Source organism: Cupriavidus sp. 94F1 (genome assembly GCF_057798875.1).
Genome location: NZ_JBYOJT010000003.1, coordinates 340,430 through 398,100, shown reverse-complemented (window position 1 = coordinate 398,100; position 57,671 = coordinate 340,430). Strand labels below are relative to the sequence as shown.

Below are 57,671 nucleotides of genomic sequence, written 5' to 3'. Positions count from 1 at the left end.
GTGCCGGTGGCGCTGCTGGGGACGTTCGGCGCCATGCTGGCGTTCGGCTTCTCGATCAACGTGCTGACCATGTTCGGCATGGTGCTGGCCATCGGTATCCTGGTGGACGATGCCATCGTGGTGGTCGAGAACGTCGAGCGGATCATGAGCGAGGAAGGTCTCTCGCCACGCGAGGCCACCCGCAAGGCCATGAGCCAGATCACGGGCGCCATCGTCGGCATCACGCTGGTGCTGACCGCCGTGTTCATCCCGATGGCGTTCTTCTCGGGCTCGGTCGGCAATATCTACCGCCAGTTCTCGCTGTCGCTGATCTCGTCGATGGTGTTCTCGGCCATCCTGGCCCTGACGCTGACCCCGGCCCTGTGCGCAACGCTGCTCAAGCCGGTCGAGGCAGGCCATCATCACGAGAAGAAGGGCTTCTTCGGCTGGTTCAACCGGACGTTCGCCACGGCGTCGACCGGCTACCAGGGCATCGTGGCCCGCATCCTCAAGCGCTCGGGCCGCTACCTGATCGTGTACGCGGTGATCATCGCCGGCGTGGTCCTGCTGTTCCAGCGCCTGCCGTCGTCGTTCCTGCCTGACGAAGACCAGGGCTACATGATCACGGTGGTGCAGCTGCCCACGGGCGCCACGCAGGAGCGCACGATCGGCGTGCTCAAGCAGATCGAGGACTACTACCTGCAGAAGGAATCGAAGGTGGTGGACCAGATGATCACCGTGGCGGGCTTCTCGTTCTTCGGCCGTGGCCAGAACGGCGGCATTGCGTTCGTGCGGCTGAAGGACTGGAAGGAGCGTCCGGGTGCGGACCAGACCGCGCAGGCCCTGGTGGGCCGTGCGTTCGGCGCGCTGTCGTTCATCAAGGACGCGATCATCTTCCCGCTGAACCCGCCGGCCATTTCCGAGCTGGGCAACTCGTCGGGCTTTGACTTCCGCCTGCAGGACCGGACTGGCCAGGGCCACGCGAAGCTGATGGAAGCGCGCAACATGATGCTGGGCATGGCCGCGCAATCGCCTGCCCTGGTGGGCGTGCGTCCGGAAGGCCAGGAAGACGCGCCGCAGCTGCGCATCGACATCGACCGCGAAAAGGCGCGTGCGCTGGGCGTGGCGGTGGCGGACATCAACCAGACGCTGTCGATCTCGTTTGGCTCGTCGTACGTGAACGACTTTATCTACGAAGGCCGCGTGCGCCGCGTGATCGTGCAGGCCCAGGGGTCTGACCGCCTGCTGCCCGACGACCTGGGCAAGCTGCGCGTGCGCAATGCCAACGGCGACATGGTGGCGTTCTCGGCGTTCTCCACGTCGCAGTGGGTGATGGGCTCGCCGCGCCTGGAACGCTACAACGGCATGCCGGCCGTGAAGCTGGCAGGTCAGGCCGCGCCGGGCAAGTCCACGGGCGAGGCGATGCGCGTGATGGAAGAGAACTTCGCCAAGCTGCCGCCTGGCTTCGGTTTCGAGTGGTCGGGCCAGTCTTATGAGGAACGCCTGGCCGGATCGCAGGAGCCGATCCTGTACACGCTGTCGCTGATCATCGTGTTCCTGTGCCTGGCGGCCCTTTACGAGAGCTGGTCGATCCCGGTATCGGTGCTGCTGGTGGTGCCGCTGGGTGTGATCGGTGCGCTGCTGGGCGTGACGCTGCGCGGCATGCCCAACGACGTGTACTTCAAGGTGGGCCTGATCGCCACGATCGGTCTGTCGGCCAAGAACGCCATCCTGATCGTGGAATTCGCCAAGGACCTGCAGGCGCAGGGCCGCAGCCTGGTCGATGCCACGCTGGAAGCGGTGCACCTGCGGTTCCGCCCGATCCTGATGACGTCGATGGCGTTCATCCTGGGCGTGCTGCCGCTGGCCATCTCCACGGGTGCGGGCTCGGGCAGCCAGCGCGCCATCGGTACCGGCGTGATGGGCGGCATGATCACGGCAACGTTGCTGGCCATCTTCCTGGTGCCGGTATTCTTCGTCGTGGTGCGCAGCCGGTTCAAGGGCAGCCGCGCCCAGCACGAACGTGAGCAGGCGCGCCTGGAAAGCAGCCAGAGGGAAATCTGACAATGACCAAGACTTTGACCACATTGCTGCTGGTGGCCGGGGTGATGAGCGGCTGCACGCTGGCGCCGCACTATGACCGCCCCGCCGCCCCCGTGGCTGGCAGCTATCCGGCTGCGCCGGAGGGTTATGCCACGGCCGAGGTGAAGAGCGGCGAAACCCGCCAGGCCACCGATATCGGCTGGCGCGAGTTCTTCACCGATCCGCGCCTGCAGACGCTGATTGCCACGGCGCTGGAAAACAACCGCGACCTGCGCACGGCCGCGCTGCGGATCGAGGAAGCGCGCGCACAGTACCAGATCCAGCGCGCCGACCTGCTGCCGACCATCAACGGCAACGCGAGCTTCCAGCGCGGGCGGTTCTCGGGCACGACCTCGGGCGTGTCCCAGTCGTTCACCGGCAACATCTACCAGGTGGGCCTGTCGGTGACGCAGTGGGAGCTGGACTTCTTCGGCCGTGTGCGCAGCCTGTCGAATGCCGCGCTGGCGCAGTACTTCTCCACCGAGGAAGCGCATCGGGCCGCCTATATCTCGCTGGTGTCGGAAGTGGCCAAGTCCTATCTGGCCGAACGCGCCGCCGCCGAGCAGTACGACCTGGCGCGCGAGACGCTGGAGGCGCGCCAGAGCACGTACGAACTGTCGAAGAAGCGTTTCGATGCCGGTGCCACCTCGGCGCTGGACCTGCGCGACAACGAATCGCTGGTGGCCCAGGCGCGCGTCTCTGCCGCGCAGCTGGCGCGCCAGCGTGCGCAGGCCCAGAACGCGCTCGAAGTGCTGGTGGGCAAGCCGATCGCCGAGATCCCGAACCTGCCGGCGCCGATGCGCCTGTCCGACGAGCGCATCATCAGCGACATTCCCGAGGGCCTGCCCTCGGAACTGCTCACGCAGCGTCCCGACATCCGCCAGGCCGAACAGGCGCTGCTGTCCGCCAACGCGAACATCGGGGCGGCCCGCGCGGCGTTCTTCCCACGGATCACGATGACGGCCAGCGCCGGGAACATCAGCACGTCGTTCACCAGCCTGTTCGACAACGGTGCCGGCGTGTGGTCGTTCTCGCCGCAACTGGTGCTGCCGATCTTCGACTACGGCCGTAACCTGTCGAACCTGGATCTGGCCAACGTGCGCAAGAACATCCAGGTCGCCAACTACGAGAAGACGATCCAGACCGCGTTTGCCGAAGTGGCCGATGCACTGGTGGCGCGCGGCACGCTCGAAGAGCAGGTGGCGGGCCAGGAGGCGCAACGCAATGCGGAAGCCGCGCGCTACGAGCTGTCGCGCCTGCGTTTCCGCAGCGGCGTGGCCAGCTACCTGGACGAACTCGATGCGCAGCGCCAGCTGTTCTCGGCCGAGCAGGCACTGGTACAGGCACGCCAGCTGCGCCTGACCAATGCCATCGACCTGTATCGCGCACTGGGCGGCGGGCTGAAGGAAACCGGCGCGGTGGCCCAGGCGGCGCCGCAGCCGGCGACGCAGACCACGCAGTAACGCATCGAGCCGGAAGCAGACGCAAACAGGGCGAGGCCGCGATGGCCTCGCCCTTTTTCTTGCGCGCGTGACAGCCGCTCAGAACTTGTACGTCGCCGCCAGGAAGAAGACCAGCGGATTGGGCCGCAGCGTGGTTTTCGATGTTGACAGCACGGTGCCGTCCGACGCCTTGATCGTCATCGTCGATTCCGATTTCAGCGGAATGTACGTCACCGCGCCGGTCACGCCCCAGTGCTCGTTGACGTTGTACGTGCCGCCGACGTTGAAAACCGGCGCCCATGACGACGAGGCATCGGCGCTGACCGAGGTCTGCCCCGGGATGCCGGCCCCCGCCGCCAGGATGGCGCCAAGGTTGTTGTTGACCGACTGGGCGAAGGCCGGATTCACCTTGATATCGGTGAAGAAGTTATACGACACGCCGAGGCCGACGAACGGCCGGAACGTCACCCCGGGCGAACGGAAGTGATACTGCACCATGGCGGCGGGGCTCCATTGCCGCGCCTGCGTGATGATCGGATTCAGCGACGGGTCGCCCAGGCTCTGGTGGCCCAGTGCGCCGGCCGGTCCCGGCGGAATCAGCTCGCCATGGCCGTAGATCTTGAAGGTCGGCGGAATGCCGCCCACGGCGGTAATGGCGATGTGGTCGGTCACGAAGTGGCTGAACGTGAGACCCAGCGTGTCGGCGTTCGACGACGACAGGCCGCTGCCCGGGGCCGAGAACGTCGAGGGCAGTCCCAGCGGATAGTTGATCGGCACATCCACCACGTTGGTGGTCAGCGGCCCGCTGGTGCCAAAGGTCTGGATATGGAACCAGCCGGCCGACACCACGTTGTCGCCTGCCTTCTGGGCGTGGGCGGGCGCGGCAAGGCACGCGGCAACGGTGGCGCCCAGGGCAAGAAGGTGCTTCACGGCAAGTCGCTTGTTCTGCATGGTCATGTCTCCCCGGTTCCTGTTATTCGACGAACGCGCCGATCGTGAAGTACGGGCTGCCGTTGCGGTTTTCCAGGAATCCGAACACGCCGCCGGTGAACATCAGCTTGCCGGTGATGCCGGGTGTGCCCTCCTTGCGCGTGGTGGTGATCACGCCTGCCGTGGTCTGCGAGAAGTCGAGCTTCAGCGCCACGGCGCGCGTGGCGTCCGACGCGTGGAACGGGTCGAGCATGGCGGCGTCCGCGCCCACCAGTGCCGTGGTCTTGTAGTCGAAGTTGCTGTCCACGCCGACGTACTCGCCATTGACGGTGCCCTGCGTGGCGGCCACGGCAGGCGCCATCATGCCGATGCCGATCTCGTCGTCGGCGCCCAGCGGCAGCTTGTCGGCGCTGGCATAGCCCACGCGGATCATCACCGGCACCAGTTGTCCGCGCAGCTTGCCGACAATGAGGTACGCGCGGCCCATCACATTGCCCAGCGTCGGCGGCTGTTCGCCTTCATAGTTGGTCGACACCAGTGCGCCATTCGATTGCGCCACGAACTTGTTGCCCTTCTGCTTGCAGGTGCCGCCCGCCTTGTTGTCGCAGACCGTGAACGAGCCATCGGCAGCCAGCGACATCCTGTAGTCCTGCGCCACCTGGGCGAAGTTCTTCGACGGGATCTCGTGGAAGCCCGATCCGTTGTAGAGCCCGGCGATCTTGCCCAGGTCGGTCTCGGTCTGCGCAAAGCCGATGAACTGGAAGTACGGGAACGTGGTGTCGGGCACCGCGCCCGCACCGAGCAGGCCGTTGAACTGGATGCGGGCGCCCGGGATGGTGCCGCCCATCACGCCCTCGCCCAGGAACAGCTTGGCCGGGCGGGCCGGGTCCAGGCTCGCACCCTGCAGCACGAAGGCGCACTGGTTCAGCTTCTGCGTCGGCAGGCCGGTTTCCTGCGCCAGCGTGCCGGTCATCACGTTCTTGCCGCCGGTGGGGTCCGAACGCGTCGGCGACACGGTGCCCGTGGTGCGCGGCACCGACGAATCGAGGAACGTCACGGCCCAGGTCTTCTGGGTGGTGTCGATCTGCACCTTGACCAGCTCGCCGGAGCCGGTGCCGCCGATATACGGCGTCGAGTAATCGACCGATGCGGGGCACAGGCGCGGCGTCACCGCGGCGGGCGTGCTGCTGCCGCCGCCATCGCCGCCGCCGCCGCCGCAGGCGGCCAGCAAGGCGGTGGTGACAAGCGCCAGCGCCAGGCGCGGCATCCGGGTCCGCTGCGAGGGGGTGCCGGCGGTGCGCGGCGAAAGCGATTGCGGCAGTTGCATGATGATGTCTCCTTGGTGCTTTCTTATGTGTGAGGCAGGGTTCTGGATACGCGGCGCGCGCTAGCGGTTGGCCACCGCGCTGACGCGGAAGGTCGGATCGGAGGCGTCGCCGAACAGGTGCGCGTACACGGGCCCGGTGGTGATCAGCGAACCGGCCTTGCCGCTGTTGTCGACGGTGCTCACCACGCCCGGGCGCGTTGCCTGCGTGAGATCCATCTGGAAGCCGCCGATCGGCGTGAGCGACGGGTCTTGCGGATCGAGCCAGGCACCGACGTTGTCGTGCAGCGACGACGCCACGTACTTGAAGTCGCTGCCCGCGCCGATGTAGCCGCCCTTGAGGGCGGCGGCGCTGGTCGCCGTGGTCGGCGACAGCAGCGCGATGCCCGATTCATCATCGACGCTGAGGATGATGTTGGAAATGTCGGAGAAGTCGACGCGCGCGTAGCCCACGCGCACCAGCAGCGGCACCAGCTTGCCTTCGAGCTTTCCCACGATCAGCACGCCTTTGGCCAGCGTCTGGTTGCCGGCCGCGAACGTCTGGGTGAAGAAGAACGGATACGGTTTCTGGCCGGTGGAGTCGAAGCTTTCGAAAGCGCCGTCGGTGCCTGCACGCAGCTTCCATGCCTTGCCGGTGGTCACGCAGTTGCCCGAAGCCACCGTGCAGGTGCCGTCGGCGTTGAGGGTTTCCACCTTGTTGGCGACCGCGGGCACGAAGTGGTTCGTCGACAGCGGATTGCCCCCTGACGGAATCAGGTGGTAGCCCAGCACGTTGTAGCTGCCGGCCACCTTGCTGAAATCGGTCTCGGTTTCGGCAAAGGCCAGCACCGGGTACATCGCGAAGGTCGTGGCGGGGATGGCGCCAAAGCCGGGAACGGCGTCGGTGCCGCCGAGGCCGTTGTACTTGATCGTGGCACCCGGAATGCCGCCGCCGGCCACGCCATTGCCGACGAACAGGATGGGGGGATGGGCCGGATCGATGAGCGCCTGCGAGGTGCCGTCCGATGCCGTCGCGGTCTTCAGTTCGTATGCGCAGTTGTTCTGGGCTGCAGTGGGCAACGGCCGGGTGGGATGCGACATCGTCCCGGTGATGGTCACGCCGGCGCGCGTCGGGTAGATATCGGCCGTGGTCTTCGGCACCGGCGATTCCAGGAACTGGATGCGATACGTGCCCTTGGTGCTGTCGAGCTGGATCTTCACGAATTCGCCCGCGCCCGATCCCCCGGTGTACGTGGTGCGGTAGTCCAGCACGCTCGGGCAGATGGCGGCCACTGGCTGGTTGACCGTGGGACCGGACGGGCTGCACGTTCCATTGGTGGCGCATTGCTGCGCGGTGGCTTGCGGCGTGCTGCCGCCGGGATCTCCGTCGCCGCCGCCGCAGGCGGACAGCGCGATCGTCAGGCTTACCCCAGCCAGGCAAAAGGCGGTGCGTCGAAAGTTCGACTGTTTCATGGTGGTCTCCTCGTTCTTATGACGGGCGCACCGGCACTGGCCGAGGTGTCGCACGGTGGTCGGAATCTCGCGTTTCAAGCGCCTGCGCGCAATAGAGCGCATGTTCCAAACATTGCCGCTGTGCCGTCTGCCGTTGTCCGCCAAGCGCCTCGCGCCCTTGTTCAAACCGTGCGCGCGGCCCGATGCGCGCAGATTCAAACGGGGGGTGGCGCCTGGTGCCGGCGGTATCAGAACTTGTATTCGCTGTTGGCGGGGTCGAACGCCGAGGCATCGAAGGTCTTCTTCACGGCCTTTTCGAAGACGATTTTCTCGACCATGTTGCCGTCGGTGTCCCAGGCCGTTTCCATGCGCGGCCACGGATGCTTGAGGTCGAACATCAGTTGCACCTTCTTGGCGTAATACCTGGGCGCGCCTTCGGGCAGGTCCCAGGTCAGCGCCACCATGCGTGTGCCCTGCTCCTGCACGATCTCGGTGCGGGTGTACTTCTCGGACAGGCCCGCGGCGCGCAGCGTCTTGGCGTCGCGCTCCAGCATCGACAGCACGAACTGGAAGCCCAGGTCGCGCACGGTATGGTTCGATTGCGATTTCGCCAGCGTGCCGTCGATGGCCGTCCAGATCGACGTGAAGCCCATGACGCCGCCCAGGTGGCCATACATCTCTTCCTTGCGCCGGGTCTCGTCGTAGATGATTTCCTGTCCGGCCTGCACGCCGTTGGGCAGCCACTTCGCATAGAGCTGGCGCGGCATATGGCGGTAGCGGATCATCATGCGCGCGGGCTTGTCCTGCCACTGGCCGTTGAGCCGCTCCTGGCGGGTCATCCAGTATTCGTACTCGGGATAGCGGTTGATTTCCTGCCGCGCCCACGTCAGCAGCGCCTCGGGCTGCAGGGCGTCGAACACGGCCAGCACCTGCGCATCGGTCATTGCCGCCAGTTCACCGCTGGCAATCTGCTTGCCGAGCAGCGCGGTCTGTTGCGATGTGGGCAGGCCGTCGTACGGCGTGGGCGTACGGGCTGATTGCGCGGCCGGTGCGCCCTGCGCGTGGGCTTCGAACAGGCTGCCCGGTGGCGTGGCCACGAATCCCAGGATGCCGCCGAACGCGGCGATCACGAACATCTGCTTCATTGCGAGTCTCCAGTGTGTTTTGCTTTCTTCAGGCAAGACGGGGCCCCTCCGGCCGTGCGGAGCACGGCAGGCTGGATGCGCACCAGAACCGCGGCGCGCAGCGGGTCACGCCTCGCGGTGGGCGTGGCGGATCGACAGGTCGGTAGTGAAGGCGACGGTTACCGTCGCGGCTCGCCGCAGCGCGCGCCGCGGTCCCGGTGGAGACCGCGGCGGCGTGCCGCTATGTCCTGGGGCGGGTACGCATCCAGTCGTCGAGCGGATTGCTGGGGAAGGTGGCGCAATGCTCGCGGCGCACCGTCATGCTGGCGGTGGGCGGGCGCGTTGCGGTTTCGCTGCGCGCGGCCCGCGCGCTGCGTCGTGCGCGGCCCATGGCGGCAGCCGTCGCGGCAGCAAGCTCCTGGGTCTCGTTTTCGGCCGTGGCGGCCATCGCCGCAATGCTGGCCTGCTCGTCGGCCTGCTGGGCCTCGCCGATCTCGAATACTTCCTGCAGGGCGCCAAGCTCCTGCACCGCCGGCGATGGCGCCTTGAGGGCGGCCACCACCATCGATGTCAGTTGCGCCAGCACCTGCGCATCGCTCATCCGTTTGCCTTGCGTGAACGCGGGCATCAGGTTGCCGAGCTCATCACCGGCCAGCACACCGGCCAGCGCCTTGAGGGCGAAGTGCAGCCGCCAGCCAAGCTCCTGCCGTGGCACGTCGGGCAGCGCGCGCGCAAACGCTTCGAAGAAGCGTCCGAACACGGGTGCGTAGTGCCCCATCAGCCAGGACTGGATGAACGGCGAGGTATCGGAATACACGCGCCCAAGCAGGCGCAGGAATGACGGGCCGCCAATGTCGGGCTCGCGCGCCATCTGCAGCGCGGGCACGAACAGGGCGCCCATCACGTGTTCGCAGCGGATGGCGTTGCCGGGCCAGCGTGCCTCGCAGGCATCCAGCAATGCGAGCCGCCGCGTGTTGAGCGGATCCAGCCGGCGGCTCAACACCGACTGCATCATGATTTCCTTGCTACGGAAGTGATAGTTGACGGCGGCCAGATTGACGATCGCTCGGGACGTTACCTGCCTGAGCGAAGTCGCTTCATAGCCAACCTCAATGAACAACTTCTCGGTCGCATCGAGGATGCGAGCCTTGGTATCTCCTGCCGTGGTTTTCCCGGTCTTCATGGGGGCGTCTCTCGCTGAAAAACCGCTGTGGACCCCTGCAAAAAAAAAACTACAAATCCACAACCGTCCGCTCCTTGCTCTGTTGGCATACGGATGCTTCAAACGGTTGTAGGGAGCCTATCCAGCGCCCCGAGCGTTTCACAAGACCATTTTTCGAAGACATGCTCTAAATTGCAAGTCCCTGCCACGCACCGCGTTGCCTGGCAGTTCTCCGGTCACGCCATGATGGTCTTGCGCAACACAGAGGCATTCTGCGCCGTCAATGCGAAGACTGACAACTGCGGGTTGGCCCCGATGCTTGTCGGAAACACCGAGCCGTCGAACACGTACAGATTCTGCAGATGATGGTGGCGGCCGGCGCTGTTCACCACACCGCGGGCAGGGTCTTCGCTCATCGCGCAGCCGCCCATCAGGTGGGCGCTGAACAGCAGCACGCGGAATTTCTTCAGCGGCAGCTGGCCGATGGCAGCGCGCGCCTGCGCCCACGTCGTGTAGTCGCTGCCATCGAGATGGGCCGGCCGTACGCGAACGGCGCCGGCCGCGAACTGGGCCTCGGCCATGCTGAGGTACGCGCGGCGGACGCCATCCCATAGGTAGTCGCTCACTTCGTAATCCAGGATGGGGCTGCCGTCATCGGCAATTCTGACGCGGCCGCCCGGGCTGTCCGGTACGAACCCGTCGCGCAGCAGGGCCAGCATGGCGTTGGTATGCGGCAACGCGGCCATTTCGCGCTGCAGCGCCTGCCCCATGCCATTGAGCACACCCGCGCTGATGCCCGGAAACATTGGCGGCACTTCCAGCTTGTACCCCATCGGCCCCGTTGCGCCGTCACGCCACTGGAAATGGTCGGAAGCCACCGATTGCGGCGCGCCATAATATGTATCGATTTTCTCCGGCGTTTCTGCGATGCTTAAATTCACAGGGTGAATAAATGTTCGCTGCCCGACCCTGTCGTGTGGATCGTTAACGCGCGAGCGCAGCAGTAGCGCCGGCGTATTGATGGCCCCGCCGGCGGCGATCACGTACCGGGCCCGTACGCTGACACGGACGCCGGTCGGGGTGTAGCCGTCCTGCCCCAGGGCGTCGCCAGTCAGCCCGCTTACGACCTTGCCGTCGTGGTCGATGGTCCGTACGCGCAGCCGGTGCACCAGTGTGGCGCCGCGCGCCAACGCGTTCGGCAGGGTCGACACCAGCATCGACTGCTTGGCGTTGACCGGGCAGCCGAGCCCGCAATAGCCGGAATTCCAGCAGCCCTTCACGTTGCGCGGAATCACGTGCCATTCCCAGCCCAGCTTTTCGCAGCCACGCCGCAGCACTGCGTTGTTCGGGTTCGGATCCATCGCCCACGGCGCCATGCCCAGGCGTTCCTCGATCTGCGCGAACCAGGGCGCCATGTCGGCCTGGCTGTGGCCTGCAACCGCGTGCTCGGCGGCCCAGTGCGCCAGCGTCTGCGGCGGCGTGCGGAAGCTGGACGACCAGTTCACCGTGGTGCTGCCGCCCACGGCACGGCCCTGCAGGATCGAGATCGCGCCATCTGACGTGGCGCGGGCGGCGGCCTCCTGGTACAGGTCGCGATAGGCGCGCGCTTCATCCATGTCCCGGAAGCTGTCCGAAGTATGCAGGCCCCCTTCCTCGAGCAGCAGCACGGTCAGCCCGGCGTCGCTGAGCACCTCGGCGGCGATGCCGCCGCCCGCGCCAGTACCGACGATGGCGACGTCGGCGTCAAACGTACGGGGCGCGGTGAACGTGGCGGCGTCGAGCACCTTCCAGCCGGACGCGATGCCGGCACTGTAGATATCGTTGATCGGCATGTGGAAATCCGCTGAAAACTCAGCTGTGAAGGGCGCGATAGATCGCGGGATTGGGGCCGGGGTAGCCGCTGGCCGACCAGGTATCGGGCAGCACGAAATAGGCGACGCTGGCCAGCTTCACCAGCACCACGCCGCCGGCATTCAGCGTGGCGAAGCGGCTGCCGCGCCAGCGCGCCAGAAAGCCTGTCGCCTGTTCGGGCGTGGCCTGGTCCCAGGGCGTCCGCACGCCGGCCAGTGCCCACCGGAGCGGCGTGCTCGCCAGCAGGTCCAGCAGCTTGCGCAGCTCGCGCTGGCCGTTCTGGCCCATGGCGGCGATCGTGCCGTCGATGTTCTTCATGGCTGCATCGACGCGCCGGCCACGCGTGGCGGCGTCGAGCGTCTGCAGGTCGATCGCCACGGCCGGCAGCAGTGCGCGAAACAGCGTGACATCGGCGGGCCGCAGGAAGGCCATGCCGGGCGCCGGCGGCGTGTTGGCCGGCGAGCAGCCAGTCAGCGCCGGCAATAGCGTCGAGCACGCGATGGCCGCCGAAAAGCCTGCCCCCACCTTCAGGAACAGGCGGCGGGATGCGTCATGCGGTTCGTTTCGATCAGGTGACTCGGACGGCGCGGCCGCGCGGGCAGGTGTGGGCATCGTGTCTCCGTGATGGGTTTCTTGTGGTGGCGGCGTTGCGATTCTGCCGAAGCGCCCGAAAATATTTCGCCCTGGTGCACGGGTTTCAAACGCACGAATGAGCGGTGCGTCCGAGGCGGGTCTTGCGGCACTAACATCGTTTAATGTGATGCGAAAGACGCTGGAAAACCGCCAAAAATAGAACGATTCTTCAAACCACCGCATTGACCGGCCCATTTTCGGTACCTACGATGACATCGTTCAATGTCACGATAAACAGTGTCGACGACGTCCCGCCAACCGGCCATGACCCGTCGCACCGCACCGGAAAGCCGCCCCATGAATGCACCTCTGGACCTGCAGGCTCATCTTCCGACCGAAGCGGAGCAGGCCTGCGACATCGCCATCATCGGCAGCGGGTTTGCCGGGCTCGGCATGGGTATCCGTCTCAAGCAGTCGGGCGTGGATGACTTCCTGATCTTCGAGAAGGCCGACGCAGTGGGCGGCACGTGGCGCGACAACCACTACCCCGGGTGCGCCTGCGACGTGCAATCGCATCTCTATTCGTTCTCGTTTGCACCGAACCCCGACTGGTCGCGCATGTTCTCGACGCAGCCCGAGATTCGCCGCTACCTGGAACATTGCACCGACCGCTTCTCGCTGCGCCCGCATCTGCGGCTGGGCCACGAACTGGCGCACGCCGAATGGGACGCGCCCGCCGCGCTCTGGCGCCTGCGGATGCGCGATGGCCGCCGTGTGCGCGCCCGGGTGCTGATCGCCGGCATGGGTGGGCTGAGCCGGCCATCGATTCCGGATATCCCCGGGCTGGATCGCTTCGCCGGCACCGTGTTCCATTCGCAGCAGTGGCGCCATGACTATCCGCTGGCCGGCAAGCGCGTGGCCGTGATCGGCACCGGCGCCAGCGCCATCCAGTTCGTGCCGCAGATCGCGCCGCAGGTGGCGAAGCTCGACCTGTACCAGCGCACGCCGCCGTGGATCATGCCCAAGCCCGACCGTCAGGTGACGGCCGCCGAGCGATGGCTGTTTCGCCATCTGCCCTTCACGCAGGCGCTGTTGCGCACCAGCCTGTACTGGATGCTGGAATCGCGCGTGCTCGGCTTCGTGGTGCACCCGAAGTTGATGAAGGCCGTGGAACGCGTGGCGCGCCGCCATCTGAAGAAGCAGGTGCGAGACCCCGCGCTGCGGCAGACGCTGACCCCGAACTACACCATCGGCTGCAAGCGCGTGCTGATTTCCAACGACTATTACCCGGCGCTGACGCGCAGCAATGTCGATGTGGTGGCGACGGGCATCGACCATGTGGCGCCCGACGCCGTGGTGCTGCGCGACGGCACGCGCCGGCCCGCTGACGCGATCATCCTTGGCACCGGCTTCCATGCCACCGATCCGCTGCCGCGCGGCGTGATTGTCGGCCGGGACCGGCGCGACCTGCTGGATGCCTGGCGCGATGGCGCCGAGGCGTACCTGGGCACCACGGTGGCCGGCTTTCCGAACCTGTTCATGATCGTCGGCCCCAACACCGGCTTGGGTCATAGCTCGATGGTCTTCATGATCGAGTCGCAGGTGAATTACGTGCTCGATGCGCTGCGCCAGATGCGCCAGGAGCGCGTGCAGGCCGTGGACGTGCGCCCGGCCGTGCAGGCCGCGTTCAACCGTGGCATCCAGCAGAAGCTCGGTCACGCGATCTGGGCCGCCGGCGGCTGCGCAAGCTGGTACATCGACCCCCGCAGCAAGAAGAACACCACCCTGTGGCCGGGCTTCACGTTCCAGTTCCGCCGTGCCACGCAATCGTTCCGCATGAGCGACTACGAACGCTGGCCCGTGCGCCACGCCAGCGTAGAACCGCTGGCGGACACCGATCCGACCGAACAGGCTGCGCCAATCCGCGCCTGACAGGGGCGCCCGCGCACCCGCAGGACACTACGCATCCGAACCCGACACAAGAACTCAGGAGGCAAGGCATGAAGGATTTCCGCAACAGGGTGGCCGCGATCACCGGCGCCGGCTCCGGCATGGGCCGTTGCCTGGCGGTGCAGCTCGCGCAGGCAGGCTGCCACGTGGCGCTGTCCGACTGCAACGAAGCCGGGCTGGCGCAGACACTGGCCGACGTGCAGCGCGCCGCGCCCGGTGTGCGCGCCACGGTCGCGCCGGTCGACGTGGCCGATCGTGCGGCCGTCTACGCCTGGGCCGACGCGGTGGTGCGCGACCACGGCCGCGTGAACCTGATCTTCAACAACGCCGGCGTGGCGCTGTCGAGCACGGTCGAAGGCATGAGCTACGACGACCTCGAATGGATCATCGGCATCAACTTCTGGGGCGTGGTGTACGGCACCAAGGCGTTCCTGCCGCACCTGAAGGCCAGCGGCGAAGGCCACGTGGTCAATACGTCCAGCGTGTTCGGGCTGTTCGCACAGCCCGGCATGGGCGCCTACAACGCCAGCAAGTACGCGGTACGCGGCTTCACCGAGGCGCTGCGCCAGGAACTGGACCTGATGGATTGCGACGTGTCGGCCACCACGGTTCATCCGGGCGGCATCAAGACCAATATCGCGCGGGCCAGCCGGGTATCGCCGAGTGTCAACGGCCTGCTGGTGCGTGACGCGCAGCAGGGCCGCGAGGAATTCGAGAAGTTCTTCATCACCACGGCCGACAAGGCCGCGCGCGTGATCCTGGACGGCGTGCGTGCCAACCGGCGTCGCGTGCTGATCGGCCCCGACGCCGTGGCCGCCGACGCGATGGCGCGCCTACTGCCGGCCGCATACCAGTCGCTGGTCGTGCGCGAGACGCGGCGCAAGCGCAAGCAGCTCGTGCCGGATGCCGCCACGGCACCCGCGCGCGGCGGAGAGCGCGCATGACCCGCGCCACGCTGTCCCGCGAGGCCGCGCTGCAGTCGCCACCGGGCACGTTCACGCGCTGGTTCGGCCAGGGCCGCGTGGGCCTGGTCAGTCTGTCGCGCGATACGCTGGCGCGCCGCTACGCACTGCCTGCTTCACGCTGGATCCAGGTGATGGGCGCGCTCGTGCACTACACCGAGGAAGGCGTGCCGGAGGGCGAGCCGCTGGTGCTGATCCACGGCTTCGGCGCGTCGTTGCACACGTGGGAAGGGCTGATGCCCGCGCTGCGCCAGCAATACCGCGTGATTCGCCTGGACCTGGCGCCATTCGGCCTGACCGGGCCGCTGCGCGACGCACATGGCCGTATCGCCACGATGGATATCGACGTCTACCGCCGCTTCATCGACGGCTTCCTGGCCGCGCTGAACCTGTCGCGCGCCACCTTCATCGGCAACTCGCTGGGCGGCCTGATCGCCTGGGATCTGGCCGCGCGCCGGCCCGCCATGGTGAACCGGCTGGTGTTGATCGACGCCGCCGGCTTTCCGATGAAGCTGCCGATCTACATCGACCTGTTCCGTCACGCCGCGGTGCGCTGGTCGGCGCCGTGGCTGCTGCCCGAATGGATCATCCGCGCGGCCACGCGCGATGTGTATGGCGATGCCGCGCGCGTGCCCGAGGCCACGTTCCGCCGCTACGTCGATTTCTTTTACGCAGCAGGCAGCCGCGAAGCGGTGGGCCGCATGGTGCCGAAGCTCGATTTCGATCAGCTCGACACCGAGCGCCTGCGCGGCGTGCGTCAACCCACGCTGGTGCTGTGGGGCGACCGCGACCGCTGGATCCCGCCCGCGCATGCCGCGGAGTTCGCGGCACGTATCCCCGACGTGACGCTGCACCGCTATGCGGGTCTTGGCCATGTGCCGATGGAAGAGGACCCGCAGCGCGTGGCGGCCGACCTGCTGCGCTTCCTGGACGGCGCCCGCGCGGCGCCAGCCACCCAACAACCGGAGCCCACACCATGATGCCAGTCCGACGCGACGTGCATCCCCACCTCCCGCCGGAACGCATCTGCGACTGGCACGAGCGCGGGCAGCACGTGACCCACTTCATCAACGCGCTGTCGATCTTCTTCCCGGCCGGCGAACGCTTCTTCATGGACAGCGTGCGCCACTACCGCGACCGCGTGACCGACCCCGAACTCAAGCAGGCCGTTGCCGGCTTCATCGGGCAGGAAGCGATGCACACGCGCGAGCACATCCTCTACAACCGGCTGCTCGACGATGCCGGTCTGCCCGCGTCGAAGCTCGACCGCGCGGTGGCGAAGCTGCTCAACCTGCTGCGCAGGGTGCTGCCCAAGTCGTGGCAGCTGGCGCACACCATCGCGCTGGAGCACTACACGGCGATGCTGGCCGGCGGCATGCTGTCCGACCCCCGCCACATGGGCGAATCGGAACCCGGCTACCGGCAGGTGTGGACGTGGCATGCGCTGGAGGAAACCGAGCACAAGGCCGTGGCCTACGACGTCTGGAATACGGTGATGAAGCCGGGGCCCTATCGCTACCTGCTGCGCACGTTCACGATGCTGACGACCACCGTCACGTTCTGGGCGATGGTGTTCGTGTTCCACGTGCGGCTGGTGATGGCCGACAAGACGTGCCGCAACAAGCTGCTGGGCTTCGGCCGCGTGGTGAACTTCCTGTGGGGCTCGCCCGGCGTGCTGCGCAAGATGATTCCGGAGTGGTTCGACTACTTCCGCCCGGGCTTTCATCCGTGGGACGAGGACAACCGCGCCGAACTGCATCGGATCGTGCCGTTGATCGCAGAAATTGAAGATACGGCGATTCGCGCAGGGGCCAGCACGCGCGCGCCGTCGATCCGGAGTGCCGCGTGAGGCGGTAGTGCTTCAGGCGCATGCCCTCTCCCCCAGCCCCTCTCCCGCTGGCGGGAGAGGGGAGACAACCACGGGTACCTGAATTGCAGCGGGTTTGCTCCCCTCTCCCGCAAGGCGGGAGAGGGGTCGGGGGAGAGGGCCGGCGCATCAATCGCCTGCCACGCGATCCTTGTCGTGCAGGTGTTCCAGAATCGCCGCCACCCGGTCCCCGAGATACTTGTTCGCCGAAATCTCCAGCGATCGCATCATCTCGGTCTCCAGCGCCACCAGCGCCAGCGGGCGGATGCGCCAGAGCACATCGACGATGCGCGGCACTTCCGATGGCGGTGGCAGCTGGCCTTCGCCGAACTTGTCGAGTTCGCGCACCACCATGCCGACGATACGGTCCGACACGGCCTGGAAATGGCCGCGTGCGTGGCCGATGATGTCCAGCACGTCTTCGAGCGGAAAGCCGGCGCGGGCCATTTCCGCACCGGCCGCCAGCGCGCGCGGGCTGCGGGCCAGGTAGCCGATCCCGTCGGGCTCCAGCAACCCCAGCGAAATGGCCTTGGCCAGCGCCGGGCGCGAGATTGCGCGGCCGAACAGCCGGGCCAGCGCCAGATATGAATAGTGGCGCGGCGCCTCGCTGTTCCATGGGCTGCTGATGGCCGTTTCCAGGCCCAGGATCGAGCGCAGGTCGTGGCCTTCGACGATGGCCTTGAGCAGCTCCATGATGTTGGCCAGCGTGTAGCCGCGTGCCAGCAGATGATGGATCAGCCGCAGCCGGCCCAGGTGGGTCTGGGTGTAGATGCCGACCCGGCCGCGCCGCTCGGGCGGGTCGATCAGACCACGGTCCTGGTACGAACGGATGTTGCGCACCGTGGTGCCGGCCGCGCGTGCCAGTTCGTCGATCGTGTATTCGGGAAAGGCGGCGCGGTCCGATGGCGTCGCATCGGACGGGCCGGCAGCGGAGGAGGATGGGCTGGCGCCGCGTTTGGGTGGAGGCATGGCGAAAATTCTAACCGAGCGGCTGGCGGCATGACCGGCGGCGGGTCGTGACAGCGACGTTACAATGCGCCCACAACATCCCCGGTCCCCATGCATATCCGTTGGCTCGAAGATTTCGTCTGTCTGGCCCAGGCTGGCAGCCTTGCGCGTGCTGCGGAGCTGCGCAACGTCACGCCGCCGGCGTTCGGGCGCCGCATGCAGGCGCTGGAAGTGTGGGCCGGCGCGCCGCTGATCGACCGCAGCGTGTTTCCGGTGCGGCTCACGCACGAGGGGCGGCAGTTTCTTGAGGCCGCCCAGTCCGCGCTGCGCACCCTTGACGACACGCGCGTGGCGCTGCGGGCTGCGCACCGGGCCGATGCCAGCACCATCACCATCGCGACGGGCAAGACGCTGGCACGGTCGATGGTGCCGGCGTGGCTGGCGGGCCTGCGCGACGCATTGCGCGATGATCCGGTCGGCGCGGGCTTTCGCACGCGGCTATCCACGCACGCCACGCACGATGCGCTGGAGATGTTCACCGAAGGCGACGCCGACTTCCTGCTCTGCTACAGCCCCCACGACCTGCCGATCATGCTCGATGACGCGCGCTACCGCTTCCACGCCGTGGGTGTGGAGCGGCTGGTCTGCGTGTCGGCCGCCACGGCGCGCGGCGCGCCCGCGTTCCGGCTGCAGAAGCCCAAGCCGGGGGCGCGTCCGGTGCCGGTGCAGATGATTGCCTATGCCGAGACGTTGACCATGGGCCGCATGGTCAACCAGGAGATCGCACGGCGCAAGCTGGCAAGCTGGCTCGATGTGATTGCCGTGAGCGACTTCGCGGAGTCGGTCCACGAGATGGTGCGCCAGCGGATGGGCCTGGCCTGGCTGCCGGCGCGGCTGATTGCCGACGACCTGCATGCCGGCCGCCTGGTGCGGGCCGACCTGCACGGTGGCGACAGCGCCGACCTGGCGCTGGACATCCGCCTGTACCGGCCGCGCGCGGCGATGCGTCCGCTGGCCGAAGCGTTCTGGCAGGCCGCCTCGAAGTAGTGCGTGTGCGCCGGCGCGCACCATTTTCGTCCTTGCCGAAATGGCAATCCCGATTGCCAAAGCCGCATGCCGCGGCAGTGCGCGCTCTCTACCATCGCCGGAAAACATTCATAGACCATCGACCTGCCGGAGAAATCATGAACCCGATGCTGCGCGCGCTTGCCGCCGTTTCCCTTGCCAGTAGTGCCCTCGTCCCGGCCAGCGCCGGGGCGGCCGGCGGCTATCCGACCAAGCCGATCACGCTGGTGGTGGGCTACACCGCCGGCGGCAGCGTCGACCTGGTGGCGCGTACCGTCGCGCCCGAACTGGGCAAGCGCCTGGGCCAGAGCGTGGTGATCGAGAACCTGGGCGGCGCCGGCGGCACCATCGGCGCGCAGAAGGTGGTCAAGGCCGAAGCCGATGGCTACACGCTGCTGATGGGTTCGGGCAGCGAGGTGTCGATTGCCCGCCTGACCAATCCGGCGGTGCGATACGACGGCGAGAAAGACCTGGCGCCGATCACCTTCGTCGGCACCCAGCCGATGGTGCTGGTCGGCAAGCTGCAGCTGCCGGCCAAGGACGCCAATGAACTGATTGCACTGGCCAAGGCCAAGCCGGGCGCGCTGTCGTACGCGTCGTCGGGCGTGGGCACGCCGCTGAACCTGGCCGGCGAACTGATCAAGCAGCAAGGCAAGGTCAACATTACCCATGTGCCGTACAAGGGCGCCTCGGCCATGGCCACCGACCTGCTCGGCGGCCAGATCGACCTGGCCGTAATGGTGCTGTCGTCGGCCCTGCCCCATATCCAGGCCGGCCGCGTGCGCGCCTATGGCGTGACCGAGTCCAAGCGCGCCAGCGTGGCGCCCAACGTGCCGGCCCTGGCGGAGACCCCCGCGCTCAAGGGCGTGGACATGGGAGTATGGTTCGGATTGATGGCACCTAGCGCCACCCCTAAGCCTGTTATCGATCGGCTGAATACTGAAATGCAGGCCGTGCTGGCGCTGCCGGACGTGCGCAAGAAGCTGGCCGAGGCCGGTGTGGAAGTGCAGCCGGCCAATCCGGCCCAGTTCGGCAGCTTCGTGAAGCGCGAGACGGCGAAGTACAAGACGATCGTCCAGGCCGCCGATATCCGGGAATAAGTGCGAAGAATGATGACGTGGCGTAATAGCCAAGTCTGATAGGTGAGAACGATAGTTGCCCGCCCGCGGGCAGCCAAGGAAGTCCAGATGACACAGAGTGCCCCCGCCTTCGACGCCTATCCGGTCGAAGTCGAGTTTCCCGATATCCGGCCCTATGCCCAAGGCAACACCGGCATCGCCTACGTGCATACGTTCGACAGCGGCCTGCCGGGTCCGCATGTGATGGTCAATGCCCTCACGCACGGCAACGAGGTCTGCGGCGCGATTACCGTTGCAGGCCTGCTCGACCACGGCCTGCGGCCTCGGCGCGGCCGGCTGACGCTGGCCTTTGCCAATGTCGACGCGTATGCCACCTTCGACGCGGCCCGGCCCGACGCCTCGCGCTTTGTCGACCAGGATTTCAACCGCGTGTGGACGGCTACCGTGCTGGACGACCTGTCGCGCGATTCGTCCGAACTGCGCCGGGCGCGCGCCATGCGTCCGGTGATCGACACGGTGGACCTGCTGCTCGATCTGCATTCGATGCACGAGAAAAGCCGCCCGCTGATCGTATCGGGCCCGCTGGACAAGGGCATCGCGCTGTCGCGCGCCGTGGGGGCGCCGGCCGACATCATCGTCGACGAAGGTCACCCCGAAGGCCGCCGCATGCGCGACTACGCCGATTTTGGCGATGCCGCCAGCCCGCGCAATGCGCTGCTGATCGAATGCGGCCAGCACTGGGAGACCGCCGCCGTGGAGGTGGCGCGCGACAGCACCGCGCGCTTCCTGCTCAATGCCGGCATCATCGACGAAGCCGACCTGCCGGCCGGCTGGCTGCGGCCGCTGCCCGCCCAGCAGCGTGTGGTCCGCGTGACAGAGCCCGTGGTGGCCAGCAGCATGGACTTCCGGTTTGCGGGCCCCTACACCGGGCTCGAAACCTTTGCCGACGCCGGTACCGTGATCGGCTGGCGCGATGGCGAGCCGGTGACCACGCCGTACGCCAACTGCGTACTGGTCATGCCGTCGCTGCGCCAGCTGCGTCCCGGCGTCACGGTCGTCCGCCTGGGACAGCTCGAAAGCTGAGCCACGGCGCGACAGGAAAAATCCGAAAAACCACGCCCACGATAAAAGCACTGAAACGGGTTGCATAGCGGTGTTTCAGCGGTCAGCACCGGCAAGCGGTCCCCACAAGAGGTCGCGCCCGGTGCCCGCTTTTCCTGTCATGCCGTGATATATGTGGCGACGGCTAGATTAAGCATTTCTTTAATTCAAGGGTGTTGTCTCGTCATCCGATAACTGCGATGTGACGATCTGCCGTCAGAGCGGACGTCGCCCGTGCGTCATAACGGCGCATGGCGTTATTCACGGAGCGCCCCTTGTCTTCTACCTCATCCCTTACCCTGCCCCGGCAGGCTGCGGCGGACCGCGTGCGCGCGGTTGCCGGCAGTTGGAGCATCGGCACGCGCATTGCGCTGGTTGTGCTGGCTGTTCAGATCATTGCCTTCTGTGCGTTCTCGCTGGCGCTGTCGTTGAGCAGCATGAACCAGCTCGAATCGCAGGCCCGCGACGCCATCGGCGCCGAAAGCCAGACCCTGCGCGAACTGGTGGCCCAGCTCGATGACACCATGCTGCAGGAGGCCGACCGCTTCCTGCTGAACTTTGCGTCGGTGCTGCCCGGCCCGTACGCGGTGGACCCGTCCCAGACCATCGAAGTGTCGGGCAAGGCCACGCCGGCCTTCCGTAGCGGCGACCTGCTGCTGAACAACAGCTTCGAGGTGCCGGATCGCTTTTTCGCCAATACCGGCGGCGTCGTGGCCACCGTGTTCGCCCGCACTGGCGACGACTACGTTCGCGTGACGACGTCGCTCAAGAAGCAGGACGGACAGCGCGCGGTGGGCACGCTCCTGGACCGCACCAGCCCGGCCTATGCCGCGGTGGCGTCGGGCAAGTCGTACCGATCGCTGGCCTGGCTGTTCGGCAAGCCCTATATGAGCAAGTACGAGCCCGTGCGCGACGCCGCAGGCAAGATCGTTGGCGCGCTGTACGTGGGCGTGAACGTCGAGGCCGAACTGGCCGCGCTGAAGAACCGCATCCGCCGCAAGACGATTGGCGCCGACGGCCAGTTCATCGTCATCGATGCCAAGGCCGGCGCCGACCAGGGCAAGATCCTGGTGGACCGCTCGGGCTCCGAAGGTACGGTGCAGATCGACGCCAGGGACGCCGACGGCAAGCCGTGGATTCGCGACATGATCGCCGGCAGGGACGGTGCCGTGGTCGGCACGGTGGCCATCGGCAACAGCGCGCCCGCCGAACGGCTGACCGCCTTCGTGACCTACCCCGAATGGCAATGGCTGATCGCGGGCACGGTGCCGATGGCTTCGCTGCGCGATGGACTCGTGGCCAGCCGCAACCGCTTCCTGGCGTTTGGCCTGCTGGTGGCGCTGGCCGTGTCGGCCGCGTTCTGGTGGCTGCTGCGCCGGATGGTCAGCCATCCGCTGGGCGAGGCCGCCGACGCGGCGGGCCGGCTGGCGTCGGGCGACCTGACCGCGCGCCTGGATACGCGCCGCAACGACGAGATCGGCCAGCTGATGCGTGCCATCGACGGCGTGGGCCAGGGCCTGACCGGCATCGTCGACAAGGTGCGCAGCAGCATTGGCGCCATCGCCGGCAGCACCAGCCAGATTGCCAGCGGCAATGCCGATCTGTCCGCGCGGACGGCGTCGCAGGCCGGCAGCCTGGAACGCACGGTGGCCAGCATCGAGCAGCTGTCCGCCACGGTGAAGCAGAACGCCGACAACGCGCACGACGCCAACGCGGCCGTGGCCAGCGCCGCCGATGCAGCGCGCGCGGGCGGCAGCACGGTGGGCCGCGTGGTGGGCACCATGGCCGACATTCATCGCAACGCGCAGCAGGTGGTGGACATCATCGGCATGATCGACGGCATCGCGTTCCAGACCAACATCCTGGCGCTCAACGCCGCCGTGGAAGCCGCGCGTGCGGGCGAGCACGGGCGCGGCTTTGCCGTGGTGGCTGGCGAGGTGCGCGGCCTGGCGCAGCGCAGTGCCAGTGCGGCGGGCGAGATCAAGCAACTGATCGAACGGACCGTGGCGGATCTGAAGAGCGGTAACGAGGCCGTGCAGCAGGCCGGAACGGCCATCGACGACGTGGTGCGCCGCGTGGAAGGCATTGCGGCACTGATGGGCGATATCAGCGTGGCATCGCGCGAGCAGTCACAGGGGCTGGCCCAGGTCAGCGGTGCCGTGGCCGAGATGGACGGGGTCACGCAGCAGAACGCGGCCCTGGTCGAAGAGGCGGCCGCTGCGGCCGAAAGCCTGCACCACCAGGCGCAGGAATTGCGCCAGGCGGTGGAGGTATTCCGGCTGGCCTGACCAGCCGGCGCTTCCCGGTAGCCCCTCGGCGTCAGGCCGCGGGGGCTGCTGCCGGTGCCGGGGCGGGCGACGCCTGGGCCGGCGCCGGCTGGGGCTTCAGGCCCGGGAACAGCCGGTCGACCAGTTCCTCGATCTTGGCATCGGGCTGGATCAGATGGCTCAGGTTGATGCCGCCCGCGCTGCGGTTGGCATTGAAGACGGCCTTGCCCACACGCTCGCCGTTGCGGAACACGGTGATATCGGCCGATACCAGGAACGGCGTGATGTAGGTCTGGCGCTGGGCCGTGTAGACGGCCGTCATCGGGCACGACGCCACCGACGAATACGGCGGCAGCATCTTCACCTCGAAGTTGCGCGCCCGCAGCGAGTTGGCAAAATCTTCCACATATGCGTTGCCATTGACCTGGTGGGTGATCACGCAGAACAGCGCGCCATCGGCGCCCACCACGCGATTGCCGTCCACGCGAAACTGCGCCGGACCGCCATAGGCGCCGTTCTGGTAGCCGGCGATCGGGTCGACCTGGTCTGCGCGGTCGACCGGCGTCACGCTCTGGTAGGTGGAACAGCCCGTGGCCAGCAGGGCCAGCGTGGCGGCTATCGTTGCTCTCTTCATCTTGGATCCTGGATGCGCGTCGGCGAGGGTGCCGGCCGTCCGGGTCCGCTTCAGACTTCGAGCGAGGCGGTTCAGGGACGCATTGCCGGCAGCATGCCTGCGTAATGTAGGCGTGCCGGCGGGCAGTCAATGCGGGGAACAGCGGGCGACAGATGCCGCAAATCGCAAAAGTGCCTCACAAATCATGCGTGGGGCACCGCCAGCCCGGATGAGAAGGGCCGGGCCGTTGCGTCAGTTCGCGCCGCCCCGGAGCAGGCACTCGGACAGCAACGGGGTGCCGCCTTCGCCCTGGCCCGCCCCCGTACATTCGACGGCCACCTTCTGGCCGCGCCGGACCATCGTGGCACGGGCTTCGACTTCGCAGGCGCGCGTGCCCGGGCCGCAGATCTGCTGGCGCAGCAGCGCCGCGCGGACCACCTGGCCGGGGTTGTCGGTACGGATTTCCAGCACCAGGTTGTCGCCGTCGCGACGCACGCCACTGGCCACGCCTTCGACGATGAAATAGCGGCCGCGATAGCGGTCGTCCGCCGCGGCGGCGTCGCTGCGATAGTCGTCGGCCAGACCGTCTGCCTGGTACTGGGGCAGCAAATCGGCGGGGCGGTTGGGATCGATGCTGATCGGATCGAGCGTGCCGTTGCGCGGAATGCCGCGCGGCACGCTGGCGGGCTCGTCGGGAGCGGAGACGGAGGCAAGCGGCGCGGTGTCGTGCTTCTCATTGCCAACGAACCACAGCAGGAAAAGGACGACGACAGCAACAACGGCGATCAGGATTTGTCTGGTGCGGCTCAACATCGGGCGGGCTTCAGGGGGCTTCAGGGGGCGTCGGACCGGAATGCGGCACGGCGAGGTCCGCCAGTGTAGCGCGCCCGGCGCGGCGTCAGCCTTCCGCCAGCAGCCGGGCCCGGGTGGCGGCGAGAATCTCGTTGGAAAGCGGCGTGCCTTGCGTGGCCCGCGACAGGATCAACGCGCCGGCCAGCGTGGCCATCTGTGCCAGGGCCGCACTGCGGCGTGTGTCGGCATCGGCATCGGGCTGCACCTCGGCCAGGATGTCGATCAACGTCTCCAGCCCTTCGTGGAAGGCGGCGCGCACGGGCTTGTCGTCGGCCTCGCGGGCCACGTCGTTGGCCAGCGCCGCCACCGCGCAGCCGGTGCCCGCGTTGTTCCGGTTGCGGGTGGAAAGGTAGGCCTCGATCAGCGACGACAGCGCCGTGGCGTGGTCCGGCGCCTCATTGACGCGCTTGCGCCAGCGCGCTTCGGATTCCTCGAACGCCCGGGTACAGGCGATGGCTGCGAGCGCGTCCTTCGATTCGAAATGGCCGTAGAAGCCACCATGCGTGAGTCCGGCGGCGCCCATCAGGTCTGCCACGCTGATGCCGTGGAAGCCCTGCTCGCGAAACAGCCGCGACGACACCTGCTCAATGATGGCGCGGTTCTTCTCCGCTTCCGCTTTCGATACGCGGGGCATGATCAACTCCAGATGGCAATGGGGACGATGGTCCGCCACATCGCCATGCAAGTCAACGCGACGGCATGGAGGCTGCCTTCACTCACGATGCCATCGACGCATCACACGATGGTCGGCCCCCCACTACCCAGCGCCGCCAGGTACTGCGCGGCGGTGTACGGCGTGGGCTGGCCCTGCCGGGCCAGAAAGACATGCCGCAGGATCTCGCCCTGCTGTTCCAGCTTGTACTGGGAGAGCGCCTTGCCCGATTCCAGCCGGTACCGGTACTGGTTGAAGCCGCAGAAATGCCGCATCTGCTCCAGCCCGCCGCGCACCAGCACGTTGATGCCCCGCTGGTGCTGCCACACATGCGCCATCTCGTGGATGAACAGCCCCTGCATCGCCAGCCCCGCCGCACTGAAGTCGGTCAGCCCGCGCAGCTTGCGGCCCAGGTAGATGTGACCATCGGGCGTGATGATGTAGTTCGCACCCTGCCAGAAGACAAAGTTGCGATGGTGAATGCGGACAACGGCGTAGTCGATGGCATCGCCGAAGACAGAGCGGGCGAGGGATTGTTCGCCGGGGGTGAGGGGGCGGCCTGTACTCGCCGTCGAAGGCTGACCCGCACTCACTTCCCAATACAGAACCGCGTAAAGATCGTCCCCAGCAAGTCGTCGCTGGTGAACTCGCCGGTGATGCTGTTCAGGTGGTCCTGCGCAAGCCGGAGTTCTTCGGCGAAGAGGTCCAGGGCCTGGGCGTTTTGCTCGGCGCGTTCGACGGCGCAGTCCAGGTGCGACTGTGCGTTGCGGAGCGCGGTCAGGTGGCGTTCGCGGGCCAGGAAGGTGCCTTCGTTGCCCGACTGCCAGCCGATCAGGCGCAGCAGTTCACGGCGCATCAGGTCGATGCCGGCCCCGGTGCGCGCCGAGATCCAGATCTCGGTGGGGTTCGGGCCGTTGGCGGCCACCACGTGCGGGCGGTTGCCGCCGAAGCCCATCTGGCCGGCCGCCGGCGCCACGTCGATCTTGTTGACCACGCGCACGATCGGCGATCCCGGCGGCAACTGGCCGCTCAGGCGGTCGTCGATGTGATCGTCGATTTCCGAAATGCCGTGTTCCAGGTAGTCGGCCGCGTCCACCAGGTGCAGCACGATGTCGGCGCGGCGGATCGCGTCCCAGGTGCGTTCGATGCCGATGCGTTCCACCTCGTCGGCGGCATCGTCGCGCAGCCCGGCGGTGTCGATGATATGCAGCGGGATGCCGTCGATCTGGATGGTTTCGCGCACGCGGTCGCGCGTGGTGCCGGCGATTGGCGTGACGATGGCCAGCTCCGCACCCGCCAGCGCATTGAGCAGCGACGACTTGCCAACGTTAGGCTGCCCGGCCAGCACCACCGACAGCCCCTCACGCAGCAGCGACCCCTGCCGCGCCTGCTTGAGCACGCCAGCCAGGCTTTCGCGAATGCGCGTGAGCTGGCCGCGTGCGTCTGACGCTTCCAGGAAGTCGATTTCTTCCTCGGGGAAGTCGAGCGTGGCTTCCACCAGCATGCGCAGGTGGATGACCTGTTCGACCAGCGCGTGGATGGCCCGCGAGAACTCGCCCTCCATCGAGCGCGCTGCCGAACGGGCGGCGGCCTCGGTGCTGGCTTCGATCAGGTCGGCCACGGCCTCGGCCTGCGCCAGGTCGAGTTTGTCGTTCAGGAACGCGCGGCGCGTGAATTCGCCGGGCTCGGCCACGCGCAGTCCGATGTCCTTGCCGGCTTCCAGGCAGCGCGCCAGCAGCATCTGCATCACCACGGGTCCGCCGTGGCCCTGCAGTTCCAGCACTTCCTCGCCGGTGTAGGAATTGGGTGCCGGGAAGTACAGCGCCAGGCCGTGGTCGATGACCTTGCCGTGGCCGTCCAGGAACGGCAGGTAGGTGGCATGGCGCGGCTGCAGCGCGCGGCCGCAGACGGCGCGCATGACGCTGCCGACATCGGGGCCGGATACGCGCACGACGCCGATGCCGCCGCGGCCCGGTGCGGTGGCGATGGCGGCGATGGGAAGCTGGGTTGCTGTCATGTGCGGTATTGTCGCAGATCGCCCAGCCGGCAGGATGGGCCGCGGCTCATGCCGGCGCGTCGCCCGGGGGATCGACGGACAGGCACTCGCACAGCAGCCGCCGCGCCACGGCACCGTCGATCACGGCGCCAAGTTCCGACTGCCGCGCCACGAGCTTCTTGCGCAGGCGTTTGCGATAGCGGCCGGGCAAGACGTCCGACAGCGCCTCGATCGCATAGCGCAGCCGCTTGTTGCCGATGCGCAGCTTGTGGACGTGTTCGGTCTTCCCGTCCCGGGCGATGCGAGCCCGCTCTCGAACCTTGTCGCGCGCCTTGCGGATCCGCTTGGGTGCGAAATTCTCCAGCCGGCCCTTGGCATCCTGTTCCGACAGATGCAGCAGGTCGCGTTTCAACGTGGGGAGCGGGCATTGCCGGTAACGTGACAGTTTTGTCATCATCTCGGCGTGGGCGATCGTACGTCTGGCCTGGGCGGTGTCGATCAGTGCCACCAGCATGGCGTCTTCCGGCTGCTTCACCAGGGCCGGGGCCAGGGTCTCGGCGATAAAGACGTCCCAGTCGCGCACATTGCCGGCGGCGTCGGCGACATCGTGCAGCACCTGTTTCCAGCGGGCCTTTACCTGGCCCTGCAGCACGGGCCCGAACGCCCATGCCACGGCACGAAGATGACGGACGGCGACGCGCAGCGCGTGGACATCCTCGACCTCGTCGCGATGCTGCAGTGCGTCCAGGCGATCGTGAACGGCCCTCAGGCCCGCTTCGCCCAAGGCAACGAACGCGGCGGCGGGACGCATTTTCCGGTGCAGCACAGGCTGACGGCTCATTGCGATGTCTCTGAAGTGGAAAGAGAGTTACTGCGCAACGTCCGTCTAGTGTAGGCGATGGCGCACGCCGCCGCCGTCCACCGCCGTCTGATTCCTAACGCGTCGCCACGATGAACACGCGCGGGAACGGCAGCAGCACGGTGCCGTCGGGCATGGCGGGAAACACCTTGGCCAGCGCGGCTTCGTACTGCCGCAGGTATTCGGCGCACTCGGCCTCGTCCAGCGGCGCCAGGAAGGGCCGCAGGCCGCTGCCCTTGAACCATTCGACAACCGCGGCCGCCCCGCCCTTGAGCGGATGCTGGTAGATCGTGCGCCAGATATCCACGCGCGAGCAGTGTGGCTTGAGCTGTTCGTAATACCAGCGTTCCGATGCCAGTGCGGTGCGGGCATCGGCGGCGGCCGCCAGCTTGGGCGCCCAGGGGCCGTTCAGCGCCGTTTCGCGCATCAGCAGGTGCGGCGGCTCGTTGAGGTTGTCCGGCATCTGCACGGCCAGGCTGCCGCCCGGCGCAAGCTTGCGGACCAGCGACGGGAACAGCGTGGCGTGATCGGGCACCCACTGAAACACCGCATTGGCCAGGATCACGTCCCAGGGGCCGCCATCGGCCCATTGCGTGACGTCGGCGATCTCGAAACGCAGGTTTGGCAGCCGCTTGCGCGCGGCGGCGATCATGTCGGCGTCGCTGTCCAGGCCGGCGACCTCGGCGCCGCCGTAGCGGGCCGCCAGCACCTCGGTCGAGTTGCCGGGCCCGCAGCCGATGTCGACCACGCGCACGGCGTTGGCGGTGGGGATGGCCCCGACCAGATCCCGCACCGGGCGGGTCCGTTCATCCTCGAATTGCACGTACTGGCTGGCCGACCACGTCATGGAGTATCCCCTTGTCCTGTTAATGGGCTCGAGTCTTATATAAGACATAAGACTGCAAGCATACGCCGAAAAAGAAAAACCCGGCTGGCAGCCGGGTTTTTCGTGGGTCGGGTTTGCAACCGCCGGATCAGCTCTTGGCCACCGCCGCGGTCTTGCCCTTGCCGAGCATGCGGTTGATCTGCCACTGCTGGGCGATCGACAGGATGTTGTTCACAACCCAGTACAGCACCAGGCCGGCCGGGAAGAAGAAGAACATGAACGAGAACACCAGCGGCATGATCATCATGACCTTGGCCTGGACGGGGTCCGGCGGCGTCGGGTTCAGCTTGGTCTGCACGAACATCGACACGGCCATCACGATCGGCAGGATGTAGAACGGATCCGGCACCGAGAGGTCATGAATCCAGCCCAGCCACGGCGCACCGCGCATTTCCACCGACGACAGCAGCACCCAGTACAGCGCGATGAACACCGGGATCTGGATCACGATGGGCAGGCAGCCGCCGAGCGGATTGACCTTCTCGGTGCGGTACAGCGCCATCATTTCCTGGTTCATCTTCTGCGGATCGCCCTTGTAGCGTTCGCGGATGGCCGTCATGCGCGGCTGCAGGTCCTTCATCTTGCCCATCGACTTGTAGCTGGCAGCCGACAGCGGGAAGAACACCAGCTTGATCAGCACGGTCAGCGCGATGATCGACCAGCCCCAGTTGTTCAGGAAGCCGTGCAGCTTTTCCAGCAGCCAGAACAGCGGCTTGGCCAGGATGGTCAGCCAGCCGTAGTCCTTCACCAGTTCCAGCCCCGGCGTGATCTGCTCGAGCATGCGCTCTTCCTGCGGGCCGGCGAACAGGCGGGCATCGGTGCTCACCGTGGCGCCCGGCGCCAGCTGGCCCAGCGGCTGCTGGATACCCACGCGGTACAGGTTCGGGTCGATCTGCTCGGCGTAGAAGCTGTGCTGCTTGCCGTTCTGCGGAATCCAGGCCGACGCGAAGTAGTGCTGCACCATCGCCACCCAGCCGTTGTCGGTGGCGGTCGGCACGGAGGCCTTGCCCTTGGCGATGTCGTCGAACGTGATCTTGTGGTACTTGTCGGCGTTCGTGTAGATGGCCGGGCCCGTGAACGTGCTGTAGAACTGCGACTGTTCCACCTTGGTGCCGTCACGTGCCAGTTCCAGATACAGCGTCGGCGAAACCGGCGCGGTGCCGGTGTTCGTCGCGTCGAAGCGGGCGTCGACCACGTAGCTGCCCTTGCGGAACGTGTAGGTCTTCACGAACTTCACGCCGCTCTTTTCGGCGGTCAGCACGAGGTCGAGCTTGTCCTGGCCCGGTGCCAGCGAGCGGGCACCCGGGGCGGCCGTGAACACCGTGGTGTGGTTCGGCAGGTCGCCGCCGATCAGGCCCGAGCGCGCCAGATAAGTGCGCTGTGCATCACGTTCGAACAGTACAACGGGCTTGCCGTCCTTCTCGTGCTCGTTGAGCAGTTCCAGCCGCGACAGGATGCCGCCTGCGGTGTCGATCTCGGCACGCACTTCGTCAGTGGTGACGATGACCTTCTCGCCAGTGGGCTGGGCAGCCGCCTGCGGCGCGCCCGGCACGGCGCCCGGGGCCGACGCGCTGGTGGCGTTGGCCTTGGGCACGTCACCCTGCGCCGTGGCGCCGCTTGCGCCAGCGGCCGGGGCGGCCTGCTGTTGCGTGTTGGCGCTCGGGAAGAACATCGACGCGTGGCCGTTGGCGCGCTGCCAGTTGTCGTAGAGCAGCACGAGGGACATCGAGAAGATGACCCACAGGATGGTGCGTTTGATATCCATGTCTCGCTATGGTCTGGGGGAATCAGGGTCTGGGAAGCCGGACCGTGATGGACGGGCGGGCGGATGCGGTGGCTGCGGGAGGCACCGCTGAGGCCTTTCCGTGTACTACAGGCTCGGGCACGGGATCATACCCGCCCTTTGCGAAAGGATGGCAACGGCAGAGTCTGCACGCGGTCATCCACGTGCCACGCGCGGGGCCATGGCTGATGATGGCGTCGCGGGCATAGTCGGAACACGTTGGCAGGAAGCGGCACTGCGAGCCCAGGTAAGGACTCAGGGCGATCTTGTAGACGCGCAGCAGGGCAAGCAGGATTCGCTTCATGATGATGATCAGGCAGGCGCGGGTGGCGCGGCAGGTGCGGCCGACGCAGGCGGCTCGCCGGATGCCGGGACGGTTGGCGCCGGTGGCAGCGGCCGGGCAGCCACGTCCAGCAGGCTGCCCAGTTCGGCCTGGCAGGCTCGCCGTATGGCCGACCGGCTGGCAAAGTCCGCACGCGGAAACTTTGCCTGCAGCCGCAACAGGATATCGCGGCCCGCGAATTGGTCCTGCCGGCTGCGAAACAGTTCCCGCACCATGCGCTTCACCAGGTTGCGCTCCGCGGCACGCGGCGCGAACTTCTTGCCTACGACGATGCCCAGCCGGGCCTGCGGCTGGCCATTGGCCCGCACGTACAGCACGAAATGCGTACTGCGACGCCGGGGCCGCAAAGCAAAAACGGATGAAAATTCATCCGTCTTTGTCAGCCTCGCGGCTTTGGGAAAGGCATGGGTCGACACGCTGGTCAAAGCTAGCGGACAAGCCGGGCTTCGGCGGCGGCGGTCCTGGCCATCCTGAGTGCGAGGCGCTGGACCGGACAACGGGGGCAACGCGGACGACGAACCGTCACGCTGCCTGCCATCCGGGCCGGTCGCCCGGCCCTCAGATTGCCAGGCGCTTGCGGCCCTTGGCGCGGCGGGCGTTGATCACGGCACGGCCGCCGCGGGTCTTCATGCGCACGCGGAAACCATGGGTACGCTTGCGGCGGGTAACGGAAGGTTGGTAGGTACGTTTCATGTTGCACTCTCTGGTTGATCCGGGCTTTCCGGGCGCCGGCCGTTGCCGGGACGCCTTGGCCGCCGCGTATGGTTCGCATGGGGCTGCCGCAATGCAGACGCTCGGTATCTGTTGAGGTTGCTGCGGCGATGCCGACGATTCTGGTTCTGTCTTGCTGCCGGCCGCCGCTGGCCCTTGGCCGTATGGGCCGGGGGCGCTGGCGGGGATCAGGCCGCTTGCCTGATGCCGCACATGTTTGACATGTGGCGGTACGGGCCAGACCCGGCGATGCGCATACGTGATCCCCTGCCGCATCGCAGAACCCGCCATTTAACCGATTTTCGACGCGAGTGTCAAGGCGCCGGACAGCCACTTCCGGCATGCGCGCGACATGTGCGGCGCAAGCCCCTGTCAACTGCAGTGCTCCATTGTCCACAACAATCGGTGGGTAACTCTGTGGGTATTCCCGGTCACCTATCGGTGGTAGCCCAGCGGGTCAAGTCCTTGTTTTCGATGGATTATTGGGCGGCGAAGGCCTTTGTCTGGCGCGCCTCCCGCGTCGGTTGTGCACACAAATCCACTGAATTTTCACAACTTGTCCACAGGGTTATCCTTTGTGGATAACTTGGGGCGGGGGGTACAATCCGGGTCCAAACACTACACGGGCCGCGTGGCGCACGCGCAACCCGGGTCTGCCTGCCTCGGTATACCGCGACGTATACCCGATCTAGTTGCCGTTTCGATGCACTGCATTCGTGGACGGCCTATTGCCTTTCGCCGTCGGGAAATGACGCGCAAGGCATGTGCAGGGGCCCGGAACGCAAGCGCCGCGTCCACCCGTGACGTGGCATCGGCACGATGGCACGGTCACTCAGAAGAACACATGCAAGATTTCTGGCAGGCAGCAGCCGCGCAACTCGAGCGCGAACTGACGCCCCAACAATTCAAAACCTGGATCAAGCCGTTGGCGCCCGTCGCCTTCGACGAGGAAGCGCATGCGCTGCGGATTGCCGCGCCCAACCGCTTCAAGCTCGACTGGGTCAAGAGCCAGTTTTCGGGGCGGATCACCGCGCTTGCGTGCGAATACTGGGAAACGCAGGTTAGCGTTCACTTCGTTCTAGACCCCGCGGCCTCGGGCCGTGCGGCCACTTATACGCAACAAGCCATGCAGCAGGGCGGCCACGATGGCATGACGTCCGCTGCAATGGGTACGGGCGGCGGCGCCTATCCCGGCGCCTCGGCAGGCATGCCGGGCCAGGCCTATGGTCACGCGCCGGCGCCGCATCCGCAGTCGCTCCAGCCGGGCGGCTATCACGAGCACGCCGGCCAGCCGAACGGCGGCCAGCCTGGCTATGGCGCGCCGGCCGGCCAGGTGCCCTACCCGGCCGGCCCCGGCGGCATGCCGCATCGCGGCGCGGCGCCGACCGGGCATCCGCTGCAGGCGGCCTCCAATATGCCGATGCAGGACATGGGCGACATCGACGTGGCCCAGATGGATGCGTCCGAAGCCAGCGCGCGTTCCTATCGCGTGCCGGCCCAGCAGCCGGCCGCGGCCGGCACGCAGCCGACCGACACGGTGCACGAGCGTTCGCGCCTGAACCCGATCCTGACGTTCGACAACTTCGTGACCGGCAAGGCCAACCAGCTGGCCCGCGCCGCGGCCATCCAGGTGGCCAACAACCCGGGCAAGTCGTACAACCCGCTCTACCTGTATGGCGGCGTCGGCCTGGGCAAGACCCACCTGATCCATGCCATCGGCAACTTCATGCTGATGGAGAACCCGCGCGCGCGCATCCGCTATATCCATGCCGAGCAATACGTGTCGGACGTCGTGAAGGCCTATCAGCGGAAGGCGTTCGACGAGTTCAAGCGGTATTACCACTCGCTCGACCTGCTGCTGATCGACGATATTCAGTTTTTCTCGGGCAAGAACCGCACGCAGGAAGAATTCTTCTACGCGTTCGAGGCGCTGATCGCCAACCGCGCGCAGGTGATCATCACCAGCGATACGTATCCGAAGGAAATCACCGGCATCGATGACCGGCTGATCTCGCGCTTTGACTCCGGCCTGACCGTGGCGATCGAGCCGCCCGAGCTGGAAATGCGCGTGGCCATCCTGATGAAGAAGGCCGCCGCCGAGAACGTGAGCGTGCCGGAAGAAGTGGCATTCTTCGTCGCCAAGCACCTGCGCTCCAACGTGCGCGAACTGGAAGGCGCGCTGCGCAAGATCCTGGCGTTCTCGAACTTCCACGGCAAGGACATCACGATCGAGGTTACGCGCGAGGCGCTCAAGGACCTGCTGACCGTGCAGAACCGCCAGATCTCGGTGGAAAACATCCAGAAGACCTGCGCCGACTTCTACAACATCAAGGTCGCGGACATGTACTCGAAGAAGCGGCCGGCCAATATTGCGCGGCCGCGCCAGATCGCGATGTACCTGGCCAAGGAACTGACGCAGAAGAGCCTGCCGGAAATCGGCGAGCTGTTCGGCGGACGCGACCACACCACGGTGCTGCATGCCGTGCGCAAGATCGCCGACGAGCGTGGCAAGGACGCGCAGCTGAACCACGAGCTGCACGTGCTGGAACAGACGCTCAAGGGCTGATTCGCGGGAATTGCAGGGCGGCCTTGCCGGGCTGGCATACTACTGGGTGCGCGTCCGGCGGCAAGCGGGCGCCAGAGCAACTGTTGCATCGCGGGAAACCGGCCTCAGATAAGGCTTTGCGGTGAGTCGGGACGAATTGGCGGACGTAGGCGCCCGGAGCGTGGCTTTTTGTGCACAGCCCGGCGCCCTGCCGGATTCGCCCCGCTTCACCGCAGCGGCTTATCCTTGGTACAATCCGGCATTAACTCTTTGATTCCAAAGTGGAAATTGGATATCTGAGTTTTACCTGATTCCGCGGTCGCCGACGACAAACGACGAAGGATAAATTCAATGCAATTGGTCAAAACCTCGCGAGACAACCTGCTGCGTCCGCTGCAAATCGTGAGCGGCATCGTGGAGCGCCGCCACACCCTCCCGATCCTGGCCAACCTGCTGATTCGCAAGTCCGGCTCGAACGTGTCCTTCCTCTCGACCGACATCGAGATCCAGATCACCACGCACGCCGAGTGCGGCGTGGGCAGCGACGACGTGGCCACCACCGTGGCCGCGCGCAAGCTGCTGGACATCCTGCGCGCCATGCCCGACGGCGACGTGGCGCTGTCGCTGAACGACAAGCGCATGACCGTGCAATCGGGCAAGAGCCGCTTTGCACTGCAGACGCTGGCCGCGGAAGAATTCCCGACCGTTGCCGAAGCCGCCGAATTCAATGCGAGCGTGAGCCTGCCGCAGAAGACGTTCAAGCATCTGCTGGCGATGGTGCACTTCGCGATGGCCCAGCAGGACATCCGCTACTACCTGAACGGCATGCTGCTGGTGGTGGACGGCAAGAAGGTCATGGCCGTGGCCACCGATGGCCACCGCCTGGCGTATTGCGGCGTGGAACTGGAAAACGAGGCGACTGGCGTGGGTTCGCGCCAGGAAGTCATCATCCCGCGCAAGACCATCCTGGAACTGCAGCGCCTGCTGGAAGACAATGACGATCCCGTTCAGGTGCAGCTGGCCGCCAACCAGGTCAAGTTCTCGTTTGCCAACGTGGAACTGATCAGCAAGCTGGTGGAGGGCAAGTTCCCGGACTTCCAGCGCGTGATCCCGAAGGGCTACAAGAATGCGTTCGCGATCGACCGCGTACAGCTGCAACAGGCGCTGCAGCGTACCGCGATCCTGACGACCGACAAGTTCAAGGGCGTGCGCTGCATTCTCGACACGCACGTGCTGAAGATCAGCTCGACCAACGCCGACCAGGAAGAGGCGCAGGAAGAGCTGGAACTCGATTATTCGGGCGACGCGCTCGATATCGGCTTTAACGTGACCTACCTGCTCGACGTGCTCGGCAATCTCAAGAGCGAGCAGGTGCAGGTCAGCCTCGGCGACTCCAATTCGAGTGCGCTGATTACCGTGCCGGAAGACGACAACTTCAAGTACGTCGTGATGCCGATGCGCATTTGATGGCCAGCACCGAGTCGCCATCCATACACAATCGGGCACACACCGCAGCAGGGGCCGGGTCCACGGGATCCGCCCCTTTTGCCGTTTTTAAGTAACCCGCGAATGCGGATGTTCCGCACCCGTCGCCGTCCGGCGCAGGATCGGATTTCTCCGCATTTGCCGTGAGTATCGTGAGTAGGAAAACATGACCGATCAGCAGAAACCGCAGCAGGAAAACACTTACGGCGCCTCTTCGATCCAGATCCTGGAAGGCCTGGAAGCGGTGCGCAAGCGTCCCGGCATGTATATCGGCGATACATCGGACGGCACCGGCCTGCACCACCTGGTGTTCGAGGTGCTCGACAACTCGATCGACGAGGCCCTGGCCGGCTACTGTACCGAGATCCAGGTCACGATCCATAGCGACAACTCGATCTCGATCGTCGACAACGGCCGCGGCATTCCGCCCGCCGTCAAGTTCGACGACAAGCACGAGCCCAAGCGCAGCGCCGCCGAGATCGCCATGACCGAGCTGCATGCCGGCGGCAAGTTCAACCAGAACAGCTACAAGGTGTCTGGGGGCCTGCACGGCGTGGGCGTGTCGTGCGTGAACGCGCTGTCGAAGTGGCTGCGCCTGACCGTGCGCCGCGATGGCCAGGTCAACCTGATCGAATTCGCCAAGGGCGAGGTGCAGAACCGCATCATCGAGACCGTGGCCGGCCCGGATGGCCAGCCCGTGGAAGTCTCGCCGATGAAGATCGTGGGCGCTACCGACAAGCGCGGCACCGAAGTGCACTTCCTGGCCGACGAGGAAATCTTCACGAACGTCGAGTTCCACTACGAAGTGCTGTCCAAGCGCATCCGCGAACTCTCGTTCCTGAACAACGGCGTGCATATCAAGCTGCTGGACCAGCGCACGGGCAAGGAAGAGGATTTTGCCTTCTCGGGTGGCGTGAAGGGCTTCGTGGAGTACATCAACCGCGCCAAGACCACGCTGCATCCGAACATCTTCTACGCGAACGCCGAGAAGGACGGCATTGCCGTGGAAGTGGCCATGCAGTGGAACGACGGCTACAACGAGCAGGTGCTCTGCTTCACGAACAACATTCCGCAGCGCGACGGCGGTACCCACCTGACCGGCCTGCGGGCGGCGATGACGCGTGTCATCAACAAGTACATCGAAGAAAACGAGATTGCCAAGAAGGCCAAGATCGAAACCAGCGGCGACGACATGCGCGAAGGCCTGGCGTGCGTGCTGTCGGTGAAGGTGCCCGAGCCGAAGTTCAGCTCGCAGACCAAGGACAAGCTGGTCTCGTCCGAGGTGCGCCTGCCCGTGGAAGATCTGGTCGGCAAGGCGCTGACGGACTTCCTGCTGGAAACGCCGAACGACGCCAAGATCATCTGCGGCAAGATCGTGGATGCCGCCCGCGCGCGCGAAGCCGCCCGCAAGGCCCGCGAAATGACGCGCCGCAAGGGTGTGATGGACGGCATGGGCCTGCCCGGCAAACTGGCCGACTGCCAGGAGAAGGATCCGGCCCAGTCCGAACTGTTCCTGGTGGAGGGTGACTCCGCAGGCGGCTCGGCCAAGCAGGGCCGCGACCGCAAGTTCCAGGCGATCCTGCCGCTCAAGGGCAAGATCCTGAACGTGGAGCGTGCGCGCTTCGACAAGATGCTGTCGAGTCAGGAAGTGCTGACGCTGATCACGGCGCTGGGCACGGGCATCGGCAAGGACGACTACAACCTCGAAAAGCTGCGCTACCACCGCATCATCATCATGACCGATGCGGACGTGGACGGCTCGCACATCCGCACGCTGCTGCTGACGTTCTTCTATCGCCAGATGCCGGACATCATCGAGCGTGGCTACGTCTATATCGCGCAGCCGCCGCTGTACAAGATCAAGCACGGCAAGGAAGAACGCTACATCAAGGACGACACCGAGCTGAACGCGTACATGCTGAAGCTTGCGATGGAAAAGGCGGGCCTGGTGCGTCCGGACGGCAGCGAGATCAATGGCGATGCGCTGAGCGAACTGGCCCGCCAGTACCAGCTGGCCGAAGGCGTGATCGGACGCCTGTCGCGCATCGTCGATGTCGACGCACTGCGGGCGATCGCCGATGGCGTGTCGCTGGACCTCGACAGCGCCGCAGCCGCCGAGGCCTCGGCCGTGGCGCTGAAGGCCAAGCTTGCCGAGATGCACGCCAAGACGCTGATCGGTGCCGCCGTGAACGATGACGGCACGGCCGACGTCTACGCGCAATTCGACGAGAAGACCGACAAGCATCGCCTGATGATCGCCCGCCGCCACCATGGCAATGTGCGCCTGTCGCACCTGGATGCGGACTTCGTGCATGGCGCCGACTACGCGGCCCTGTCGCGCGCGGCCACCACGTTCCAGGGCCTGATTCCGGACGGCACCAAGGTCAAGCGCGGCGAAGGCGAAAAGCAGCGCGAGCAGACCGTGGCGGATTTCCACCAGGCCATGCAGTGGCTGCTGAGCGAAGCCGAGCGCGGCGTTTCGCGTCAACGCTACAAGGGTCTGGGTGAAATGAACCCCGAGCAGCTGTTCGAAACCACGCTCGACGTGACGCAACGCCGCCTGCTGAAGGTACAGATCGAAGACGCCATCGCGGCGGACCAGATCTTTACGACGCTGATGGGCGACGAAGTGGAACCGCGCCGCAACTTCATCGAGAGCAACGCGCTGGTGGCGCGGAATATCGACGTTTGATGGGTTTGTAGGAACTCAGAATAGTTGAGAAAAGTCACAAATAGTTGATCCAGACATATGCCCGAGCTTGCTCGGGCATTTTTCTCTGTGCGCCCAGCATGGGCCCACTCTTGTGGGTGCAAGTCCCACCGTAAGTTGATCACAGCGAACGAAGCGAAGCGCAACTGCGAAAGGGTGACCGATCGTGGGGAGGAAGCGTGGAGCGAAGCTGCGAGCCGAGGGACACGAACCGGATAGAAGGCGGTGCCGACCAGGACGAGCGGGCAAAGGACCGCGAAGTTCTTGTGATCAAGGGGAGGTGACGTAAATCCGGCGGTTGTGGTTCGGGCGCACGAGCTTCTCCTTCATGTACCGGAATTTTTCCGGTCGGCGGAGTTCGACGCCCGTGAACCAGATGGTTGTTACTGTCCACCAACAGTATTGAAGCCGCGGTCGCTCTCACAAGCGATCGCGGCTTTTTGCTGACCATAAAATTGTCCCGAGCCAAAAACACTAACGGAATGCGCAGTGTAGTTAAGGAAATCACTGCTAATCTCGAGTTCAACAGCACGTTGAAGTCCACCTGTTAGAGCTATTGACTCGACATCTTCTATCCTGTATATCCATACAGTCCCCAATCTACGTCGAGTGAGTTGCCTCTTGGCGGTCGTGAGCGAAAGGCTCGTTGGGGGAAGATCAGGGAAGGCGGTGTCTAAGCCGCTACAAGAAGAACCACAAGTGCGCATGGCCGAGATGCAACCATTCCGTTTTGTCGACCTATTCGCAGGCCTCGGTGGATTTCACCTCGCGCTTGAACGCTTGGGGGGCGAGTGCGTTTTTGCCTCCGAGTGGAAAGAGCATCTGCGAGATCTATACCTGATCAACTTCGGTATTAGGCCCGAGGGCGATATCACACTTGTGTCGCCAAAAGACGTGCCTGACCATGACGTTCTGACTGCGGGATTTCCATGCCAACCATTTTCGAAGGCAGGTGAGCAGTTGGGGTTCGAGTGTACCGAGCAAGGTAACCTGTTCTTCAACGTCGCGGCGATTCTGAAGAAGAAGAAGCCAAGGTTTTTCATCCTTGAGAACGTCCCCAACCTGCTCAAGCACGACCAGGGCCGGACATGGGAAGAAATCCAGAAGATTCTCGGGACCGAAAAAGGTGGGCTGGGCTATAACGTCCGAGCTGAGCGATTCTCGCCGCACAATTTTGGCATTCCGCAGATTCGCGAGCGCGTATACATAGTGGGCTCGCTGCAGTCACTGCAAGACTTCAAGTGGCCGGCCACAAACGATGCGCCCACCAGCATTGATACCGTGCTCGACGACAACCCGCCTGAGGCCAAGCAATTATCCACGCAGGTTAATGCATGTCTCGAAGTTTGGAACGAGTTCCTCCGCGCTTGTCCCCCTGACGTTGAGTTGCCATCGTTCCCCCTTTGGTCGATGGAGTGGGGAGCCACATATCCGTATGAAGGGAAGACGCCTTATGCTCGCGTTCAGACCCTTGGGATCGACGGCCTTAAAGGTTTCAAAGGTAGCCACGGTACGAAGATTGGCTACCTGCGATCTTTGGACGAACGATGGAACGCCATACCGAGCCACGGGCGAACAAAGGAGTTACAGTTTCCAAAATGGAAGCAGGACTTCATCCGACAGAATCGGCAGTTTTACGAGGACAACCAAACCTGGATTGCCCCCTGGTTGCCCAAGATCTTGAAGTTCCCTTCCAGTCTGCAAAAATTCGAGTGGAACGTCAAAGGCGGTAAGCGGGACATTTGGCAATACGTCATTCAGTTCAGGGCATCCGGTGTGCGTGTCAAACGCAGAACCACTGCGCCAAGCTTGATTGCGATGACTGACACGCAGGTGCCCATCATTGGCTGGCAGAAGCGTTACATGACCCCGCGCGAATGTGCGCGGCTGCAAAGCCTCGATGGACTGCAGCAATTGCCGAAAAGTACGACTCAAGCCTTTCACGCTCTCGGCAACGCGGTCAACTCGAATGTTGTTGAGATGGTCGCACGGGCGTTGCTTGCGACGCGCCGCGACTCTGGCCCGTATAACAAGGTGCGACCTAAGCTGTACGACGCGGAGATCGCTGAATGCCGGCAAGTCTAGATTCGCTGCAGACGGGGCCGATTGAGATTAGGCCTGAGGTCACGATGCTGTCGGTGCTCCGACATCTGAACTATAAAGCGTGGTTCGCCATCGCCGAGTTCATCGACAACTCACTTCAAAGTTACCTCGCAAATCGTTACGCACTCGAAGCGCTTTACGGCTCCGACTTTCAACTTCTAGTTGAGGTGCGAATTGATACCAACGGGCCTGGGCAGATTGTCATCACAGACAATGCCGCAGGCATTTCGATTGCTGACTTCCCGCGCGCTTTCAGAGCGGCCCAAATCCCTGCTGACCGGAGCGGGCTGTCCGAGTTTGGGATGGGGATGAAGAGCGCGGCCTGCTGGTTCGCTGAGACATGGAGCGTGCGCACTAAGGCGGTTGGGGAAAGCGTCGAGCGCACCATCAACTTCGACATCCGCCAAATTGTCGACAACAAAATTGAGAGCCTCAACACCGAAATACGGGCCGTGGACCCGGCGACACACTACACGGTGGTGTCTCTGCGCGGCCTGCATCATGTTCCACAAGGGCGCACATTGGGGAAAATTAAGGAGCATTTGGCGAGCATCTATCGCATGTTCTTGCGGGATGGGACTATGGTCCTGAAGTTCAACGGAGACCCGTTGAACTACACAACTCCGGCCGTGCTAACGGCCGTGCCCTATACGTCCGCCGGAGTGCCAGCCCAAGGCGCCGATGCACAGCCCGTAGTCTGGAAGAAGGATATCCGTTTGGACTTTGGTAAGGGCCAGCGAGTGACCGGATTCGCAGCCCTGCGCGAAGTTGGATCTACCCCATTCGCTGGCTTCGCACTCTTTCGCCGAAACCGACTCATCGAGGGCAGCTACGATGAGACTTACCGGCCGAGCTTCATCTTCAAGCAGACCAACAGCTACCCGTATCAACGACTGTTCGGAGAGTTGCATGTTGAAGGCTTCGAGGTTAGTCATACGAAGGACGGCTTCCGCTGGGAAGAGTATGAGGACATCTTTCTTGACTGTCTGAAGAGCGAACTGGAAGCCGAGCCGATGGATCTGCTGGCGCAGGCGGAGAACTACCGTGCATTGCCCTCGAAGAAGAGCATCGAATCGCGCGCGGCCACCGCGACTGCCTCGGTCGCTGACTATTTAGAGAATGAAATTGCGCCGCTGCTAGTTGAGGTGCGCAACCACCCAGCTGAAACATCGCCGCTTCCGGTGACACTAGTGCCTAGCATGCTGCTGGCGTCTGAGCGTACTGTCAAGATTGACGACGGCAACTGGCAGTGGGTAATAACGATTCGTACGTCAGTCGACCCAGCCCGCGAGGATTGGGTGTCGCTAGCAAAACAGGAATCGTTGAACGGCGACGCGGAACGGGTTCGACGCCTGTGCGTGGAGTTATCACTTGCGCATCCGTTCTCGTCGGAGTTTCTCGGTGCTAATAATGAAAACGTCGAGTTGTTCCTTCGTATTGCTACCGCGGTAAGCATTGCATTGGTTCTGTCAGAGGATGTCACGGGGAATCCGCCTGAGGCTGTCCTACACCACTTCAACTACTTGATGCGTGGGGCATTGATTCGTGCCTCGCTAGCGACTGATGACAGCTTCAATAAAAATTCTAAAGACTATCAAGCCGCCACTACGGTGGGTGCCGGTACATAAGGACTTTACTGAGGAGTTCCTTCAGAGCAAGTCCAAGGACCCCAATGGTCCCAGCTATGCTGACCTCACCGTGGGGCCCGAATCGGTGCTGCAGGAAGCTCAGCGCATACTTGGTCGCTGTCTTGCACCAACCGAAACCGGCAAGGCCGAAACTGGGTTGGTGGTTGGCTATGTGCAGAGTGGAAAGACGATGTCCTTCGAAACCGTAATCGCGCTTTCTCGCGACAACGGCTATGGGTTGGTCATCGTACTCGCGGGCACAAAGAACAACCTGCGCGACCAGTCTGAAGACAGACTCAAGAAGGATCTCGGCATCGACGATGGTGGCGACCATTGGTACCATCTCTCGAACCCGACTTCCGCGGTAAAGAGCCAAATTGAAAGCAAGCTAGCCACCTGGAGGCGGAAGCCCACAAAGAAGGCACTGCTGATTACGGTGCTAAAGCACGGCGGCCACCTGGAAAAGCTGGCTGAGGTCCTTAAGGGTGTAACGCTAGACGGTATCCCTGCGCTCATCATCGACGACGAGAGTGATCAGGCGAGCCTGAACACCAAGGCAGCAAGAATTAAGGCCGGCCTTGCTGCCATTACGGACAAGAGCACGACTTATAAGAAAATTCTCAAGCTCCGTGCTGCGCTGCCTCACCACTCGTACCTTCAGTACACTGCGACACCTCAGGCCAATTTGTTGTTGGCGCAAACCGATTTCCTTAACCCGGATTTCGCGGAGCTCGTAACGCCTGGCGCCGCCTACACTGGCGGCAAGGCCTTCTTCCTTGGCAACCCAAACCTTATCGCAGACATCCCCGTTCGCGAGGTGCCAAGCTCGACAAACACTGTGACCAGTCCGCCGAAGAGCCTGCTCAAGTCGCTGCGCTACTTCCTACTCGTGGCTGCTCAACACTCATTGACGCGAGAGAAAGGCCTGAAAGGTAAGGACCGCAACCGCTCAATGATGGTCCACCCAGCCATCGCTACAGCATCGCATAAGGTTTACAAGGCCTGGGTCGATAAGGCTCGAAAAGGTCTGCAAGGAATGGTCGAGAGGCTCTATGAGTCGGATGCTTCAGCGGCCGCCGCACTTTTCGCTGATGAGTACGCATCACTTGCAAAGACTTTCACCAAGATAGAGCCATTGAGCAAGCTGATCTCCGAGATGGTCGACGAGGTCTTCGATGAACTGAACATCGTCGAAGTTAATGGAACGCCGGACGCTGAAAAGAAAATCAACTGGAAGACGACGCGGTATTGGATTCTGGTTGGAGGAGCAAAGCTAGACCGCGGCTATACGGTCGAGGGTCTTTGCATCACATATATGCCAAGACCGCTTGGTACTTCCCCGGCTGCAGACACTCTACAGCAGCGTGCTCGCTTTTTCGGCTACAAGTCGAGTTATCTTGGCTTATGCCGTGTCTTCCTTCAGTCAACGGTGAAGCGCGCTTTTACCGAGTATGTTGAACACGAAGAGTTTGTGCGCAACGCATTGGCAGCGAATCGAGGCAAGCCGCTTACCGACTGGCGGCGAGACTTCTTTCTGACCGAGCTTCTCAAGCCAACCAGGCCAAATGTAGTTGGTCTTGGGATTCGCCGCGTACCTGTAGACGGATGGATGGTTCCTTCAGTGATGCAGCGTGATGAGCTTGCTGCGGACGCGAATCGCAAACTCTTGAAGAAGGTGGAGGCCAAATGGCGACGGGTATATGGCCCGGTCGCCAACGCGGCAACGGTAATAAAGGGAAGGACACAATCGCCGCACGATGTCATTGAGGGGGTGCCCCTGAAGGCGGTGCTTGAAGATTTCTTGCTCGACGTGCAGATCCAGGATCCTCGAGACGCGGAGGAGCACAACGCCATGTTACTCGCGGTGGCTGATATGCTCGCAAAGGACTCTTCGCTTGGCGCCGACGTGTTTCTTATGAACAAGCTCGTTGCCGGCTACCGTACGCGGGCGGCGGGGCGAGGGGTTAAGGCCAACCATCCTTACGCACCCATCAACCAGTACTTCAGCCAAAGTGCAGGTTCAATCAACGACCGCGACTACTGTTCCTCTGACCGTGTTTCCATACAGTTGCGCAAGTTCGATTTGGGCACACACCAACGTGACCCGAGCCAGGCGGACATCAAGGCGGTGACGTGGTTCGCCTTGAACGTGCCCAAAAAGTTAAGGAAGGCTTTGCTTGTTGAGAACCGTGACTAGCGACCTGTACCGCGCATTCGTCGATCTGCCGCTGGCCGGCTCTTCCGTGGAATTTTCGGCAGTGGCCCTCACTGCGCGGCGACGAGATTTTTTGGGCAAGGCGGCTGACGGAAGTCCGGTCTTTCTCCTGCACGATTCAAGTGCGGCGACATACTCCCCGGGCATCTCACTGAAGCACATGTCCGTGCAGTTCCACAGCACTTGCCATGTCTACACTGTAGCCGGGAGCGTGACAGACCAGTTTGCCGTCGTGTCTTGCGACGCTTCAGTGCCAGAACTTTATGAACTCTTCATAAGTTGCTTTGCCGCTGCGGTAGAGCAACTCCCGGACAGTGCGGACACGAGCGATCTTGACGCATGTGTACACGGGCTGCTCGACCTGTTTCGCACGCTCAGTCGCCCTAGCAGCAAAGAGGTCATAGGCCTGTGGGCGGAGTTGTTTGTAATTGCGCGCAGCCGCAACGCTGCGCGAGCCGTCGATGCCTGGCATTCCGACCAGTTCGAAAGGTTCGATTTCTCCTCCTCTATGGCGTGCCTTGAAGTTAAGGCTGGTTTAAAGGAGGCTCGAGTGCACGAATTTGCGCTCGAGCAGTTGCAAGCTCCTATCGATGGACAAGGCTTTGTAGTGTCGCTGCTGCTACAGCCGTTGAGCGGAGGCGTAAGCGTGATGGACCTGGCTCGGAATATCGAGGCGACCGTATTGGCAGAGCCGTTGCTGCGGCGGAAATTGTGGAAAAACATTGCCTGCGCCCTGGGTAGCGACTTCTCAGATCAACTTGACCGTCGGTTCGACGTCTCCTACGCCGAGCGCCACATGGTTATCTATGCGATGCACGACGTGCCTGCTCCGAACCGGCCTGATGATCCCCGGGTCACTGGGGTTCGCTTCCGGTCGGATCTTTCATCCGTACGATCGTCTGTAAACGACTTGCCACAGGAAGCGCTTGCACGGTTGTTCGTTTGAGTGCTCCACTTTAGCGAGAACTCGAGTGCTGACAGGGCATGGTCCGCGCGTACCTCGTGCTCGCGTACAAGGGGAACAGCATTGAGGAAATGCTTCAGATGCTTAATGTTCTAGCCAACCTTGACGGCGGCGCACGCGTACGGGAGTGAACGTAATGGATTACTCGGCCCTCGCTCACGGCGAAGCCCTCGCATGGTTCAAATTGCATGCGGGGCAAGTCGTGCAATGGCCCGCACCCATTGGTAAGATGTTTCTAGCGAACAAGGCAAAAGGCATTCACAAGCCAGCGGGCCTCGAGTACGCATTGAGTGTTCGTCAGTCGCTGGAAGGCCCATACCAAGACTCCATCTGCGAACTGCCTGACGGGGCATGGCAGTTTCGCTATGCGCAGGAGGGTTCCGACCCCTCGTACTTTACCAATCGGGCTTTGATTGCCTGCATGCGCGACTCGGTTCCAATTGGCGTCCTGATTCAAGTAACTTCCAAGCCGCGTCCGCGGTATCAAGTGCTTGGCCTTGGCCAGGTTATTGATTGGAGTGAAAACACATTCACTATCCGTGAATTTGGACATTGGCAAAGCGCAATCGATGGTATTGATCCGAACTTACCCCTGGATGCATTTGAACTAATCGATGAGCGTGATGCGCGCCTGCGAACCATTCAATCGATTGCCGTTCGGCGAGGACAACCAGCATTCAGGGGTGATCTGATTAGAGCCTATAGGGGTACGTGCGCTGTGACGGGATGCGGAGTCGTCTCTACGTTGGAGGCAGCTCATATCCTTCCATATCGAGGTGAGCACAGCAATCACGTACAAAATGGGCTGCTATTAAGGGCAGACCTTCATACCCTATTTGATTTAGGGATGTTTGATATAGATCCCGATAGCTTAGTAGTTCGATTTGACCCGTCGATCCAGGATGAGACCTACGCTATCTACGACGGGAGGAAACTAAACTTGCCGCCAAACGAGGCGGAGTGGCCGAGCCGACAGGCGCTTCGATCTCGGCTTATCCGAAGAAGAGTGACAAATTAGCTACATGGCCGCTCTGGAGGGGCTGGCGGTGAAGTTACAGTATCAAGCCGAAGACTGCAAAAAGGCCGCGCCCCATGAGGGACGCGGCCTTTTTGCAGTCGCGCGAAATGTTAAGGATGTTGATCTGACAACCTTGTCGGGTGACACGGAAAATGAAAAATTGACCCTTGATTCTAAAGGGAATTTTCATTTTCTACGACATATCCAGCGGGTAGGTTTGGCAAGGTTAGTGAAAAAAACGGAGTCTAAGTCACAGATAGTGAAAAATATGATCTTCGCCGATCTGCGGGGTGTGTCTACGGCTCAAGGTAAGCCAACTTCTCCTCACCGCTGACTTTACCGACCCAACGCGGAAGCTCCTCGGTTCACGGCCAACGGTCAGACTTTCAGGGATAGCGAACGTCAGCAATGCAGTTGATGACCTCGTCGTCACGCACTGCCGGTAGCAATGGTGGGCCGACGGGCAGCGTCGGTGTCATGGCGCCGACGCTGCAGGACCAGGCATCAGGAGGCGGTGAAATGCGTCTCGATCTTCTGGATCAAGCGCTGAACGATTTCTCCCTGATTGCTGCTGTCGAGCAGGAAGTCGACCAACTCATTGCGCAGGGCAATTCCGGCGGCACTGGCGCCAGCGACCCCCGACCACGGCCCATACAGGTGATCGGAGCGGCCGCCGGTGCTGAACCCAACGCTTTCGAAAATCTGCTGCAGCTCTTCTTGACCGGGCGCCCCGGGCGGCATACTTCCGCGGCCCAGTGCGGAGAGCCGGATGTACTTGCGTGCCTGCAGCGCGCTGCCAGGCCCAATATGCGAGGGAAAGAAGGCTCGAAGGGCACGCCGCAGACAGGCCTCGCCGCGGCTGATCGACGGTGCTATCTCCTTCTGGATGATGCCGCTCAGAGGCTTGTCGTTCCCCGCCCAAACGCCGCGCAGAAGATTCCCGAGATCGCCCTCGGTGAAGCAGTTCTGGAATGTCACGACTGCAGCGTACTCGTTCTCACTGAAGGCGGGCTTAAATTGGTCGATGAAATTGCCGCTTCCGCGGAATGAGCAATTCCGGAAATGCAATGCCGGCTTGAACTTCGACTGGATATTGGTGATAACTACGCCGTTGAGCGTGCAGGCTTCGAAGGTGATCGGCCCTTCGCAGTCGGCAAGTTCGAGATTCGAGACCTCGCAGTTCGTGAACATCACGCCTCTCATGGAGACGCCGTTCAAACGGGCATTGGCTATCGACGAATTGATGAACAGCGACCCGTCGAGCATGAAGTCGCTGCCGCCGAGTTCCTCACCGATTGTGAAGCCGACAAACTCATTGTCGGTGATCTCAGCCAAGGGCAACGGATTTTGTACAGATGATCCCAAGCGCTCGTCTCCCACTGCAGCACGAAGCGACCACTGATTGGCGCTCGCAGCTTCCATATTGTCGGCCACGGCGGCATTCAACGCGTCGAGCCATTCGGCGCGCATCGGCTCATCTTCGGGCATTGACGGCAGGAGCAACTCAAAGGTGTACTTCGCACGGGTGGCGGACGCAGCGAGCTTCAGTAACTCACGGCGATCTAGTTTCCCTACGGGCGGATTGTTCCTGAAGATCTGCGCGAGCAACGCGCACCGAATCCAGTCGCTCAGGAACTGGGGCCGGTAGGCGCCCGCGGCCTCCGTCGCGTATAGCAGCGCGTGCTTGGCGTTTTGCCGGACGATGGCCACGTTGACCTCGGGCGCGTTCACGGGGTCGACATTGAAGGCGCCAGGGATCAACTCATAGGGAGTTGGAATGTTCGCAAGGGTCGGCGCAGACGCAATTGCTGCTAGCCCTTGGAGCACAAGCATTTGCCCTTTTACCGAGTACTTGGCTTTAGCGACAACGTCGATCTTTGTGCATTCGCGCAGGCAGGCGTAGAACGCGGCGATTATGCAAACGTCCCAAACAGGTGGCACGTCGAGCTTACCCTCCGGACTCCGCAACGGCGCGCGGTTGCCCGCTCGGCGTCCGATCGCAATGGCGGCCAAGCCCTGTACAAAAAACAGTGACGGCTCCTGTGCAAGCTCTGGAAGTACTTCGATGACCCAGTGGACGATGTCATCGCGCTCACGCTTGACTTGGTCGTCTACCAGGCGCTCGCCGACGAGAGCGATATACTCCTCGGGAATCTCCACCGGCTCGGAACGTTGCTGCACAACCCCATCAACGACAGAGCCGACGTAGGCGCGGAAGGCATCCGTTTCCAGATCGGGCAACTCGACACTGAAGATGGCCCACTCCTCGGGGCTCAGGTGGCGAGCCTCGGTCTTGCGTCCCGAAAGAACCACCGCGGACTCGGTTGAGCGCAAACGCCCCGTCATCAACTCCAACAAATCTCGGATGAGGCCCTTGTCATAACGGCCGGAAACTTCGTCGATGCCATCAAGGAAGAGCGTGACGAGCCCCGACTTTACGGCCCGAATCAGGCGCTCCGAGCCCTCCCCGACGAGGCCGATAAGCTGGGTGATGTTTTCCCAGGCCACGCCAGATTCGAGAGGCAGTTTGCGGAGCGGAATGTAGATTGGAAGCTTGCCGCGCCACTGCTCTCGCATCTTCTGAGCTTGAGACGCGAGAAGGATCGTCTTGCCCCTGCCGGCTTCGGCCTCAATGAAGACCAATCCGCCGCCCTCGGTGGCTGGATCGTCAATCAGTTTGGAGAGCTTCTCAGCAGCATTCGGATGACTATTTCCTTCGGAGTCCATCAACCGCATGGCGATCGGCTGTGCGCCCAAAAGCGCTAGGGGCGATAACGCCTCGTCGATCAAGGCTTGCTGCGTGTTCTCGAACGTGGCAGGCAGATCAAGCAACTTGCGAAGCGCGAAAGCTTTCGTGACTGCAGACTTGCCGAGTTGCAATGACACCTGCTCCAGATCACCGGCGCTCTTGTTTGCTGGGAGATGGTTGCGAGGATCCCAGTGAATCAAAACATAGTGAACCGCGTAAACATCAGGCGGCAGCGGTGCGCCGACAATATCCGCAGCCAACTTGAGGTCATCTGGGGACGTGATTTGTGGTCGGCTCACAAATACCCACAGTTCGTGGTGATGTGTGAATGCCGGGGCATCCGGAGCTAAATGGATCAGCTGCTGCGCCAAGGCTGACGCCAACGCAGACGCAGTATCGAATTCGCTTTTTGACATATACCATCCCTTGATTCTTGTTGTTGGTTTCAGCCTATCACGCGGTCACCAGCTAGACCAAATGACGGAGCAAATGCAGCGGCCCCTTCATGCCAGCCGGCCGGCCGCGGGAGGAGGCGCCGACCTTCTCTAAAGTCCAGCGGACGAATATCGAGTTGAGAAGGATGAGTTCTTTCGGTTGCGGTCAAGGCTTTGAATCGGCCAGTTGGGCCCTCCCGCGCTGGTCACAGCGAAACCTCGACAAACTGCTTCCCTTTCATTGGATAGATTGCCTTGAAGCTCGGCCAGCCTTGAGGGTTGACGCGCCATCGCGAGGTGTGCGGCACGTCGTAGTTGAAGTAAATCTCCGCGGGCTTGCCGCCGGCAATCAGCCGTGCGATGAGTTCGTGGTCGGGATGTAAGTATTTCTTGCCGCTCGTGCTGATCAAAAAGCGCGAGCATCGGAGAGTCACCAGTAAATCCAGGTCAGTATTGGCCTTGCTGCCATGGTGCGACACCTTAAGCAGGTCGATCGGCTTCTGTGGCGAGTGATGGAGCGCGAGCCCATCCTTTATAACGTCGGCGAACGCATCCGCGGCCAACAGCATGCGCTTGTCGCCGAACTCCAGTAGCAGGGCGATGCTGCTGCCGTTGGGCGTGGATTTGTCGGAGCGGAACTTTGACTTGGACAACTGAGAGAAGTCTCCCGGGGGCCAAGGGTCCTTGCGTCCCAATCGGTCACCTTGGCCCGCGGGCGGCTCCGTAGGCGGCAAATTTGGATTCGTCCACTCCTCCGCCAGCTTCCTCAGCGCCGAGGCATCTGGCGACAGCACCCGCACTGCTAATGTACCGTCAAGGACGACCTCCCCACACGATTGCTGGAGCGTGCCACCATTGTGTCTAAAGGCTTGATTCCAAGGCAGCTTCCGGCGCTGGATCAACCTTGATAAGCGGTCCCCCTCACTCGACCCCAGCCGGTCTGCCTGTCGCAGATGGTGATATCCGTTGAACCATACGTCCGCGATCTCAAGCCACTCGGGCAGTGGATCACTCAGCAGTTCTATCATCCCCTCGATGTGATCGAGGTCATAGTGCGTCACCACCACAGCCTCCAGTCGAAGCTTGCCGCCAACACATTCCGACTTCAGGATGTTCAGCAGCGTGTCCCGGGTGCCGGCGGGTCCGCCGTCGACCAGTAAATGGCGAGGCCGGTCGGGATCGCAATAGCTGACGAGCAGCGCGTCCCCGTGTTCGGCTTGGATGGCTTTGATTCGAAACATGTGGGTCTCCATGCCGCTCAATTGCAGGTGCCAAGTTGGGTGTCTGCATCTCCGAATGCCACCAAGGCCAGTCCAAGTGCGATCTCGTCCGCCAGGAAATCGCGTCGCAACTCGCGCATGATCTCCCCGACCAGAATGGGTGGCTTTGAAATCGCCGCCTCGCGAAACCTGACCGCAAGATCACGTGCCGCACGGTTAGCATGGCGACCGAGCACATCCGTCATCGCCGCTACAACCATTCGCGCGCCATGCCTCAACAACACTGCCGGCAAGGTGCCCCCGGGCAAGTCTCCGTGTCCGGTGCCGCAGCCAATGGCGATCGCCACGGGCGCCCCCTCCCCGACGTGCTGCGGTCTGATGCCAGCCAGGTTGAGGCCAGCCCCGTTCTGCAGAAAAAGTTGGGATTTTTCCATATGGACCACGAGCAACAGCAGCGATGGAGAATGCGCGGCGACGTGCTTCTTCCAATCGTCCCAGTTGGCAATCCTTTCAACTCCCAATGACACCGCGATATGGTGGAGTCGAACCACCTCATGTGGAGCAACTTCTTCGTCTTCGAATTCGTCGGCACGATCATCCGCCGCGAAGGCGATCTTAGACAGGTCATTGATCTCCACGCGCGTCCGTGCCGCCAACCCTGCCGGCCTCCACATGGGCGCGCGATGTGTGGGATTCCATGTGTGTCGCTCGACGATCGCGGTCACGCCTACAAAGCCCATGGGGCACAACTGCACCGCGGCCTCGCGAATAGCACATCCGGGAATGGCACATCCTTTCTCCAGGCATTTGGCCCGTTCTGAGCACAGTTCCGCATCGCTCGACTCCGGCACAGTGCCCTCGTAGAGATACTCGATCGGAAAAAATGCGTTGCTCTGCGTCACCAGTTGGACGCGTGTCAGGTGCTTCGGCCAATTGGGCACCTGCTCGCGGAGGTGAGTCAACAGCAGGGAGCCTTGGTTCGCCAAATCAAGCAGTAACGGCGCAAGCGATGCTTCGGGGTCCACAACGGCCTGTTGAAGAATAGCCAGCAGCTTCTCACGAGCCTTCTCCGTGTCGGTGTCGGTCAGCGGGGAGAAAATTGGATCGCCGTCAGCGGGAATCAACGTAACGCTGGGCTGGTTCCCCAGGCTGTCGTTGACGAGCAAGGCCAGGTCGAAGGTCTGCTTCTGGCGATGAACTGGTGTCACAACATTCTCGACAAAGAAGTTGATTGCCTTTCCGGGCGCTGATTGAAGGCGAGCAGTCTGGAGAATGCGCGCGTCGTCGCTCACCAGCAGGCGCAGATCAACGGGCCCGTTCCCGACGGCCCGAGTAAACGCGACAGCCTCGGAATCCCCCGTCCTTCTGATGGACATCGAACGAGTGGCTGGCGCACTTCCGATCTCAAGCAGGTGAACTTTCAAGTTCTTGCGGTCGCCCTCCCATTCGACCTGATGTTCCGGGAAGCCCGGGCGAGGGCTGTGCAACGGCGTCCGGCGTCGGATATCGACTACGATGTCCACCGCCCCTTGGAGAGGCCAAGTTTCGACCTGCCGACCGCCCTGCCTGACACGAGCATCCAACACCCTCTCCATGGGTGGACCAGGGCGCTCGGCGTCGGGGCCCAATAGTTCGCCATCGTTTAGCTTGGGGACTTCCAGCATGGCTCCTGGCGACTCGAGGGCTCGTTGGGCATCGCCTGATGCTAGGCGATGACGGCGCGGCTCCTTATGCAAATTCTGGCGCAGGAATCCGGCGCTACCCACGAAAAACGTTTGAGTTGACGTCAGAATTCTGGCGCTGGCCTTCGTTTGACCATTCGCTTGCTCAAGAGCGCCAGCAAGGGGCATTCCATACTCACCCCACGCCGTCAGATAGAGCTGGAGCCATTCAGCGAGCTGTTCGATATCGGCATCGACATGAATCACGCACTGCACGCTCAGCCGGTCCCGCAGACTCTCGATTTTGGCCAGCAGGTTTCCCTCCTGCCTACCATGTAAGATCACGACGCGAGCCGCGACCATGTCACTCAACGTCGCCGCCAACGAATCAGCAACGACAATGTCGGCTATTCTGGCATCAGGACGCCAGTCGACGTGGCTAGACAATATATCGTCGCCACGAAGGCGTTCGAGCGCGACTTGATTGCCTGTGATGACGCGCCGCGGCGATTCCTCGGTCGTAGTCAATGGGAATCGCGGTCGAGTGTCCCGCGGCCAGTCCACGAAAACGCGCTCACGATTCAAAACCGTCGAGAGTTCGAGGGCCACCGAATTGACGGTTTCAGCATGCCCTGGCCAACTCCATACCGACCTGACAACCTTGATGCACAGATCGGAACGATAGGAAAAGTACTGGAACGCTCGGGCAATCGAGACGGCGACCAGCGGATCCACCCACTGATCGGCCTCCATCACGCTCGCGTCACCACCCCACTTGGCGAGACCACTCTTCGATACCGCGCGTTCAAGTGCGTCACGTGCCGCGCCAGGGTCGTCCCACCAAGTCCAATCGTCGCTCTCGAGCAAAATTCCGAGCCCCGCCCGCGCGGCGGGGCCCAACTCGGCATAGTCTTCGCCAAGCCACTGGATGTCCTTGCTTTTATTGTCCATTCGGAAGTAGGAGAGATTCCTCCGCCAAAATCCTGCGAAGAAAGTGGAAACCAAATGACCCGCGAGTCCCAACTGTAAGGCAGTCGACCTCGAGCCGATTGGAAACTTCACCGAGCCGCCGCGAATAGCTGCAATAACACGGGACTGCGATCCAGAATAGATCGCTGCTCAATCCGCCAGTGAGCAATATACAGTGACCAATATAGCGCGGCGCATGACGCGATACACGCTACTAAACGAGTAGCGTGAACAATGAAACACGTATACCAGTCGACATTTAAAGCGATCGCTGAACCCCTCTTTAGCGGGGAGGCGGCCTATTCGGCTGGGCCAATCACCAGGATCGGTGGAGGGGAGCGCTTGTTTCCGTTGCTAATCGACGACCTATGGCTTGCCGCCCGGTGCCAAGGCGGACGTCATAAAGTCCGCATTGCTCGCGAAGGCGCCCGCGGAATTTGCCTGACCAGTTCCTATCGCTACGAGGCACGCACTGCACCTGGCCGGGCAAGAGTTACTGGTTGCCGATGGGCTACCCGGCAAGTCGACGATGAACCGAAAAAATTCGCTTGAATTTGGGAGTTCTTCATCACCGTGCCTCAACGTTCGCAGCAGCACGCCGGAATCCTCTGACGATAACGAGGTTCGGCACACTTAGGCCATAGTTTCTGGCGTCATCGCTATCCCCTTTGTCTATCTGCTCACGTTGGCCAGTGGCTTGTCAGATCGAACGGCCGTAAGCATGTGTGGCGTTACAGCAACGCCGGAATCCATTTAGCAAAGCCGGGTGCGATGAAGATTCGGCAATCGATGCGCACGATCGTCAAAATCGGGATGGGGAGGAGCCTCCAAAAATGAGAGTCGGTCATAACCGAATACAAAAATAATATTCTCTTTTTTCACGTGTAAGTCGTCCATTCACCGGGGGGTGTGGATCGGGTATCTTGTCGGACGCGACTCCCTTCAGACGACTCAGGTATGACTGCGCTAGGCGAATTCATTCGACAGCATCGATTGGCAGCCGATCTCACACAGGCCGAGATGGCACGACGCGTTGGTGTCGACGCAACCTACCTTGGCGCTATTGAGACAGGGAAAAAACGGCCCAAGGGAGAGGCGCTATTGGAAGGGATTGCAGACTCACTGTCTCTGAGTCCAGAGGGGCGGTGTGAACTCGTGCTTGCCGCAAAGCTATCGCAGCGCAATCTTAGGCTCCCGGAGGAGCTTACTCGTGCACAGCACGAGATTGTGCAGTCGCTAGTGCGCCTGCTGCCACAGCTTGACGAGGCGGACACGGATTCGCTGCAGCGCCTTTTAGCCGTGTTCTTCGGTGTGCGAGATCGTCGACCCAGCATCCGCTCGTCACCATCAAAAGAAGGAGCACCCATGTAAAGAAAAAGCGCCACAGACCATGGGCCCGCAGCGCTTTGGGTCGGAGCCTCTTGGAGACATCCGGATTTCGCACCTCCAGTCTCCAACGTCCCGCCCCTAGCGTCAAGCCCCTTTTTATTGCCAGCCTTCCGCGGAGGGATTCGTGTCGCCAAAAATCGGTCGGCATGAAGCCTTCGCGCGGTAGCGCTCGCCTGTTTCCCGACAGCCAATGGTAGTCGGGTCGGTGCCATGCACCCCAGAAAAAGGACATTTGATGTCGAGCATCCGTTGCTTTAAGAAGCAGTTATTTCTGCGAAGTGGGCATTCCATTCGCGAATCTGGTGCCCGGCGCGATCAGCGCCGCGATACGCGGGAAAAAAGCAGCGAAATTGGTAGCAACCGCAGACTTCCCGCGCCGCCGTCGTTCGAATCAACACGTGAGTGCTCCGAAGTGAGGCTGACGAATGCGAACTCCGGGAAGCTGGATTCGAATCAGTTGCTCGCCGGTATTTCAGTATGCAGAAAGGGGGAAATTCATGCCCGTGCGTAAAGTCATCACTCGGCGATCGAACCACTTCAGAACATACATCCCGTCAATAAAAAACGGACGGCCCACCCCATGTGAATCAATGCTCGAAGGCATGTTTGCACGCTTCTGTGAAATCTCGCCTTCGGTGCGCAGCTATGAAGTGCAGCCGGAACGGGTGACGCTGGACTTCGGGGATCACACGGAGAGCTATTTCCCCGATGTGCGTGTTCAGCTTGCCATTGGTAGGGAGGTGTGGGTGGAAGTAAAGCCGATGGTTCGTCTCCGATCTCCTCGAGTCGCACGACGCATGGCAGCAGCGAAGGCTCAAATCGAGTCGATGGGACGCGCGTTTCGCGTCGTTACCGACGAAGATCTTCGGAGACAGCCGCGCGCTGACAACATCTTGGAGTTGATGTATCACAGGCGTGATCCGTTTCGCGTTTCGGACGCGATGGACATCCAACGTTTTCTGATGAGGACCGAAGTCGAAACAGTGGCCGATCTATCGTCGAGCCTGGGCGAATTGGAGGCGTGGAGGCTGCTGGGACTTGGGATCATTGGAGTCGACCTGGAGCAGCCAATCACGAGCAACTCGTTAATCTATCTTCAGGGAGGGCATCGACATGCAGACATTCTCGCTTAGAGCCCGCCTGTGCGTCCTCCTGCGTGGCAAACGATTAGTTTTGGTCAACAGATTGATGGACCACCGGCTCGCATTTAAGGACGACTTCGGAGAGCCGGTTCTTCTGACCGAATCCCAGTTCTATCTCGCCTATGACAAAAAGGAACTGACTATCGATGTCGACCAACCCTATCTCGATACCGTACCACTCACGAGAAATGCTCCCCCAGACCTTAGTTGCTTTGCAGAGAAGCACTCTGCCGAAGCCTTGCGCCGGCGAGCCTACCTTGACGCTCTAACCGACATCGACACTTTGAAGCTCTCCAACAACACAGAGCTAAAAAGGCAAATCGCCGACGTCGCTCGTACCATTCAGGATAAGACTCCACCGAGTCCGTCCACTGTCAGACGGTGGGCAAAGCGGTACGGGCTGACTAGATGCGTAGTACACCTTGTACCGAAGCACACCCGAAAAGGGCGGATGGCAGCGATTCGTGGCGAACTCGAAGACATTCTAACGCTCTGTCTTGAGGAGGCCTACCTGCTTCCTGAAAGGCCCACTGTCGCTCACCTTTATGCGGAATTAAAGGGGCGCATCCAGGATATCAATGCGCAGCGTCTCCCGGAAGACCGGATCAAGTTGCCATCCACAATGACGGTGAGGCGCTACATCGCAAGTCTAGATCGTTATGAAGTGGACAGGCGGCGTGAAGGCGAGTTCGCTGCCAAGAAGAAGCATCGCAACGCAACCGGAAAGCTCGAAATCGGTAAGATCCTCGATCGGTGGGAAATCGACCACACGTTGCTCGACATACACGTGGTAGATCCGGAAACCGGCGAGGTAATCGGTCGACCGTATCTTACTGTGATCATAGACCGCCATAGCCGCATGATCATGGCCTTCCTGCTGCACCTCTCTGCACCCAATACCGAGAGTGTACTTCGAACCATCGAACGCGCTATACGGCCAAAGCAAGCCTGGCTTGCGAAGTTTCCGCAGGTACAGAACGAATGGCGAGCACAAGGCCTTCCCTTGTACCTGCTGCCGGACAATGCTGCGGAATTCCATGCCTATGATCTGATCCTCGCATTCAACGAACTGGGGATCGAAGTTCTGTTTCCGCGCTCGCGCGGCCCGGAGAAGAAGGGTGGGGTGGAGCGCTTTTTTCGGACGTTGGCCGAGGACCTCATCCATCGACTACCGGGAACGACATTCTCTAACGTACAAGAGCGGGGCGACTACCCCTCTGAGCAGCGGGCGTGCATCACGCTCGCCAAGCTGGAAGAAATGCTCACTCCGTGGATTGTCGATCGCTATCTCCAGCGCCCCCACCGAGGACTAAGCGGTCGCACTCCCGCGCAGGTGTGGAAGGACGGGGAGTCACGGCGAACCCCCCGGCTTCCGCTCGACCTCGACTCGCTCGAGTGCATTCTCGCGCATCGCAGCAACGTAAGGTTGCATCACTACGGTGTGGAGGTCGATAGCCAGCAGTACCACTGCGAAGACCTGGTTCAATTGCGTCACCGCCTCGGCGACCGACCAAAGGTCGACGTGCGCTTCCGTGATGACTTGGGGCACATATGGGTTCGCGACCCTTTAAGAAATACCTTCCTGCTTGTTCCAAATAAGGACCAGC

The 57,671-nt window shown here is 63.1% G+C and carries 45 protein-coding genes (2 of these 45 running past the window's edge); 23 read left to right on the top strand and 22 right to left on the bottom strand.

The genetic code is table 11. From position 1 onward, the window contains the following. Both AC3FJ6_RS09545 and AC3FJ6_RS09540 read left to right on the top strand, forming a co-directional pair. Positions 1 to 2,043, top strand: the 3' portion of a protein-coding gene (locus AC3FJ6_RS09545) for an efflux RND transporter permease subunit (RefSeq protein WP_488771646.1). The gene continues 1,113 nt to the left of window position 1, outside the view; 2,043 of the gene's 3,156 nt are visible here — the last part of the coding sequence; the start codon falls outside the window, past its left edge; it ends in the stop codon at positions 2,041 to 2,043. Between the two features lie 2 nt (positions 2,044 to 2,045). Continuing rightward, a complete protein-coding gene (locus tag AC3FJ6_RS09540; protein WP_153946257.1) occupies positions 2,046 to 3,524 on the top strand; it encodes an efflux transporter outer membrane subunit in 1,479 nt (492 codons plus the stop codon). Positions 3,525 to 3,602: 78 nt separating this feature from the next. Here AC3FJ6_RS09540 and AC3FJ6_RS09535 read toward each other — a convergent pair whose 3' ends face one another. The 7 genes from AC3FJ6_RS09535 to AC3FJ6_RS09505 form a co-directional block, all read right to left on the bottom strand. Next, positions 3,603 to 4,454 carry an OmpW/AlkL family protein gene (locus AC3FJ6_RS09535; RefSeq protein WP_488771645.1) on the bottom strand — a complete coding sequence of 284 codons (852 nt, stop codon included), beginning with the start codon at positions 4,452 to 4,454 and terminating at the stop codon, positions 3,603 to 3,605. A 22-nt stretch (positions 4,455 to 4,476) separates the two neighbouring features. Further along, positions 4,477 to 5,760 carry a DUF2957 domain-containing protein gene (locus AC3FJ6_RS09530; RefSeq protein WP_488771644.1) on the bottom strand — a complete coding sequence of 428 codons (1,284 nt, stop codon included), beginning with the start codon at positions 5,758 to 5,760 and terminating at the stop codon, positions 4,477 to 4,479. 60 nt (positions 5,761 to 5,820) lie between these two features. Then, entirely contained in the window at positions 5,821 to 7,209 is a 1,389-nt protein-coding gene (locus tag AC3FJ6_RS09525; protein WP_488771643.1) for a DUF2957 domain-containing protein, read from the bottom strand. A gap of 227 nt (positions 7,210 to 7,436) precedes the next feature. Then, complete coding sequence (locus tag AC3FJ6_RS09520) at positions 7,437 to 8,333, bottom strand: DUF1571 domain-containing protein (protein WP_488771642.1); 897 nt, start codon at positions 8,331 to 8,333, stop codon at positions 7,437 to 7,439. Between the two features lie 220 nt (positions 8,334 to 8,553). Then, on the bottom strand, positions 8,554 to 9,495 hold the full coding sequence (locus AC3FJ6_RS09515) for a TetR/AcrR family transcriptional regulator (RefSeq protein ID WP_488771641.1): 942 nt from the start codon (positions 9,493 to 9,495) through the stop codon (positions 8,554 to 8,556). A 215-nt stretch (positions 9,496 to 9,710) separates the two neighbouring features. After that, positions 9,711 to 11,306: a GMC family oxidoreductase gene (locus AC3FJ6_RS09510; RefSeq protein ID WP_488771640.1), complete on the bottom strand. Its 1,596-nt coding sequence runs from the start codon at positions 11,304 to 11,306 to the stop codon at positions 9,711 to 9,713. 19 nt (positions 11,307 to 11,325) lie between these two features. Next, positions 11,326 to 11,937 (bottom strand): hypothetical protein, encoded by a 612-nt coding sequence (locus AC3FJ6_RS09505; RefSeq protein WP_488771639.1) that lies wholly within the window; start codon positions 11,935 to 11,937, stop codon positions 11,326 to 11,328. A gap of 318 nt (positions 11,938 to 12,255) precedes the next feature. On the opposite strand from AC3FJ6_RS09505, the gene AC3FJ6_RS09500 reads away from it, so the two are divergent. From AC3FJ6_RS09500 to AC3FJ6_RS09485, 4 genes are all read left to right on the top strand, one after another. Next, on the top strand, positions 12,256 to 13,830 hold the full coding sequence (locus AC3FJ6_RS09500) for a flavin-containing monooxygenase (protein WP_488771638.1): 1,575 nt from the start codon (positions 12,256 to 12,258) through the stop codon (positions 13,828 to 13,830). Between the two features lie 68 nt (positions 13,831 to 13,898). Continuing rightward, positions 13,899 to 14,792, top strand: coding sequence for an SDR family NAD(P)-dependent oxidoreductase (locus AC3FJ6_RS09495; RefSeq protein ID WP_488771637.1), 894 nt, complete (start codon positions 13,899 to 13,901; stop codon positions 14,790 to 14,792). Continuing rightward, positions 14,789 to 15,790, top strand: coding sequence for an alpha/beta fold hydrolase (locus AC3FJ6_RS09490; RefSeq protein ID WP_488771636.1), 1,002 nt, complete (start codon positions 14,789 to 14,791; stop codon positions 15,788 to 15,790). Before AC3FJ6_RS09495 ends, AC3FJ6_RS09490 begins: the two co-directional genes overlap by 4 nt. Continuing rightward, positions 15,787 to 16,659 (top strand): metal-dependent hydrolase, encoded by an 873-nt coding sequence (locus AC3FJ6_RS09485; protein ID WP_488771635.1) that lies wholly within the window; start codon positions 15,787 to 15,789, stop codon positions 16,657 to 16,659. Before AC3FJ6_RS09490 ends, AC3FJ6_RS09485 begins: the two co-directional genes overlap by 4 nt. A 147-nt stretch (positions 16,660 to 16,806) precedes the next feature. Here AC3FJ6_RS09485 and AC3FJ6_RS09480 read toward each other — a convergent pair whose 3' ends face one another. Then, positions 16,807 to 17,646: a MerR family transcriptional regulator gene (locus AC3FJ6_RS09480; protein WP_488771633.1), complete on the bottom strand. Its 840-nt coding sequence runs from the start codon at positions 17,644 to 17,646 to the stop codon at positions 16,807 to 16,809. 90 nt (positions 17,647 to 17,736) lie between these two features. Between AC3FJ6_RS09480 and AC3FJ6_RS09475 the strand changes: the two genes are divergently transcribed. From AC3FJ6_RS09475 to AC3FJ6_RS09460, 4 genes are all read left to right on the top strand, one after another. Continuing rightward, positions 17,737 to 18,672 (top strand): LysR family transcriptional regulator, encoded by a 936-nt coding sequence (locus AC3FJ6_RS09475; protein WP_488771632.1) that lies wholly within the window; start codon positions 17,737 to 17,739, stop codon positions 18,670 to 18,672. A gap of 137 nt (positions 18,673 to 18,809) precedes the next feature. Next, the gene (locus tag AC3FJ6_RS09470; protein WP_488771630.1) at positions 18,810 to 19,790 is read left to right on the top strand and encodes a Bug family tripartite tricarboxylate transporter substrate binding protein; all 981 of its coding nucleotides are present in this window, start codon (positions 18,810 to 18,812) and stop codon (positions 19,788 to 19,790) included. Between the two features lie 87 nt (positions 19,791 to 19,877). Further along, positions 19,878 to 20,852, top strand: coding sequence for a M14 family metallopeptidase (locus tag AC3FJ6_RS09465; protein WP_488771629.1), 975 nt, complete (start codon positions 19,878 to 19,880; stop codon positions 20,850 to 20,852). A 293-nt stretch (positions 20,853 to 21,145) separates the two neighbouring features. Then, the gene (locus tag AC3FJ6_RS09460) at positions 21,146 to 23,158 is read left to right on the top strand and encodes a methyl-accepting chemotaxis protein (RefSeq protein WP_488771628.1); all 2,013 of its coding nucleotides are present in this window, start codon (positions 21,146 to 21,148) and stop codon (positions 23,156 to 23,158) included. A 31-nt stretch (positions 23,159 to 23,189) separates the two neighbouring features. Here the strand turns inward: AC3FJ6_RS09460 and AC3FJ6_RS09455 are convergent, their stop codons facing one another. From AC3FJ6_RS09455 to rpmH, 11 genes are all read right to left on the bottom strand, one after another. Beyond that, a complete protein-coding gene (locus AC3FJ6_RS09455) occupies positions 23,190 to 23,771 on the bottom strand; it encodes an Sbal_3080 family lipoprotein (RefSeq protein ID WP_092600499.1) in 582 nt (193 codons plus the stop codon). A gap of 231 nt (positions 23,772 to 24,002) precedes the next feature. Then, the gene (locus AC3FJ6_RS09450; protein ID WP_400397388.1) at positions 24,003 to 24,563 is read right to left on the bottom strand and encodes an OB-fold protein; all 561 of its coding nucleotides are present in this window, start codon (positions 24,561 to 24,563) and stop codon (positions 24,003 to 24,005) included. A gap of 85 nt (positions 24,564 to 24,648) precedes the next feature. Continuing rightward, entirely contained in the window at positions 24,649 to 25,236 is a 588-nt protein-coding gene (locus AC3FJ6_RS09445) for a TetR/AcrR family transcriptional regulator (RefSeq protein ID WP_488771627.1), read from the bottom strand. A gap of 101 nt (positions 25,237 to 25,337) precedes the next feature. Continuing rightward, positions 25,338 to 25,847, bottom strand: coding sequence for a hypothetical protein (locus AC3FJ6_RS09440; protein WP_488771625.1), 510 nt, complete (start codon positions 25,845 to 25,847; stop codon positions 25,338 to 25,340). Further along, the gene (gene mnmE, locus AC3FJ6_RS09435) at positions 25,844 to 27,271 is read right to left on the bottom strand and encodes a tRNA uridine-5-carboxymethylaminomethyl(34) synthesis GTPase MnmE (protein WP_488771624.1); all 1,428 of its coding nucleotides are present in this window, start codon (positions 27,269 to 27,271) and stop codon (positions 25,844 to 25,846) included. The genes AC3FJ6_RS09440 and mnmE overlap by 4 nt, the downstream gene beginning before the upstream one ends. 46 nt (positions 27,272 to 27,317) lie before the next feature. After that, positions 27,318 to 28,091 carry a CHAD domain-containing protein gene (locus tag AC3FJ6_RS09430; protein WP_488771623.1) on the bottom strand — a complete coding sequence of 258 codons (774 nt, stop codon included), beginning with the start codon at positions 28,089 to 28,091 and terminating at the stop codon, positions 27,318 to 27,320. 94 nt (positions 28,092 to 28,185) lie between these two features. Beyond that, positions 28,186 to 28,956: a trans-aconitate 2-methyltransferase gene (tam, locus tag AC3FJ6_RS09425; protein WP_488771622.1), complete on the bottom strand. Its 771-nt coding sequence runs from the start codon at positions 28,954 to 28,956 to the stop codon at positions 28,186 to 28,188. A 127-nt stretch (positions 28,957 to 29,083) separates the two neighbouring features. Continuing rightward, positions 29,084 to 30,760 (bottom strand): membrane protein insertase YidC, encoded by a 1,677-nt coding sequence (gene yidC / locus AC3FJ6_RS09420; RefSeq protein ID WP_488771621.1) that lies wholly within the window; start codon positions 30,758 to 30,760, stop codon positions 29,084 to 29,086. 22 nt (positions 30,761 to 30,782) lie between these two features. Next, positions 30,783 to 31,082 (bottom strand): membrane protein insertion efficiency factor YidD, encoded by a 300-nt coding sequence (gene yidD, locus AC3FJ6_RS09415; RefSeq protein ID WP_153946232.1) that lies wholly within the window; start codon positions 31,080 to 31,082, stop codon positions 30,783 to 30,785. An 8-nt stretch (positions 31,083 to 31,090) separates the two neighbouring features. Continuing rightward, entirely contained in the window at positions 31,091 to 31,537 is a 447-nt protein-coding gene (rnpA, locus tag AC3FJ6_RS09410; protein WP_488771620.1) for a ribonuclease P protein component, read from the bottom strand. Between the two features lie 142 nt (positions 31,538 to 31,679). Next, positions 31,680 to 31,814 carry a 50S ribosomal protein L34 gene (rpmH, locus tag AC3FJ6_RS09405; protein ID WP_008650850.1) on the bottom strand — a complete coding sequence of 45 codons (135 nt, stop codon included), beginning with the start codon at positions 31,812 to 31,814 and terminating at the stop codon, positions 31,680 to 31,682. Between the two features lie 862 nt (positions 31,815 to 32,676). Here rpmH and dnaA point away from each other — a divergent pair. The 9 genes from dnaA (at position 32,677) to AC3FJ6_RS09360 (ending at position 46,834) form a co-directional block, all read left to right on the top strand. Continuing rightward, positions 32,677 to 34,398, top strand: coding sequence for a chromosomal replication initiator protein DnaA (gene dnaA / locus AC3FJ6_RS09400; RefSeq protein ID WP_488771619.1), 1,722 nt, complete (start codon positions 32,677 to 32,679; stop codon positions 34,396 to 34,398). A 330-nt stretch (positions 34,399 to 34,728) separates the two neighbouring features. Further along, the gene (gene dnaN / locus AC3FJ6_RS09395; protein ID WP_092600480.1) at positions 34,729 to 35,844 is read left to right on the top strand and encodes a DNA polymerase III subunit beta; all 1,116 of its coding nucleotides are present in this window, start codon (positions 34,729 to 34,731) and stop codon (positions 35,842 to 35,844) included. Positions 35,845 to 36,028: 184 nt separating this feature from the next. Continuing rightward, positions 36,029 to 38,554: a DNA topoisomerase (ATP-hydrolyzing) subunit B gene (gene gyrB, locus AC3FJ6_RS09390; protein ID WP_488771617.1), complete on the top strand. Its 2,526-nt coding sequence runs from the start codon at positions 36,029 to 36,031 to the stop codon at positions 38,552 to 38,554. Between the two features lie 723 nt (positions 38,555 to 39,277). Next, on the top strand, positions 39,278 to 40,657 hold the full coding sequence (locus AC3FJ6_RS09385) for a DNA cytosine methyltransferase (RefSeq protein WP_488771616.1): 1,380 nt from the start codon (positions 39,278 to 39,280) through the stop codon (positions 40,655 to 40,657). A gap of 44 nt (positions 40,658 to 40,701) precedes the next feature. Continuing rightward, positions 40,702 to 42,303: an ATP-binding protein gene (locus AC3FJ6_RS09380; RefSeq protein WP_488771615.1), complete on the top strand. Its 1,602-nt coding sequence runs from the start codon at positions 40,702 to 40,704 to the stop codon at positions 42,301 to 42,303. Beyond that, entirely contained in the window at positions 42,239 to 44,500 is a 2,262-nt protein-coding gene (locus AC3FJ6_RS09375; RefSeq protein WP_488771614.1) for a Z1 domain-containing protein, read from the top strand. Before AC3FJ6_RS09380 ends, AC3FJ6_RS09375 begins: the two co-directional genes overlap by 65 nt. Further along, complete coding sequence (locus AC3FJ6_RS09370) at positions 44,493 to 45,464, top strand: PD-(D/E)XK motif protein (RefSeq protein WP_488771613.1); 972 nt, start codon at positions 44,493 to 44,495, stop codon at positions 45,462 to 45,464. The genes AC3FJ6_RS09375 and AC3FJ6_RS09370 overlap by 8 nt, the downstream gene beginning before the upstream one ends. A gap of 154 nt (positions 45,465 to 45,618) precedes the next feature. After that, positions 45,619 to 46,500: an HNH endonuclease gene (locus AC3FJ6_RS09365; protein WP_488771612.1), complete on the top strand. Its 882-nt coding sequence runs from the start codon at positions 45,619 to 45,621 to the stop codon at positions 46,498 to 46,500. A 4-nt stretch (positions 46,501 to 46,504) separates the two neighbouring features. Next, positions 46,505 to 46,834, top strand: a complete 330-nt coding sequence (locus tag AC3FJ6_RS09360) for a hypothetical protein (RefSeq protein WP_488771611.1) — start codon at positions 46,505 to 46,507, stop codon at positions 46,832 to 46,834. 170 nt (positions 46,835 to 47,004) lie between these two features. Here the strand turns inward: AC3FJ6_RS09360 and AC3FJ6_RS09355 are convergent, their stop codons facing one another. From AC3FJ6_RS09355 to AC3FJ6_RS09345, 3 genes are all read right to left on the bottom strand, one after another. Continuing rightward, on the bottom strand, positions 47,005 to 49,620 hold the full coding sequence (locus AC3FJ6_RS09355) for a hypothetical protein (protein ID WP_488771610.1): 2,616 nt from the start codon (positions 49,618 to 49,620) through the stop codon (positions 47,005 to 47,007). 269 nt (positions 49,621 to 49,889) lie between these two features. Then, positions 49,890 to 50,924, bottom strand: a complete 1,035-nt coding sequence (locus tag AC3FJ6_RS09350; protein ID WP_488771609.1) for a ComEC/Rec2 family competence protein — start codon at positions 50,922 to 50,924, stop codon at positions 49,890 to 49,892. 17 nt (positions 50,925 to 50,941) lie between these two features. Then, on the bottom strand, positions 50,942 to 53,515 hold the full coding sequence (locus AC3FJ6_RS09345) for a hypothetical protein (protein ID WP_488771608.1): 2,574 nt from the start codon (positions 53,513 to 53,515) through the stop codon (positions 50,942 to 50,944). 975 nt (positions 53,516 to 54,490) lie between these two features. On the opposite strand from AC3FJ6_RS09345, the gene AC3FJ6_RS09340 reads away from it, so the two are divergent. The 4 genes from AC3FJ6_RS09340 to AC3FJ6_RS09325 all read left to right on the top strand — a co-directional run. Then, the gene (locus AC3FJ6_RS09340; RefSeq protein ID WP_488771607.1) at positions 54,491 to 54,904 is read left to right on the top strand and encodes a helix-turn-helix domain-containing protein; all 414 of its coding nucleotides are present in this window, start codon (positions 54,491 to 54,493) and stop codon (positions 54,902 to 54,904) included. 253 nt (positions 54,905 to 55,157) lie between these two features. Next, positions 55,158 to 55,433: a hypothetical protein gene (locus tag AC3FJ6_RS09335; RefSeq protein ID WP_488771606.1), complete on the top strand. Its 276-nt coding sequence runs from the start codon at positions 55,158 to 55,160 to the stop codon at positions 55,431 to 55,433. A 79-nt stretch (positions 55,434 to 55,512) separates the two neighbouring features. Further along, entirely contained in the window at positions 55,513 to 56,055 is a 543-nt protein-coding gene (locus AC3FJ6_RS09330) for a Tn7 transposase TnsA N-terminal domain-containing protein (protein WP_488771605.1), read from the top strand. Then, positions 56,036 to 57,671, top strand: the 5' portion of a protein-coding gene (locus AC3FJ6_RS09325) for a transposase family protein (RefSeq protein WP_488771604.1). 308 nt of this gene lie beyond the right edge of the window; 1,636 of the gene's 1,944 nt are visible here — the first part of the coding sequence; the start codon lies at positions 56,036 to 56,038; its stop codon lies beyond the right edge, outside the window. The genes AC3FJ6_RS09330 and AC3FJ6_RS09325 overlap by 20 nt, the downstream gene beginning before the upstream one ends.

Coding starts and splice junctions, on each gene's coding strand:
- AC3FJ6_RS09490 (WP_488771636.1), top strand. CDS start 14,789: ATGACCCGCGCCACGCTGTCCCGCGAGGCCGCGCTGCAGTCGCCACCG.
- dnaA (WP_488771619.1), top strand. CDS start 32,677: ATGCAAGATTTCTGGCAGGCAGCAGCCGCGCAACTCGAGCGCGAACTG.
- yidC (WP_488771621.1), bottom strand. CDS start 30,760: ATGGATATCAAACGCACCATCCTGTGGGTCATCTTCTCGATGTCCCTC.
- AC3FJ6_RS09520 (WP_488771642.1), bottom strand. CDS start 8,333: ATGAAGCAGATGTTCGTGATCGCCGCGTTCGGCGGCATCCTGGGATTC.
- AC3FJ6_RS09445 (WP_488771627.1), bottom strand. CDS start 25,236: ATGCCCCGCGTATCGAAAGCGGAAGCGGAGAAGAACCGCGCCATCATT.
- AC3FJ6_RS09500 (WP_488771638.1), top strand. CDS start 12,256: ATGAATGCACCTCTGGACCTGCAGGCTCATCTTCCGACCGAAGCGGAG.
- AC3FJ6_RS09495 (WP_488771637.1), top strand. CDS start 13,899: ATGAAGGATTTCCGCAACAGGGTGGCCGCGATCACCGGCGCCGGCTCC.
- AC3FJ6_RS09430 (WP_488771623.1), bottom strand. CDS start 28,091: ATGAGCCGTCAGCCTGTGCTGCACCGGAAAATGCGTCCCGCCGCCGCG.
- AC3FJ6_RS09465 (WP_488771629.1), top strand. CDS start 19,878: ATGACACAGAGTGCCCCCGCCTTCGACGCCTATCCGGTCGAAGTCGAG.
- AC3FJ6_RS09340 (WP_488771607.1), top strand. CDS start 54,491: ATGACTGCGCTAGGCGAATTCATTCGACAGCATCGATTGGCAGCCGAT.
- AC3FJ6_RS09505 (WP_488771639.1), bottom strand. CDS start 11,937: ATGCCCACACCTGCCCGCGCGGCCGCGCCGTCCGAGTCACCTGATCGA.
- mnmE (WP_488771624.1), bottom strand. CDS start 27,271: ATGACAGCAACCCAGCTTCCCATCGCCGCCATCGCCACCGCACCGGGC.
- AC3FJ6_RS09510 (WP_488771640.1), bottom strand. CDS start 11,306: ATGCCGATCAACGATATCTACAGTGCCGGCATCGCGTCCGGCTGGAAG.
- AC3FJ6_RS09475 (WP_488771632.1), top strand. CDS start 17,737: ATGCATATCCGTTGGCTCGAAGATTTCGTCTGTCTGGCCCAGGCTGGC.
- gyrB (WP_488771617.1), top strand. CDS start 36,029: ATGACCGATCAGCAGAAACCGCAGCAGGAAAACACTTACGGCGCCTCT.
- AC3FJ6_RS09365 (WP_488771612.1), top strand. CDS start 45,619: ATGGATTACTCGGCCCTCGCTCACGGCGAAGCCCTCGCATGGTTCAAA.
- AC3FJ6_RS09360 (WP_488771611.1), top strand. CDS start 46,505: ATGGCCGCTCTGGAGGGGCTGGCGGTGAAGTTACAGTATCAAGCCGAA.
- AC3FJ6_RS09480 (WP_488771633.1), bottom strand. CDS start 17,646: ATGCCTCCACCCAAACGCGGCGCCAGCCCATCCTCCTCCGCTGCCGGC.
- AC3FJ6_RS09375 (WP_488771614.1), top strand. CDS start 42,239: ATGACAGCTTCAATAAAAATTCTAAAGACTATCAAGCCGCCACTACGG.
- tam (WP_488771622.1), bottom strand. CDS start 28,956: ATGACGTGGTCGGCCAGCCAGTACGTGCAATTCGAGGATGAACGGACC.
- AC3FJ6_RS09535 (WP_488771645.1), bottom strand. CDS start 4,454: ATGCAGAACAAGCGACTTGCCGTGAAGCACCTTCTTGCCCTGGGCGCC.
- dnaN (WP_092600480.1), top strand. CDS start 34,729: ATGCAATTGGTCAAAACCTCGCGAGACAACCTGCTGCGTCCGCTGCAA.
- AC3FJ6_RS09385 (WP_488771616.1), top strand. CDS start 39,278: ATGGCCGAGATGCAACCATTCCGTTTTGTCGACCTATTCGCAGGCCTC.
- AC3FJ6_RS09470 (WP_488771630.1), top strand. CDS start 18,810: ATGAACCCGATGCTGCGCGCGCTTGCCGCCGTTTCCCTTGCCAGTAGT.
- AC3FJ6_RS09330 (WP_488771605.1), top strand. CDS start 55,513: ATGCTCGAAGGCATGTTTGCACGCTTCTGTGAAATCTCGCCTTCGGTG.
- AC3FJ6_RS09455 (WP_092600499.1), bottom strand. CDS start 23,771: ATGAAGAGAGCAACGATAGCCGCCACGCTGGCCCTGCTGGCCACGGGC.
- AC3FJ6_RS09530 (WP_488771644.1), bottom strand. CDS start 5,760: ATGCAACTGCCGCAATCGCTTTCGCCGCGCACCGCCGGCACCCCCTCG.
- yidD (WP_153946232.1), bottom strand. CDS start 31,082: ATGAAGCGAATCCTGCTTGCCCTGCTGCGCGTCTACAAGATCGCCCTG.
- AC3FJ6_RS09345 (WP_488771608.1), bottom strand. CDS start 53,515: ATGGACAATAAAAGCAAGGACATCCAGTGGCTTGGCGAAGACTATGCC.
- rpmH (WP_008650850.1), bottom strand. CDS start 31,814: ATGAAACGTACCTACCAACCTTCCGTTACCCGCCGCAAGCGTACCCAT.
- AC3FJ6_RS09335 (WP_488771606.1), top strand. CDS start 55,158: ATGTCGAGCATCCGTTGCTTTAAGAAGCAGTTATTTCTGCGAAGTGGG.
- AC3FJ6_RS09525 (WP_488771643.1), bottom strand. CDS start 7,209: ATGAAACAGTCGAACTTTCGACGCACCGCCTTTTGCCTGGCTGGGGTA.
- AC3FJ6_RS09540 (WP_153946257.1), top strand. CDS start 2,046: ATGACCAAGACTTTGACCACATTGCTGCTGGTGGCCGGGGTGATGAGC.
- AC3FJ6_RS09485 (WP_488771635.1), top strand. CDS start 15,787: ATGATGCCAGTCCGACGCGACGTGCATCCCCACCTCCCGCCGGAACGC.
- AC3FJ6_RS09515 (WP_488771641.1), bottom strand. CDS start 9,495: ATGAAGACCGGGAAAACCACGGCAGGAGATACCAAGGCTCGCATCCTC.
- AC3FJ6_RS09450 (WP_400397388.1), bottom strand. CDS start 24,563: ATGTTGAGCCGCACCAGACAAATCCTGATCGCCGTTGTTGCTGTCGTC.
- AC3FJ6_RS09350 (WP_488771609.1), bottom strand. CDS start 50,924: ATGTTTCGAATCAAAGCCATCCAAGCCGAACACGGGGACGCGCTGCTC.
- AC3FJ6_RS09380 (WP_488771615.1), top strand. CDS start 40,702: ATGCTGTCGGTGCTCCGACATCTGAACTATAAAGCGTGGTTCGCCATC.